Source organism: Nocardia suismassiliense, from assembly GCF_900269665.1.
Taxonomy (GTDB): Bacteria; Actinomycetota; Actinomycetes; order Mycobacteriales; family Mycobacteriaceae; genus Nocardia; species Nocardia suismassiliense.
In genome coordinates, this window is record NZ_LT985361.1 from 2,352,832 (window position 1) to 2,408,318 (window position 55,487).

General features: G+C 66.8%; 54 protein-coding genes (1 of these 54 running past the window's edge). 30 read left to right on the forward strand and 24 right to left on the reverse strand.

What is annotated here, in order from left to right:
* The 3 genes from DBO33_RS10460 to holA all read left to right on the forward strand — a co-directional run.
* Positions 1-1,099 carry the final stretch of a ComEC/Rec2 family competence protein gene (locus DBO33_RS10460; RefSeq protein WP_199856577.1) on the forward strand. The gene continues 1,427 nt to the left of window position 1, outside the view, so 1,099 of the gene's 2,526 nt are visible here — the last part of the coding sequence; its start codon lies beyond the left edge, outside the window; its stop codon occupies positions 1,097-1,099.
* Between the two features lie 62 nt (positions 1,100-1,161).
* The gene (locus DBO33_RS10465) at positions 1,162-1,425 is read left to right on the forward strand and encodes a hypothetical protein (RefSeq protein WP_159080196.1); all 264 of its coding nucleotides are present in this window, start codon (positions 1,162-1,164) and stop codon (positions 1,423-1,425) included.
* A 148-nt stretch (positions 1,426-1,573) separates the two neighbouring features.
* On the forward strand, positions 1,574-2,542 hold the full coding sequence (gene holA, locus DBO33_RS10470; protein WP_107654847.1) for a DNA polymerase III subunit delta: 969 nt from the start codon (positions 1,574-1,576) through the stop codon (positions 2,540-2,542).
* Here holA and DBO33_RS42670 read toward each other — a convergent pair.
* Positions 2,508-2,819 (reverse strand): hypothetical protein, encoded by a 312-nt coding sequence (locus DBO33_RS42670; RefSeq protein WP_159080197.1) that lies wholly within the window; start codon positions 2,817-2,819, stop codon positions 2,508-2,510. The genes holA and DBO33_RS42670 overlap by 35 nt on opposite strands.
* A gap of 166 nt (positions 2,820-2,985) precedes the next feature.
* Here DBO33_RS42670 and DBO33_RS10480 point away from each other — a divergent pair, with 166 nt between their 5' ends.
* On the forward strand, positions 2,986-4,275 hold the full coding sequence (locus tag DBO33_RS10480) for an LCP family protein (RefSeq protein ID WP_107654849.1): 1,290 nt from the start codon (positions 2,986-2,988) through the stop codon (positions 4,273-4,275).
* Between the two features lie 103 nt (positions 4,276-4,378).
* On the opposite strand, the gene DBO33_RS10485 is transcribed toward DBO33_RS10480, so the two are convergent.
* The 3 genes from DBO33_RS10485 to DBO33_RS10495 form a co-directional block, all read right to left on the reverse strand.
* Entirely contained in the window at positions 4,379-5,038 is a 660-nt protein-coding gene (locus DBO33_RS10485; RefSeq protein ID WP_234390771.1) for a maleylpyruvate isomerase family mycothiol-dependent enzyme, read from the reverse strand.
* 53 nt (positions 5,039-5,091) lie between these two features.
* Positions 5,092-5,343, reverse strand: a complete 252-nt coding sequence (locus DBO33_RS10490) for a DUF2798 domain-containing protein (RefSeq protein WP_107654851.1) — start codon at positions 5,341-5,343, stop codon at positions 5,092-5,094.
* A gap of 164 nt (positions 5,344-5,507) precedes the next feature.
* Positions 5,508-6,578, reverse strand: coding sequence for an aldo/keto reductase (locus tag DBO33_RS10495; protein ID WP_107654852.1), 1,071 nt, complete (start codon positions 6,576-6,578; stop codon positions 5,508-5,510).
* Positions 6,579-6,702: 124 nt separating this feature from the next.
* On the opposite strand from DBO33_RS10495, the gene DBO33_RS10500 reads away from it, so the two are divergent.
* Positions 6,703-7,644, forward strand: coding sequence for a helix-turn-helix domain-containing protein (locus tag DBO33_RS10500; protein WP_234390772.1), 942 nt, complete (start codon positions 6,703-6,705; stop codon positions 7,642-7,644).
* Here the strand turns inward: DBO33_RS10500 and DBO33_RS10505 are convergent.
* The gene (locus DBO33_RS10505; protein WP_107654853.1) at positions 7,628-7,879 is read right to left on the reverse strand and encodes a hypothetical protein; all 252 of its coding nucleotides are present in this window, start codon (positions 7,877-7,879) and stop codon (positions 7,628-7,630) included. The two genes, DBO33_RS10500 and DBO33_RS10505, sit on opposite strands and share 17 nt — an antisense overlap.
* 163 nt (positions 7,880-8,042) lie before the next feature.
* The gene (rpsT, locus tag DBO33_RS10510) at positions 8,043-8,303 is read right to left on the reverse strand and encodes a 30S ribosomal protein S20 (RefSeq protein ID WP_107660148.1); all 261 of its coding nucleotides are present in this window, start codon (positions 8,301-8,303) and stop codon (positions 8,043-8,045) included.
* A 335-nt stretch (positions 8,304-8,638) separates the two neighbouring features.
* Here rpsT and DBO33_RS10515 point away from each other — a divergent pair, with 335 nt between their 5' ends.
* Entirely contained in the window at positions 8,639-9,427 is a 789-nt protein-coding gene (locus tag DBO33_RS10515; protein ID WP_107654854.1) for an aquaporin, read from the forward strand.
* 96 nt (positions 9,428-9,523) lie between these two features.
* Here DBO33_RS10515 and DBO33_RS10520 read toward each other — a convergent pair whose 3' ends face one another.
* The 3 genes from DBO33_RS10520 to DBO33_RS10530 all read right to left on the reverse strand — a co-directional run bounded on the left by DBO33_RS10520 (position 9,524) and on the right by DBO33_RS10530 (position 12,066).
* Entirely contained in the window at positions 9,524-10,075 is a 552-nt protein-coding gene (locus DBO33_RS10520; protein WP_107654855.1) for a type II toxin-antitoxin system PemK/MazF family toxin, read from the reverse strand.
* A 201-nt stretch (positions 10,076-10,276) separates the two neighbouring features.
* A complete protein-coding gene (locus DBO33_RS10525; protein ID WP_107654856.1) occupies positions 10,277-10,948 on the reverse strand; it encodes a DUF4276 family protein in 672 nt (223 codons plus the stop codon).
* Positions 10,945-12,066, reverse strand: coding sequence for an AAA family ATPase (locus DBO33_RS10530; RefSeq protein ID WP_107654857.1), 1,122 nt, complete (start codon positions 12,064-12,066; stop codon positions 10,945-10,947). The genes DBO33_RS10525 and DBO33_RS10530 overlap by 4 nt, the downstream gene beginning before the upstream one ends.
* Positions 12,067-12,233: 167 nt before the next feature.
* Here DBO33_RS10530 and lepA point away from each other — a divergent pair, with 167 nt between their 5' ends.
* A complete protein-coding gene (lepA, locus tag DBO33_RS10535; protein WP_107654858.1) occupies positions 12,234-14,093 on the forward strand; it encodes a translation elongation factor 4 in 1,860 nt (619 codons plus the stop codon).
* A 34-nt stretch (positions 14,094-14,127) separates the two neighbouring features.
* On the opposite strand, the gene DBO33_RS10540 is transcribed toward lepA, so the two are convergent.
* The 3 genes from DBO33_RS10540 to DBO33_RS10550 are packed head-to-tail and all read right to left on the reverse strand — an operon-like array spanning position 14,128 to position 16,623.
* Positions 14,128-15,519 carry a sensor histidine kinase gene (locus DBO33_RS10540; protein ID WP_107654859.1) on the reverse strand — a complete coding sequence of 464 codons (1,392 nt, stop codon included), beginning with the start codon at positions 15,517-15,519 and terminating at the stop codon, positions 14,128-14,130.
* The gene (locus DBO33_RS10545; protein WP_107654860.1) at positions 15,516-16,208 is read right to left on the reverse strand and encodes a response regulator transcription factor; all 693 of its coding nucleotides are present in this window, start codon (positions 16,206-16,208) and stop codon (positions 15,516-15,518) included. The genes DBO33_RS10540 and DBO33_RS10545 overlap by 4 nt, the downstream gene beginning before the upstream one ends.
* A 19-nt stretch (positions 16,209-16,227) precedes the next feature.
* Positions 16,228-16,623, reverse strand: coding sequence for a hypothetical protein (locus tag DBO33_RS10550; RefSeq protein WP_107654861.1), 396 nt, complete (start codon positions 16,621-16,623; stop codon positions 16,228-16,230).
* Positions 16,624-17,005: 382 nt separating this feature from the next.
* Between DBO33_RS10550 and DBO33_RS10555 the strand changes: the two genes are divergently transcribed.
* Positions 17,006-19,129: a hypothetical protein gene (locus tag DBO33_RS10555; protein ID WP_107654862.1), complete on the forward strand. Its 2,124-nt coding sequence runs from the start codon at positions 17,006-17,008 to the stop codon at positions 19,127-19,129.
* A 74-nt stretch (positions 19,130-19,203) separates the two neighbouring features.
* Positions 19,204-21,003, forward strand: coding sequence for a dynamin family protein (locus DBO33_RS10560; protein ID WP_107654863.1), 1,800 nt, complete (start codon positions 19,204-19,206; stop codon positions 21,001-21,003).
* Between the two features lie 12 nt (positions 21,004-21,015).
* Here DBO33_RS10560 and DBO33_RS10565 read toward each other — a convergent pair whose 3' ends face one another.
* A complete protein-coding gene (locus DBO33_RS10565; RefSeq protein ID WP_107654864.1) occupies positions 21,016-23,004 on the reverse strand; it encodes a glycoside hydrolase family 15 protein in 1,989 nt (662 codons plus the stop codon).
* Between the two features lie 124 nt (positions 23,005-23,128).
* Between DBO33_RS10565 and DBO33_RS10570 the strand changes: the two genes are divergently transcribed.
* Complete coding sequence (locus DBO33_RS10570; protein ID WP_186818725.1) at positions 23,129-23,392, forward strand: hypothetical protein; 264 nt, start codon at positions 23,129-23,131, stop codon at positions 23,390-23,392.
* A gap of 87 nt (positions 23,393-23,479) precedes the next feature.
* Here DBO33_RS10570 and DBO33_RS10575 read toward each other — a convergent pair whose 3' ends face one another.
* Positions 23,480-24,541, reverse strand: coding sequence for a M48 family metallopeptidase (locus tag DBO33_RS10575; RefSeq protein WP_107654865.1), 1,062 nt, complete (start codon positions 24,539-24,541; stop codon positions 23,480-23,482).
* A 71-nt stretch (positions 24,542-24,612) separates the two neighbouring features.
* Here DBO33_RS10575 and DBO33_RS44565 point away from each other — a divergent pair, with 71 nt between their 5' ends.
* From DBO33_RS44565 to DBO33_RS10615, 9 genes are all read left to right on the forward strand, one after another.
* Positions 24,613-24,702, forward strand: a complete 90-nt coding sequence (locus tag DBO33_RS44565) for an Ms4533A family Cys-rich leader peptide (protein ID WP_324188356.1) — start codon at positions 24,613-24,615, stop codon at positions 24,700-24,702.
* 203 nt (positions 24,703-24,905) lie between these two features.
* Complete coding sequence (locus DBO33_RS10580; RefSeq protein ID WP_107654866.1) at positions 24,906-25,952, forward strand: sulfate ABC transporter substrate-binding protein; 1,047 nt, start codon at positions 24,906-24,908, stop codon at positions 25,950-25,952.
* 55 nt (positions 25,953-26,007) lie between these two features.
* Positions 26,008-26,868, forward strand: coding sequence for a sulfate ABC transporter permease subunit CysT (gene cysT / locus DBO33_RS10585; protein ID WP_371865778.1), 861 nt, complete (start codon positions 26,008-26,010; stop codon positions 26,866-26,868).
* The gene (gene cysW / locus DBO33_RS10590; protein WP_107654867.1) at positions 26,865-27,671 is read left to right on the forward strand and encodes a sulfate ABC transporter permease subunit CysW; all 807 of its coding nucleotides are present in this window, start codon (positions 26,865-26,867) and stop codon (positions 27,669-27,671) included. The genes cysT and cysW overlap by 4 nt, the downstream gene beginning before the upstream one ends.
* Positions 27,668-28,663, forward strand: coding sequence for a sulfate/molybdate ABC transporter ATP-binding protein (locus DBO33_RS10595; RefSeq protein ID WP_107654868.1), 996 nt, complete (start codon positions 27,668-27,670; stop codon positions 28,661-28,663). The genes cysW and DBO33_RS10595 overlap by 4 nt, the downstream gene beginning before the upstream one ends.
* 568 nt (positions 28,664-29,231) lie before the next feature.
* On the forward strand, positions 29,232-30,401 hold the full coding sequence (locus tag DBO33_RS10600; protein ID WP_107654869.1) for an Hsp70 family protein: 1,170 nt from the start codon (positions 29,232-29,234) through the stop codon (positions 30,399-30,401).
* Positions 30,402-30,554: 153 nt separating this feature from the next.
* Entirely contained in the window at positions 30,555-31,559 is a 1,005-nt protein-coding gene (locus DBO33_RS10605; protein WP_107654870.1) for an AurF N-oxygenase family protein, read from the forward strand.
* A gap of 1 nt (position 31,560) precedes the next feature.
* Entirely contained in the window at positions 31,561-33,144 is a 1,584-nt protein-coding gene (locus DBO33_RS10610) for an FAD-dependent oxidoreductase (RefSeq protein ID WP_107654871.1), read from the forward strand.
* 550 nt (positions 33,145-33,694) lie between these two features.
* Entirely contained in the window at positions 33,695-34,072 is a 378-nt protein-coding gene (locus DBO33_RS10615) for a hypothetical protein (protein WP_107654872.1), read from the forward strand.
* A 78-nt stretch (positions 34,073-34,150) separates the two neighbouring features.
* On the opposite strand, the gene DBO33_RS10620 is transcribed toward DBO33_RS10615, so the two are convergent.
* Positions 34,151-34,912, reverse strand: a complete 762-nt coding sequence (locus DBO33_RS10620) for an SDR family NAD(P)-dependent oxidoreductase (RefSeq protein ID WP_107660151.1) — start codon at positions 34,910-34,912, stop codon at positions 34,151-34,153.
* A 561-nt stretch (positions 34,913-35,473) separates the two neighbouring features.
* Between DBO33_RS10620 and DBO33_RS10625 the strand changes: the two genes are divergently transcribed.
* The 3 genes from DBO33_RS10625 (at position 35,474) to DBO33_RS10635 (ending at position 38,953) form a co-directional block, all read left to right on the forward strand.
* Positions 35,474-37,393: an Hsp70 family protein gene (locus DBO33_RS10625; RefSeq protein WP_159080198.1), complete on the forward strand. Its 1,920-nt coding sequence runs from the start codon at positions 35,474-35,476 to the stop codon at positions 37,391-37,393.
* Between the two features lie 38 nt (positions 37,394-37,431).
* On the forward strand, positions 37,432-38,043 hold the full coding sequence (locus tag DBO33_RS10630; protein ID WP_107654874.1) for a chloramphenicol phosphotransferase CPT family protein: 612 nt from the start codon (positions 37,432-37,434) through the stop codon (positions 38,041-38,043).
* A 115-nt stretch (positions 38,044-38,158) separates the two neighbouring features.
* Positions 38,159-38,953, forward strand: a complete 795-nt coding sequence (locus DBO33_RS10635; protein WP_234390773.1) for an HAD family hydrolase — start codon at positions 38,159-38,161, stop codon at positions 38,951-38,953.
* A gap of 609 nt (positions 38,954-39,562) precedes the next feature.
* Here DBO33_RS10635 and DBO33_RS10640 read toward each other — a convergent pair.
* Positions 39,563-39,970, reverse strand: a complete 408-nt coding sequence (locus DBO33_RS10640; protein ID WP_107654875.1) for a VOC family protein — start codon at positions 39,968-39,970, stop codon at positions 39,563-39,565.
* Between the two features lie 97 nt (positions 39,971-40,067).
* Between DBO33_RS10640 and DBO33_RS10645 the strand changes: the two genes are divergently transcribed.
* Together DBO33_RS10645 and DBO33_RS10650 are read left to right on the forward strand one after the other, a co-directional pair.
* Positions 40,068-41,012, forward strand: a complete 945-nt coding sequence (locus DBO33_RS10645; protein ID WP_107654876.1) for a helix-turn-helix transcriptional regulator — start codon at positions 40,068-40,070, stop codon at positions 41,010-41,012.
* A 107-nt stretch (positions 41,013-41,119) separates the two neighbouring features.
* Positions 41,120-41,743 (forward strand): TetR/AcrR family transcriptional regulator, encoded by a 624-nt coding sequence (locus DBO33_RS10650; RefSeq protein WP_107654877.1) that lies wholly within the window; start codon positions 41,120-41,122, stop codon positions 41,741-41,743.
* Between the two features lie 22 nt (positions 41,744-41,765).
* Here the strand turns inward: DBO33_RS10650 and DBO33_RS10655 are convergent, their stop codons facing one another.
* The 6 genes from DBO33_RS10655 to DBO33_RS44675 form a co-directional block, all read right to left on the reverse strand.
* On the reverse strand, positions 41,766-42,653 hold the full coding sequence (locus tag DBO33_RS10655) for a sirohydrochlorin chelatase (RefSeq protein ID WP_107660153.1): 888 nt from the start codon (positions 42,651-42,653) through the stop codon (positions 41,766-41,768).
* Between the two features lie 43 nt (positions 42,654-42,696).
* Positions 42,697-43,992 carry a sulfate adenylyltransferase subunit 1 gene (locus tag DBO33_RS10660; protein ID WP_107654878.1) on the reverse strand — a complete coding sequence of 432 codons (1,296 nt, stop codon included), beginning with the start codon at positions 43,990-43,992 and terminating at the stop codon, positions 42,697-42,699.
* 78 nt (positions 43,993-44,070) lie between these two features.
* Positions 44,071-45,030 carry a sulfate adenylyltransferase subunit CysD gene (gene cysD / locus DBO33_RS10665; RefSeq protein WP_228542176.1) on the reverse strand — a complete coding sequence of 320 codons (960 nt, stop codon included), beginning with the start codon at positions 45,028-45,030 and terminating at the stop codon, positions 44,071-44,073.
* Complete coding sequence (locus tag DBO33_RS10670; RefSeq protein ID WP_107654879.1) at positions 45,027-45,773, reverse strand: phosphoadenylyl-sulfate reductase; 747 nt, start codon at positions 45,771-45,773, stop codon at positions 45,027-45,029. Before DBO33_RS10670 ends, cysD begins: the two co-directional genes overlap by 4 nt.
* A 46-nt stretch (positions 45,774-45,819) precedes the next feature.
* Positions 45,820-47,631, reverse strand: coding sequence for a nitrite/sulfite reductase (locus DBO33_RS10675; protein WP_234390775.1), 1,812 nt, complete (start codon positions 47,629-47,631; stop codon positions 45,820-45,822).
* 135 nt (positions 47,632-47,766) lie between these two features.
* Positions 47,767-47,859 carry an Ms4527A family Cys-rich leader peptide gene (locus DBO33_RS44675; RefSeq protein ID WP_370465231.1) on the reverse strand — a complete coding sequence of 31 codons (93 nt, stop codon included), beginning with the start codon at positions 47,857-47,859 and terminating at the stop codon, positions 47,767-47,769.
* 219 nt (positions 47,860-48,078) lie between these two features.
* Between DBO33_RS44675 and DBO33_RS10680 the strand changes: the two genes are divergently transcribed.
* The 4 genes from DBO33_RS10680 (at position 48,079) to DBO33_RS10695 (ending at position 51,687) form a co-directional block, all read left to right on the forward strand.
* The gene (locus DBO33_RS10680) at positions 48,079-48,480 is read left to right on the forward strand and encodes an SgcJ/EcaC family oxidoreductase (RefSeq protein WP_107654881.1); all 402 of its coding nucleotides are present in this window, start codon (positions 48,079-48,081) and stop codon (positions 48,478-48,480) included.
* A gap of 151 nt (positions 48,481-48,631) precedes the next feature.
* Positions 48,632-49,825 carry a radical SAM family heme chaperone HemW gene (gene hemW / locus DBO33_RS10685; protein WP_234391347.1) on the forward strand — a complete coding sequence of 398 codons (1,194 nt, stop codon included), beginning with the start codon at positions 48,632-48,634 and terminating at the stop codon, positions 49,823-49,825.
* Between the two features lie 408 nt (positions 49,826-50,233).
* Complete coding sequence (locus DBO33_RS10690) at positions 50,234-50,443, forward strand: hypothetical protein (RefSeq protein ID WP_107654883.1); 210 nt, start codon at positions 50,234-50,236, stop codon at positions 50,441-50,443.
* A gap of 497 nt (positions 50,444-50,940) precedes the next feature.
* The gene (locus DBO33_RS10695; RefSeq protein ID WP_159080199.1) at positions 50,941-51,687 is read left to right on the forward strand and encodes a histidine phosphatase family protein; all 747 of its coding nucleotides are present in this window, start codon (positions 50,941-50,943) and stop codon (positions 51,685-51,687) included.
* A gap of 37 nt (positions 51,688-51,724) precedes the next feature.
* Here the strand turns inward: DBO33_RS10695 and DBO33_RS10700 are convergent, their stop codons facing one another.
* Entirely contained in the window at positions 51,725-53,002 is a 1,278-nt protein-coding gene (locus DBO33_RS10700) for a helix-turn-helix domain-containing protein (RefSeq protein ID WP_107654885.1), read from the reverse strand.
* A 182-nt stretch (positions 53,003-53,184) separates the two neighbouring features.
* On the opposite strand from DBO33_RS10700, the gene DBO33_RS10705 reads away from it, so the two are divergent.
* Both DBO33_RS10705 and DBO33_RS10715 read left to right on the forward strand, forming a co-directional pair.
* The gene (locus DBO33_RS10705; RefSeq protein WP_107654886.1) at positions 53,185-53,478 is read left to right on the forward strand and encodes a hypothetical protein; all 294 of its coding nucleotides are present in this window, start codon (positions 53,185-53,187) and stop codon (positions 53,476-53,478) included.
* A 140-nt stretch (positions 53,479-53,618) separates the two neighbouring features.
* Positions 53,619-54,770, forward strand: coding sequence for a DMT family transporter (locus DBO33_RS10715; RefSeq protein ID WP_159080201.1), 1,152 nt, complete (start codon positions 53,619-53,621; stop codon positions 54,768-54,770).
* A gap of 291 nt (positions 54,771-55,061) precedes the next feature.
* On the opposite strand, the gene DBO33_RS43530 is transcribed toward DBO33_RS10715, so the two are convergent.
* Positions 55,062-55,217, reverse strand: coding sequence for a hypothetical protein (locus tag DBO33_RS43530; RefSeq protein ID WP_199856579.1), 156 nt, complete (start codon positions 55,215-55,217; stop codon positions 55,062-55,064).
* Positions 55,218-55,487 lie beyond the last annotated feature (270 nt).

Consider the following 55,487-nt stretch of genomic DNA (forward strand, 5'->3'; position numbering starts at 1 on the left):
GTGGTGGCTGCTGTTCGTCGCCGAACGCGCGGCCGACGTGCCCGGCGCCTCCATCGGGGTGCCAGGTGGAGTGTTCGGCGGAATCGCCGCCCTCATAGCTGTCGCCGCGGTCGTCATCGCGTTGCGATTCGCCGCCATCCGCAGGGTGCTCCTGACCGTGGCGTTCGGCGTGGCAGTGGTGCTGATCCCGGTGCGGATCTGGCATCCCGGCTGGCCACCGTCGGGCTGGGTGCTGGCTGCCTGCGATGTCGGTCAAGGTGATGGGCTCGCACTGTCGCTCGGTGACGGCATCGCGGTGGTCATCGATGTCGGGCCGGAGCCACGGCCGATCCGAAACTGTTTGGACCGCTTACATATATCGCGAATCCCGCTACTCGTGCTGACGCATCCCCACGCCGACCACATCGGCGGCATCAACGGCGCGCTGGACGGACGTACCGTGGCCGCCGTGGCGGTGGGGGCGCATGAGCTCGATGCGGTGCAACCGGGTACCCGCGGTGCGTCGACCACCGGAGATGCTCGGCCGGCGTCAGCTGATCGCCAGTCACCGCCGAGCAAAGCGGCGCAGCGGAGAGGACACGGCGAAGGGCTTGCACACGTAGTAGGTGTTGCCGAGGACGCGGAGATCCCGATCATGGAGTTGTCGGCCGGACAGCTATTTCGTTTCGGCACAGTCGAATTAGAGGTCCTCGCCCCCGCGGTGGATGGACTACGACCAACCCCCGGCGCCGAAGCCGAAGAAGCCAACGACCGCTCGATCGTCCTAGCGGCAACCACCCCAGCGGGACGAATCCTGCTCACCGGAGACATCGAAGCGCCCGCGCAACGTGCACTACTGCAAACCGGTATCTCACTACAGGCAGACATCTTGAAGCTCCCACACCACGGATCCCGAACCACCACAAAGGAATTCCTCGCCGCAGTACGACCGCGGCTGACCGTGATCAGCGTCGGCACCGAGAACACCTTCGGACATCCGAACCCCGGAATCCTCACGGAGCTATCCGCACTAGGCACAAATGTGGTGCGTACAGACCAGCGAGGAGACGTGCTGATCCTGGGTGGACGGCGGGAGCTGCGGATGGTGACCTCGCGATGAGTTTCCTGTGCCGCAAGGCAAATTGGCACACGCCAGGTGTGGGCATCAATAGATTAGGAAGCGTGACAAAACCCGTGAACATGCGGCTACCTGCCGATCTGCTCGCGGCGGCGGAGCTGGCCGCCGAGGACGACGGCGTCACCTTGGCGGTGTTCGTCACCCGGGCGATCGAGGAGAAACTGCTGCGTAGCGAGTTCGATCGGCACGCTCGAATGGTGGACGCAGCCGCCGCGGCGGCTCCCAGTCGTCTTCTTCGAAGGTCCCGCGCGATCCGCGACGGCCTCGCCACCTGGAAAGCAGCGCAGCGCTTCGACGGGTCGCCGTGACGAGAACACGCGGAACCTGCGGGGTGGGGGTGTCGGTGGGGGACCGTAGGATCGCTGCCGTGACCGAGCGCAGCGAGCGTCAGCGAGAGGACCATCGAACCGGCGCGCGTATGCGTGTGGCGGAGGCGAGCGTCGGCGAGGTGATGTCATGACCGAGCGTCCTGCGCTGCACCTGATGTTGGGGGACGAGGAGTTGCTGGTCGAGCGGGCGGTGGCGGAGGTGACCGCGCAGGTGCGTGCGCTCGCGCCGGATGCCGATGCGGTGCCGGTCGATCGGATGCGGGCGGGTGACGCCAGCACGGCCGAACTGGCGGAGCTGTTGAGTCCGTCGCTGTTCGCCGAGGACCGAGTGATCATCCTGGAGTCGGCGGCCGAGGCGGGCAAAGACGCGGTCGCGGTGATCACCGCTGCGGCCGGTGATCCGCCCGAGGGCGTGGTGCTGGTGGTACTGCATTCGGGTGGTGGACGGGCCAAGGCCTTGGTGCCCGCGCTGCAGAAAGCCGGTGCGGTGGTGCACGACTGCGCCAAGGTGACCAAGGCGGCCGAACGCGTGGAGTTCGTGCGCGGCGAATTCCGCAACGCCGGAGTACGTGTCGCGGGCGACGTGGTGCAGGCGATGCTGGAGTCCGTCGGATCCGAACTGCGCGAGCTCGCCGCGGCCTGTTCGCAGCTGGTCTCCGATACCGGCGGCAAGATCGATGTCGCCGCCGTGCACCGTTATTACTCAGGCAGGGCGGAGGTGTCCGGTTTCGACGTGGCCGAGCTCGCCGTCGCCGGCGACCGCCCCGGCGCGATGGAGGCGCTGCGTTGGGCCAACGACCGCGGCGTCCCCCATGTCCTGCTCGCCGACGCCCTGGCCGACTCCGTACACACCATCGCCCGCGTCGGTTCCGCAGGGCGCGGCGACCCGTTCAAACTCGCCCAGCAACTGGGCATGCCACCCTGGAAAGTCAAGAAGGCCCAAGCACAGGCCCGAAACTGGAACCCCACCACCATCGGCTCCGCCCTCCAGGTGGTCGCGGCCCTGAACGCCGACGTCAAGGGCGGCGCTGCGGACGCCAACTACGCCCTCGAACACGCCCTCACCCAAATCCTGGATCTGCACGCCGCAGGCTGATCCACGAGCTGCCACCGTCGCTGGCCTCGGCCTCGCCGAACGCGCCGACGAGGACGTCTTCGACGACATGCTGCTGCACGTCGACGGCTGGCTGTGCGAGATCAAGGAAGTGCAGGTCCGCGACGCCGCACATCCTCGGTCCGCTGGCCGTCGAGTAGGGGAGTTCGCGAGCAGGTCGGCCGAGAAAATCGAGATGCTGGATGTGTGCTGTGGCACATGTGGCCGAGAACTCAATCAGTCGGATCGGGAGAGCTGCCGAGCGAAAGACGGCAGCCATCCGGGCCCGGCTGTAATCTCAGATCGCAACGTCAGATGAGGTTTGTCCGGTCCCGGATCGGCACCACCGAGGCGGCTTCGAGTCCACCTGCGACGTTCTGGCCAGCGGTTTCGCCAAGAATCGAGCCAATTGTCGGCTAATCGTTCGTGTCAAACTGGAATCGGTTATGGACGAACGAACAGCACCGGTCTTTCCGGTCGAGGATTCCCGGCGGGGCCGCCTACGGCGCGGTCGGCCGCAGGGTGGCGCGCATCGTCGTCCGGAGCGCCGAGTGGGGCGAACCGCGCTGAAGGTACTGGCCGGTGGTGTGTCGATGGCGGTGCTCGCGGGCACCGCGGTCGGATGGGCGACCGAGGGGCGGTTCGACCGAGGGTTCACCAGGTCGGCGGCATTGGGTGTGGATGCACCGAGGTCGCTGGCCGGTGATACCAACGTGCTGCTGATCGGCCTGGACACTCGCAAGGATCAGGCCGGGAACGACCTGCCGAAAGAGATCCTGGACCAGCTGCACGCAGGCGACGGCGAAGAGGGCGGGTACAACGCGAACACGCTGATCCTGGTGCACATCCCCGCCGACATGAAAAAGATTGTGGCCGTGTCGATTCCGCGTGACGACTACGTCAAGGTCGCCGGCATCCCCGGCTACACCAACGTGAAGATCAAGGAAGCCTACGGTCTGAAGAAGGCGGCTGTGCAGGATGAACTGATCAGTCAGGGCGTGACCGACAGCAAGGCACTCGAGCGTGCGGGGCGCGAGGCGGGGCGAGCCTCGATCGTGCAGGCAGTGCGCGACCTGACCGGCGTGCCGATCGATCGATTCGGCGAGGTCACCCTGGCAGGTTTCTACGACTTGGCCAAGGCGTTGGGCGGAGTCGATGTCTGCCTCAACAAACCGGTGAATGACAGCTACTACTCCGGCGCCGATTTCCCCGCCGGCAGGCAGCGACTAGATCCGGCGCAATCGCTGGCGTTCGTCCGGCAGCGGCACGGCCTGGAGAACGGCGACCTCGATCGAACCCACCGCCAGCAGGCCTTCCTCACCTCGGTGGCCCTCGATCTGCGCAAGGCCGGCACCTTCACCGATGTCGGCAAGCTGTCCGCACTGATGGACGTCGCCCACCGCAATATCGTGCTGTCCGACGGCTGGAACATCACCGACTTCCTGCGCACCCTCGGTTCATCCGAGAGCCCGGCCGTCGAATTCCGTACCCTGCCCGTGCTGCGCTACGACACCATCGACGGTCAGGACGTCAACATCATCGACCCGGCGGCCATCCGCCGCGAGGTCCGCGCCGCGTTCGGCGATTCGGACCCCAGCGTCGCGCTGTTCAAATCGACACGCCCGCCGACGCTGCCGACCACCGACCCGCTCGCCGGAACCGCAACGCCCACACCGGATGTCGGTGCACCGGTCGCTACCACCATCACCGGCGACACCATCCCCTGCGTCAACTGAGTGAGCTGCACCGGCTTGCCCGAAGCCATCCGCTACGGTCTATGTCGGCCGGTGTGCCGAAATAGCCTGTGCGGCAAGAGCAATGTAACAACGGTGCCGACCCTCACATAGCGGCAGTAACTCGCTCGACCCCCGGCCCGGTCAACGCCGCAAGCCCCGCCTTCCGCCCCGTGGCGACAAGCAGCAGGTCACTGATCGGCCCCCGGATCTCCTCGGGCCCATCGCCACCCGCCCATTCCACGTCGGTGGCAACCAGCCGAATCCCACGCAACCGCTTGCGCGAACCGTAGAAAATATTGTTCCGCACATGTTCGAGCGCCGCGCACGCCTGCTCGAGGGGCATCTCCCGCACCCGGCCGAGCGGCCGCGCGACGTCCTGCCCGTGAATCATCATGTCCACCAACGGATCTATCGGACTCGCCCCGGGCGCCCGGTGCGTCGATCCGGCCGACTCACGCACCTGTGCGATCAACTCGGCGGGCGTGAACCGAGCAGCGCGATCGCGAGCCAGCTTGTCGGTCATCCCATCCCAATCGCCACGGGCCTTGATGACCCCCACCAGCGTTTCCCGCAGACTGACCTTGCTGGACAGCGAGACGTGGGCCAGCACTTGATGCGCGTTCCAGCCGGCACACAGTGATTCCACTTGCCATTCGTGTTCGTCGAGGCCGTCGAAGAAGTCGGCCAGCGAGAGCCTTTCGGCCGTTACCCACGCCTGGATCTGATCTCGGTCCACTGTGTCCTCCGGGTTCGGTGTCGTCACCGTTACTGACGACCCGAACCGCGGAATTTCATCGCACTGCCGGAAAGTGCGCGTCAGGCCTGCTGCGGAGGTTGGACCAGGGCGGCCGTGACTTTGCGGACGAGCGGCAGCACGAGCAGCAACGTCGGAAAGGCGATGGGCCAGGACACCGCCCAGGACCGCAACCAGACGCCGACCGCCAGGCCGTCGCTCATCAGCGTGCTGATCAGGGACACGATGCAGGTCATGAGAATGGACAGCAGCATCGGCAGAATCACTGCGGAATACCGGGCGGGCAGCTTGCCGAAAGTGTTGCGAGAGTTCATCGTCGCTCCGTAAGTGTTCGTCAGGCAACGGCACCGCCGGATCGGCGGGGCCGGTGCGTTGGTTGACGTGAACGCTTACGGCGACAGGATGTCGCGGCGCCGAGCATAGGACAGCCGCACGCGGCGGCGCAAGCCGTGCCCGCACCGCCGCGTGCACCGATTGCTCAGGCGCGGGCTTCGATCTTCAGGTCGCCGGAGACGACGCCGCGGGTCATCGGCCGCGCCAGCATGTCGTGCGGGAAACCGAGTTCGATGGCGCTGGCCTGCTCGAGCCGGGCCAGTTGCGCGGAGTCGAATTCGACCTCGAGCGCGCCGAGGTTGTCCTCCAGTTGGGCGGCGGTGCGGGCACCGATGATGGGCGAGGTCACGCCGGGATTGCGCAGCGTCCAGGCCAGCGCGACCTGCGCGGGCGTCTTGCCCAGCTCGGTGGCGACATCCTTGACCACGTCGGCGATGGACAGCGAGCGCTCGGTGAGCGCGCCCTGCGCGGCCGCGACGTTCTTGCGAGTGCCCTCGACCGCACCCTCGCTTTGGTGATCCAGGTCGTCTCGGGTGTATTTGCCGGTGAGCACACCGCTGCCGAGCGGTGACCACGGGATCACGCCGAGGCCGAGCTCGCGAGCCATCGGGATGAGGTCGCGTTCGACGGTCCGCTCGATCAGGCTGTATTCGATCTGCAATGCGATCAGCGGTGACCAGCCACGTAGGTCGGCGATGGTCTGCATGCGGGCCACCTGCCAGGCCGGCGCATCGGAGATGCCGACGTAGAGCACCTTGCCCGAACGCACGAGATCGTCCATGCCACGCAGGATTTCGTCGACGGGAGTCATGAAGTCCCAGGCGTGCAAGTAGAGCAGATCGATGTAGTCGGTGTTCAGTTTGCGCAGGCTCGCCTCGACCGAGGCGAACATCGACTTGCGGTGGTTCCCACCGGAATTGGGGTCACCCGGGCGCCGCAGCATGGTGTATTTCGTTGCCAGCACCAGGCTTTCGCGATTGTCCGCGGTGAATTCGCCGAGAAGTTGCTCGGAGGTGCCGTTGGTGTACTGGCTCGCCGTGTCGATGAAGTTTCCGCCGCGGTCGAGATAGGTGTCGAAGATCTTGCGGGCCTCGTCCTTATCGGCGCCCCAACCCCAGTCGGCGCCGAAGGTGATCGTGCCGAGGGACAGCGGAGACACCCGAAGACCGGAGCGGCCGAGCAGCCGGTAGGTGTCGAGGGTACGGACTCCGGACATGTCCAGCTCCTTGTCGTTGGTGCTGCAGTGGTGAGGAAACCCAGTCTTCAGCGGTGCGACCGGAGGGGTAAGGGAAGGTTTTTCCTGGGAAAGCCAGTCCTAGGCAGCCGTAATATCGACGGTGATGACCGGAATGGTGAACGCGACAGACGGCGCGAACTCGGGCCCCGGCGGCGCCCGCAGGCCTGCGAGCGCCACGAATCCCACCCAGGAACTCGCGTCCTTCCTGCGCGACCGCCGAGAGCGACTGAGACCCGGTGACCTCGGGTTACCGCCGCGCAGACAGGCGCGGCGCACGCCGGGGCTGCGGCGCGAGGAGGTCGCGGAGCTGGCGGGGGTCAGTACCGACTACATCGTCCGGCTGGAGCAGGGACGCGGCCTGCGTCCGTCCGCCGACGTGCTGGAGGCGTTGTCACGGGCGCTGCGGCTGAACGCCGACGAACGCGCCTACCTGTTCGATCTGGCGCAGCAGCGGCAGCCGAATGCCGGCAAGCCGGCCACCGTACCCGCGCCCGCGCTGGCCATGCTGGTGCACGATCTGTCGCCGCTACCGGCGATGCTCATCAACCACCGCTACGACATCCTGGCCTGGAATCGGGAGATGTCGCGGCTGATCATCGACTTCGACACGGTGCCGCCGCGTCAGCGCAACTCCATGTGGCTGTGCCTGATGGAGCCGAGCATGCGCGACTTCTACGTGGAGCGGGAGCGCATCATCCGCGAGGGTGTCGCGGACCTGCGCGCGGCCTGGGCGGCCCATCCCGACGACCAGGTGCTCGGTGAGCTGATCGCGGAGTTCACCGCACGCAGCGCGGAGTTCGAGCAGGGTTGGGTCAGGCACGACGTGCGGGTGCAGGGCCGCGGCGCCAAACCGCTGCGGCACCCGGTCGTCGGGCGGCTGGTGGTCAATTACGAGGTGTTGATGCCGGTGCAGGATCCGGACCAGCGCATCATCATCTATCGGGCGGCCGATGCGGATTCGCAGACGGCGCTGGACCGGCTCATGGCCGATCCGGCGCCGTTGGTCGATCGCACGCCCTCGGCGGAACTCACTCCACCGAGCTGAGCACTAGCTCCTCGTCCTCTTCCTCCGACTCCTCGTATCGGCCCTCCCAGTCGTCGTACACGGGTACTTCGTCGTCACGCGTGACAACCCACTCCAACGAGTACGAGCCCTCCTCGTCGATGGGAACCATCACGTTCTCGATCTTCACCCCGATGCCCAGGACCTCGGCGGCCCGGATCACGTCGGGCAGATCCTCGCCACGGACCACAGTCTGATTGGCGTAAACGGTAACCATGCGCCGAATGGTAGCTGGAACCTCCGACAGGCTGTGGGCCGATCCAGAATCCTCGCCGCCGAACAGGGCGCTGACCGGGTATGGGTACGACAAAAGCCGCCGTGGTCGTCGAGGCCACGGCGGCTGCGTCAGAAGCATGCGGTACCGGATCGGTACCGGGGAATCAGATCTTGTTCAGAGCCAGCGCGAGGGCCGACTTCTTGTTGGCGGCCTGGTTGGCGTGGATGACGCCCTTCGAGGCAGCCTTGTCGAGCTTGCGGCTCGCGGTCTGGAGCTGCGCGGCGGCCTTCTCTTTGTCGCCGGCCGCGGCAGCTTCCCGGAAGCTGCGGATCGCGGTGCGCAGCGAGGACTTCACCGACTGGTTACGCTTGCGCGCTTCCTCGTTGGTACGGATCCGCTTCAACTGGGACTTGATGTTGGCCACGCCTGTTTCCTCGTGTTCCTGTCGCTGAGTGGTCTGTGCTGGAAAAGTTCCTGCGCGTGCGTCGCACCCTCGATAAACGGGTAACGCAACGCCGAAGGTCGAGAATACCAGCCGCCGCTCGGGGCACGAAATCAGCACCGTCGACCGGGACGCTGCGCCGACCTCGCCCCGCGTGCCGCGGCGGCCGTGCAGGCTCATCGGTGCCGAGGTCGTTGTAGAGACCACACGTCTGGCGTAGCGTCCCGAGTGCAACCCGTTGATCTTGAACGGCACTGTTTTCTGAGCGACACCACGGCTGGCAATAGCTATACGTCTGGAACGCGGAAGGTGGACAGATGTCTCCAACGGCTCAAGAAGTTGTGGAAGAAGTCGCCGAGTACGGGCCGATTCCCGACAGCAAGAAGTGGGGAGCGGAGGCGCTCGGCACGTTCGTCCTGGTCATGGGCGGTGTCGGGACGGCGGTACTCGCGGGGGATCGGGTCGGCGCGCTGGGCGTGGCGCTGGCCTTCGGACTTTCACTGTTGTTTCTTGTTTATGCGATCGGGCCGATCTCCGGCTGCCACGTGAATCCCGCCGTGACGGTCGGTCATCTGCTGCTCGGCAGAATCAGTGTGGTCACCGCGGTCGGTTACTGGATCGCGCAATTGATCGGTGGCTTCCTGGCCGGGCTCGTATTGTTCGCGCTGGCGAAGAATCTGCCGTCCTACGACCGTGAGGCCAGTGGACTCGGCGCGAACGGCTGGGGTCCGCACAGCCCTTCGGCGCAAAAGGGCCCGCTTGGTGAGGTCGTCCTGCAGAACGGATACGGGCTGGCCGCGATGATCATCATCGAGGTGATGCTGACTGCGCTGCTGGTGTTCGTGGTGCTCGCCTCGACCGACCAGCTCTCCGATGTGCCGTTGGCCGGCCTGTCGATCGGTGTCACGCTGGCGGTCATCCACCTGATCTCGATCCCGGTGGACAACACCTCCGTCAACCCCGCGCGCAGCCTCGCCGTCGCCCCCTATCAGGACGGCGCGATGGGGCAGGTCTGGGCTTTCGTGGTGTTCCCGCTGATCGGCGGTGCGCTCGGCGCGCTGGTGTACGGCCTGCTGTTCGGTCGCTCGCGCAACGTGCTGTCCTGAGTCGATCCGAGAGCCCATCGGCGCCGAGGGGTGCCGATGGGCTCTCCGCTATTCCGCGGAACAGTGTTGCAGGACGATGCGATCACCGTAATCGATTCAGTGCCAGGCGTATTCGGCGCACAACCGGTGGGCGACAAGGTCGAACGACTTGCGGGGCAAGATGGCTCCCTCGCGCCGGATGCCTGCCTCTGGCACGTCGAGCACCCGGTCCAGCCGAACCCAGCTCGGCCTGCCCTCGGGATCCCAACTGCCGCTGCCGATCCCGACCCAGTTCGGGTCGCGCGCCCGGTCCGCCTTCGACGACAGCATCAACCCGAGCAGGGTCCTGCGGTCGCGCCCGACCACCAGCACCGGCCGGTCCTTGCCGTTGCTCGGATCCTCCTCGAACGGCACCCAGGTCCATACGATCTCGCCCGGATCGGCCCGCCCGTCCAACTGCGGCGAGTACACGATCTGCCGGGCCCGCTCGGCCGTCGGCACCGGAGTCGACGCGGTCGGGCGCACCTTCACCGCAGGCGTGCGCCGCTGACTCAACGACCCGACCAGCCGCTCCACCAGCCGCGGCCCCTGCTGCCTGACGAGCTTGGGACCCTGCTCCTTAGCGATAAGTCCGAGCTGCTTGCCGAGGGAGTTCCAACTTCGGGCCATATTCGCAATATAACGGCGCACCGCCGTCTTCTCACGCGCGCCGCGACCCCCATCCCCGCCCCGATCCGGGCGCCCAATGCCGGACCGAACGACCAGTTCCAGCCAGGACCTTCGCGACCAGGGACGAACCGGCTAACGCGCGGATTCGCGTTCATAACAAACCGACACCAGGTGTGTGAGCGCCCACTTTGTGCGCACCCCTCACGGCAGCCGGTCGCGCAACCCTTCGAGCCAACTGTCGAAGTGAGGGCACTGGCTCCGTAGCTCCTCGATGCCGAGGTCCGCTATCGCCAGTGGGCCGTCGTTCGTTTTCGAGTACTGCGGGCAATAGTTGAGGATCCGCTTCGACGGTGCGGTGTCCGGACCGTCGTTGACGAATTCGGGACCGCCCGCCAGATGAACGTCCTCGAGCAATCGCTCGGTCAGTCCTGGGAGCAGGCAGCCGACCTGCTCTGCGGCGGCGAACACCCACGTCTCCAGTTCGTGCAGGATTAAATGAGGCACGAATCGGCGATCGGCGGCGGCTGCGGCGAGGGAGGTTTCGACGTGTGCCACCCGGTCATGGGGTGCGAGGCCGGGCGGAATGTCCGCCATACCGGGAGCGTCCGGTGGGAAGGCGTAGAAGTCGAACAGGGTCGTCAGGATCTCGATGCTCGAATCCCGCAGCAGCAGTTTGATCTCGCGGTCGACCTTGGACCAGCAGCTGACACCACCGCGGTGATTGGGGCCGCCCGCAGGGCGTTTCGTGGTGACGATCGACTTGGTCACCGTCCAGCCGCTGTCAGCGAGATAAGGCGCGAGCACATTGTTGACGACGATCTCCTCGCTCTGCCCTTCGACCAGGAAGTGCAGGCGGTGATAGCTGGTCGTCATGCCTGGTCGAAGTCCTCCCTGGCGGGCCGACCGCCGAGCAGGTTCTTCTCCCACAGCTCGCCCAAGGAATACTCCGCCAGCCACGCCTCCAGCTCAGCGGCGTCCGGACGCGAGAAGGTCGATCCGCCGGCTCTGCGCTCCACGACAATCAGGTCGTCGACCTCGAATTGGTTCATCAAGGTGACCGATTGGGTGGCGATCAGGACTTGGCTTCGAGACGCGGCCTGCCGCAGTAGGTTCGCGAGCTGCACGATGGCAAAGGGATGTAGTCCGAGTTCGGGCTCGTCCAAGACGACGAGCGCGGGTAACTCCGGCTGCAGCAGCAGCGTAGCCAGACAGACGAACCGAAGCGTGCCATCCGACATCTGGTTGGCAGAGAAGACGGCGTCCGAGCCCTGCTGCTGCCATCGGAGCCGGATGCGATCGTTGTTCTCGGGTTGCAGCACGAAATCCCGGAAGAACGGCGCCACCAACTGGATCGCCCCGACAATGCGGCGATAGGCCGCCTGGTCGGCGGCGGCATCGCTGGTCTGCAGGCGATACAGGTACGCGGCCAGGTTGCCTGCATCCGGACGCAGAGTCAGGTTGTCCGCAGTGGACACCGTCCGCTTGACCGGAGCATCAGCACTGGTGTCGTGGAAATGGAAGACCTTGCAGCCCTCGAGCAACGCGAACACATACTTGGCTATCCCACCCCGTGGGCCACCGGTTTCCGTGGCCAGTCGGGTCTCGCGATGACCATGACCCAGCGACTTGCTGTACGGGCGATCGTATTTCGGCTCGTGGTAGTAGACGACCTCGGTTTCGAAGATCAGTTCGTCGTTCGCTGCGGGGACGAGGACGGCCTCGTAGGAGTTGGGATCGGCGTCGAGCTCCAAACGAATCCGGGAGGTGCCGTCGCCGTCGGTGAGCAGCGCCGAAGCGCCGCCGTTGAGTCCAACGAACAGGCCGAGTTCACCGTCGACAATTCGTCCGAGCAGGGCGAGCGCTTGGACGAAGTTGCTCTTCCCCGCACCGTTCGCGCCGACCAGAATGTTCAGTTGCCGAAGCTCGACCGTCGCCGATCTGATCGAGGTGAATCCCTCGATCTGGATTGATTTCAGCGGTTGGCCTGGCATGGCCTAACTCTACGATGAGCCACCGACGTTCCCGGGATTGCTCACCCACCGGCTGCTCCCGACCGGGAAACAGCGGGCTCTTGCAGCCGGGATCTCGAGGTTCGCCACACCGATGGCGGGAGCTTCGTACTGCTCATGGGACGATAGAGGACAGTTTGCCGATACCCATGAGGAGTGGAGTGCCCGCCAGCTTCGCCGACACGACGTTCACCGATCCGTCTCGGATCCGGAACTTTTGCATCATCGCGCACATCGATCACGGGAAGTCGACGCTGGCCGATCGGATGCTGCAACTGACCGGTGTGGTCGAGGAGCGGCAGATGCGCGCCCAATATCTGGACCGGATGGATATCGAGCGTGAGCGCGGCATCACCATCAAGGCGCAGAACGTGCGGCTGCCGTGGCAGGTGGACGGCACGGATTACGTGCTGCACCTGATCGATACGCCGGGCCACGTCGACTTCACCTACGAGGTGTCGCGCGCACTGGAGGCCTGCGAGGGCGCGGTGCTGCTGGTCGACGCGGCGCAGGGGATCGAGGCGCAGACGCTGGCGAACCTGTACCTGGCGCTGGACAAGGATCTGACGATCATCCCGGTGCTCAACAAGATCGACCTGCCCGCCGCCGACCCCGACCGCTATGCGGCCGAGATCGCGCACATCATCGGTTGCGACCCCGATGACGTGCTGCGGGTCTCGGGCAAGACCGGTGTCGGCGTGACCGAACTGCTCGACGAGGTCATCAAAACGGTGCCCGCCCCGGTCGGCGACCCGGACGCGCCCGCCCGCGCGATGATCTTCGACTCGGTCTACGACACCTACCGCGGTGTCGTCACCTATGTGCGCGTGGTGGACGGCAAGCTCACCCCGCGCGAGAAGATCAAGATGATGTCCACCGGCGCCACGCACGAGATGCTGGAGATCGGCATCGTGTCGCCGGAGCCCAAGCCGACCCAGGGTCTCGGTGTCGGCGAGGTGGGTTACCTGATCACCGGCGTGAAGGATGTGCGCCAGTCGAAGGTCGGCGACACGGTGACCGCCATGCGCAACGGTGCGACCGAGCCGCTCACCGGTTACCGCGAGCCGCGCCCGATGGTGTACTCCGGTCTCTACCCGGTCGACGGCTCCGACTACCCGGACCTGCGCGACGCACTGGAGAAGCTCCAGCTCAACGACGCCGCTCTGACCTACGAGCCGGAAACCTCGGTGGCACTGGGCTTCGGCTTCCGCTGCGGGTTCCTCGGCCTGCTGCACATGGAGATCACCCGCGAGCGGCTGCAACGCGAGTTCGACCTCGACCTGATCTCCACCGCGCCCAACGTGGTCTACACCGTAGAGATGGAGGACGGCACCAAGCATGTCGTCACCAATCCGTCGTACTGGCCGGAGGGCAAGGTCCGCCACGTCTTCGAGCCGGTGGTGAAGTGCACCGTCATCTCGCCGAGTGAGTTCATCGGCTCGATCATGGAGCTGTGCCAGGCGCGCCGCGGCGAGCTCGGCGGCATGGACTACCTGTCCGAGACCCGCGTCGAGCTGCGCTACACCATGCCGATGGCGGAGATCATCTTCGACTTCTTCGACTCGTTGAAGTCGCGCACCCGCGGCTACGCCAGCCTCGACTACGAAGAGTCGGGCGTGCAGGACGCGGCGCTGGTGAAGGTCGACATCCTGCTGCAGGGTGAGGCGGTGGACGCGTTCAGCGCGATCGTGCACAAGGACGCCGCGCAGGCCTACGGCAACAAGATGACCAGCAAGCTGCGCGAACTCATCCCGCGCCAGCAGTTCGAGGTGCCCATCCAGGCCGCCATCGGCTCGCGCATCATCGCCCGCGAAAACATCCGCGCCATCCGCAAAGACGTGCTCGCCAAGTGCTACGGCGGCGACATCAGCCGTAAGCGCAAACTGCTGGAGAAGCAGAAGGAAGGCAAGAAGCGGATGAAGACGATCGGCCGCGTCGACGTCCCGCAGGAAGCCTTCGTGGCCGCGCTCTCTTCGGACGCCGCGTCGGATAAGCCGAAGGGGAAGTAGGGCCCGCCCCGCTCCGGGACCGGATCGACCGAACTCAGCCTGCGGGCTGCACGGCGATCCGGACCTGGAGGCGTACGCCACCTGCCGGGCTCTTGGCGAGTTTGGCTGTGCCGGAGTGCAATTCGGCTTGTTGCTGCACCAGCGCGAGACCCAGTCCCGAGCCCGGGGAGCCCGGTCCTTTGACGAACCGGTCGAAGGCCTTGGGGCACAAGGTGTCCGGGATGCCGGTTCCGTCGTCGTCGATGAGGATCTCCACCGTGTCGTCGGGGGCGGGGCGGACGGTGATGGTGACGGTGTCGGCGTGACCGTGCTGGACGGCGTTGGCTACGGCGTTGGTGACGATCAACATGAGGCCGCCGGGGAGGCCAGTCACCGTGACGGGCTCGCATTCGATTAGTTCGATGCGGACGCCGGGGTGTCGGCGTTGCGCGTCTTGTGCTGCGCGGTCCAGGGTTTCGCACAGGTCGAAGGGTTCGAAGATGTCGGGCTCGGTGAGTTCGCCGACGGCGAGCCGTTCCAGATCGGTGAGGGTGTTCTCGATCTGTTGTTCGGCGAAGAGCACCTCGTTGAGGATGGTGCCGCGCTGGTCGGCGGGAATCTCCTTGGTGGCCAGCACTTGTAGGTCGGTGCGCAGGGCGGTGAGTGGCGTGCGTAGTTCGTGGGCGCAGACGGCGGCGAAATCGCGGGCGCTGGTGAGGGCGTGGTTGGTGGCGCGGTGCGCGGCCTCCAGCCGGGCGAGCATGCGCGTGATGGCGTCGGAGAGCTCCTCGGTCTCCTTGGCGCCGCGGCCGGACAGCGGCGGGAGCTCCTCGAGGGTGTCGATGCCGTGCGTCGCGGTGGCCAGCGTGCGCAGCGGTCGCGCGGCGTAACCGGCCAGCAACCAGCCGAGCAGGGCGGCGACGACGGCACCGGCGACCCCGATGCCGAGGCCGATGAGCTGACTGCGGTGGATGGCCGAGGCGACCACGTCGCGGTTCGGATCGAGCGACACCAGGACCCCGGGCAGGCCGTCGACCCGGGTCACCGCCGCGTCGCTGGGCACGCCGGGCACCGAGTATTCGGGGACATCGGCAACCGAAGGCGAGCGGGCGTCCACTGAGGGCTGCGTTTCCGAGTACGGCGACGCGACAGATGGTGGGGGCGAAGGGGTTTCCGCATAGGGCGGTGGGCCCGGCGGCGCATCCACCTGCGGCGGTGCCCCAGGTGCCTGCACCCCCGGGTACGGCGGCGGAAGTGGCTCCGCCGGAGCACCTTTGAACGGCGGCGCAACCCTTACCGCCATCGACGAAACGGTCTCGTCCAACTGCCGCTCGCCGGTCGCGTTGAGCAACGCGGCGAACGTGATGGTCAGGGTGAGCGCGACGAGCGCGGCGACGACCCCGGATACCAGCGCCACCCGGGTACGCAGCGACGGTGAACGTTTCACGGCTGCTCCCGTAGGACGAAGCCGACTCCGCGCACGGTGTGCACCACCCGTGGCGCGCCCGGCGCCTCGAGCTTGCGCCGCAGATACGAGACGAAGACATCGACCACATTGGTGTCGGTGGCGAAGTCGTAACCCCATACGGCGGAAAGGATCTGCTCGCGACCGAGCACGATGCCCGGATGTTCGGCAAGCAAGGCGAGTACCTCGAACTCTCGTTTGGTCAGGTCGACCGGGGTGCCCGCGGCCAGCACCCGGTGCCCGGCCAGGTCGATCTGCACCTGACCGATCCGCACCTGGGTGCCGGGACGTTCGGCGGGGGTCACCCGGCGGCGCAGCAAAGCTCGCAGCCGGGCGACCAGCTCGCCGAGGTCGAAGGGTTTGGTGAGGTAGTCGTCGGCGCCGCGTTCGAGGCAGGCGATGCGGTCGGTCACCGCGCTGCGCGCGCTGAGCACGCAGATCGGAATGTCGTTGCCCATCGCGCGCAACGCGGTGACCACGCCTTCACCGTCCAGGGTCGGCATGTTCACGTCCAGCACCATGGCGTCGGGTGCCGCGGTACGCACCATCGACAGCGCCTCGGCGCCGTCGCTCGCGGTCACCACCTCGAAATCGGAGAGTTCCAACCCGCGTCGTAGCGAGGCGAGCACGCGAACCTCGTCGTCCACGACCAAGATCCGGTGTCCGGTCATGGATCAACATTAGTCCCGGTCAGCGCACGCTCGCGACGACGCACCCCGGCTCGCCCGGGGCGCCGGGCACGATCTCGGCCGGGGTGCCGGGCACGTCGTCGGCCGGGATCGCGGGCATGGGCGCGATCGGGACCGCGGGGACGGCGCCGGGCGGCAGTTCGCGTTCGATGGTGACCCACGGGCCGTCCGGTCCTTCGCCGCGGGTGATCACCACCGGCTCGCTCGGATCGATCGGGGTGCAGATGACGGGTTCGCCAGGTGCGACCGGATCGACCTGGACGAGGCCGGGAGCCGGGGGCGGGGGCGGCGGTCCCGGCTGCGCCGATGCGGCGCCCGCCATGCCCGCGACCACGGCGGCGGTGAGCGTGGTCCCGCTGAGCACTGCCGCGATGCGGCGTCCGGTGAATGCGGTCATGAGGGTGACTCCTTCGGATCGATGCTGCCGGCCCGGCTGGTCCGACGAAATCGACGGTAGGGAAAGGATCTTCACCACTTGTTGAGCATTCGTTAGAGAACTCTTAGGTTCCCGTCGTCGCGTGCGTGGCTCGGTACGGGTGCGGCAGAATTCGACCTGGTCAAAAGCCGAATCGGCGACCTCGAACGGTTTGTTAACCCACCAGAAATGGGGCTTCCGTTCTGGTTTTCGGGATGGCAGGGTTGTGTTGCTCGCCACCAGTGGAGTCTCTACAGTCCTGGAGAATGTGACAGTCGGGTTTTCCCGAAATAGTGTTAGGTGATCTTCACTCGGCCTGGCCGGCATGTGAGGATGGCTGCTGGAAACCCGAGATGGAGCTTCTATGACGCGTGACCTGCCCTTCGATGACGACGCCACCGAGGCAGCCGAGCGCGCGGGTGACACCGCATACCGAGTGGCCACGGGTGTCGCGCGGGTAGCACGGGCGGGCGCGTATGTCACCGGCGGCGCACTGGTGGCCGCGAACGGTGGCGGTGTCCCGGCGCACCCCAGTTCCTCGCACGCGGACAGCAGGAACGCGGGCTGGGCGCACAACAGCGACCCCGACGCCGACCTGCCTTCCCCGACGATCACCTTTCCGGACCCGGTCGTCGAACCGGCTCCGCTGAACTCGCCTTACGCGGCCAACTCGCCCGTCGCCCACGGCAATTCCGGCTTCGGCCTGCCCGGCACCCACCCCGGCGGCGCGAACCTGCCGACGTTCGGCGACGAGTACAACGGCACCGACGCGGGATTCCAGCTGCCCGGCACCGAGTCCACCCAGCAGGGCATGGGCCTGCCGAGCCTGCCCGGCGGCGCGTCGAACCAGCACGGCATGGAACTCCCGGGTACGCCCGGTGCCGCGGACCAGCACGGCGTCGGCCTGCCGGGAACGTCCGCCGGTAACGGCCTCGGCCTGCCCGGTACGCCCGGCGGCATCGGCCTGCCCGGTGCGGACGCGGGCCCGGCCCATCGCCCCGGCGCTGAAGTCGAGGCGCCCGGTGGCAATGGCTTCGGTCTGCCCGGCCACGGACTCGGTCAGGCCGGGCACGGTTTCGGCCTGCCGGGTGCGAACGGTTTCGTCGCGCCGGGTTCCGGCGTCTTCGACCTGCCCGGATCGCAGGCGACCCCGGCAGCGAACGGTCCCTTCGACGGCGTCGGCGACGCGGGCGGCGATCCCCTCGGGATCTTCGTCGGCACGCAGTGGTCGGTGGATTTCGCCATCGGCCCGCAGGGCGTCTATTTCAACTCCGAGATGAAGGTCGACCTGGGCGCCGGTCACGTGGGTGACCAGCTCGACCAGTTCACCGACTGGCTCGGCAGCGGCCTGCACGTACCCGACGGCAACGACCGCGCGGTCACCGACCCGACCGTGGTCGGACATGGCAACCCCGGTGTTGTCGGCGGTCTCACCACGCCGGGCTCGTCGTCGACCCAGTCCACACACTCCACGCATTCGGCGGCCCCCACCCCCGCGACGCAACCGGTAGTGCAGGCGCTTCCGGCGCCCGCACCGATGGCCACGGTCGCGCCGGTGGCCACCGCCGCCGCGGCGCCCGCCGTGGTCGCACCCGTGGTGAGTGCCGCGCCGCAGCCGGTGGCGGCCACTCCGTTGCAGACCACCATCCAGCCGGACGCCGCGACCACGCCGATCGCGAATGTGTTTGCGGCACCGGAGGGTCCGTCGGTGCTCACCGTGCCCGCCGCCGCCACGCCCGCACTGTTCGATCAGGCTCGGCCGACACCCGTGGTGAAGCCGAACCCGATCCCCGATACCAAGCCCTCGGACGTGTCGGTCACCACGCCGAACATGCCGACCACCATCACCAAGACCGTCCCGGTCCCGACGGTGCCGTCGGATATCACCACGCCGAGCATCCCGAAGACGCCGGACCTCACCACGAAGGTGCCCGGCGCAGGCCACCCGTCGACTGGGCACGGCGGCATCTCCACCGGGCCGGACGTGCCGACGACCAAGACGCCGCCGGCCACCGGCACGCAGCCGACGCAGTCGCCGACCACCCCGGACGACGACGTGACCACCCCCAGCACGGGCACGGGCCCTGGCGGCGCGACCGGCGGGGTCACCACCCAGCCGACCGTGCCCACCCGCGAGGTGCCGACGGTCACCCAGCCGGACCCGACCGTGCCGACCCGCGACGTACCGACGGCGGTCCCGACGCACAATGCACCCGTGCCGACCCACGACCTGCCGCCTACCTTCACCGCGCCGACCCAGGCGCCGGTACCGACCTACAAGCCGCCGATCGTCGATCCCAAGCCGCATGCCATCGCGGACAACACTCATATGGTCGGCGCGAACACGGCGCCGATCCAGGACTACCCCACCTACACCGACCACTCGATCCTCGCGAGCGGTGGCCTGTCCGGCGGTCTGCTGCCGGAATCTACGATGGCCGAGACCCACCACATGGGCCCGGGCGGCTTGGACTCAGCGTTGATCTAGCGCGGGACCTTGGTGAGCAAGGGGTGAAGGGGGCGTCCATGTCGATCGAGAGCACAACTATGTAAGGAGGCAGGTTGTCTGCCGCAGCCGGGCTGAAGGCCGCGACGGTGAAACATCCGGACGCGATGGCGCCGCTGATCCGGATTCTGGACGAACTGCGGGAGATGACCAGATTCGCGGGCCGCGACGACCTGGGCAGCCGGTTGAGCATGGTCCGGGCGCGAGTGAGCGACCCCCGGGTCCGCCTCGTCGTCGTCGGCGAGCCGAAGAACGGCATGAGCACGCTGGTCAACAGCCTGGTCGGCGCGTCGGTCAGCGCGACCAACAGCGACCTGAGCGTGCCCGTCATCGTCGAGTACGGGCCGGAACCGACTGCGACACTGGTGCGTTCGGTCGACGGCCGCACCGAACGGCAGTCGGTCGACCCGCTCGACCCCGGCCCCGCCATCTCCGGCTTCGGCGTGATCCGGGCCGAATTCACCCAGCCGAGTCCGCTGCTGGCCGACGGCGTTGTGGTGATGGACGCACCCGGCGCGCGCGGCGCCGACAACACCACCTGGTCGATGATCGCCGCCGCCGATGCCGTGCTCTACGTCGGCGACGCCGCCACCGAACTCACCGTGGACCAGATCGCCTACCTGCAACGCATCCAGCAGATCTGCCCGACCGTCATCTGCGTGCTCAACAAGATCGACCAGTTCTCCCACTGGTCGCACACCCAGCAGCGCAACCGGGAACTGCTCGACGCGGCCGGGCTCGGCTTCGCGGTGGCGCCCGTCTCCGCGGAACTGCACCGGCAGGCCGGGCTGTCCGGCAACTATCAGCGCGACATCGAATCCGGTGTGCCGCAACTGATCGACCATTTGCGCGACTATGTGGTCGCCCGCGCGGACAGTGTCGCGCTGGATGCCGCGGTGCAGGATATCCGGCTGGTCAGTGATCATCTCGCGTTGACGTTGCGCAATGAGGTCGAGTCGCTGCGGGATCCGCGCCGGCGGGATGAGATCACCGACCAGCTGGTGCGGGCCAGGGACAACGCGGAACAACTGCGCCAGCGCACGGCGAACTGGCAGGTCACCCTGGTCGACGGCAGCACCGAGCTGATGGCCGACATCGAGCACGACCTGCGCCACCGGCTGCGCAACCTCGTGCGCGACGCCGAGGCCGAGATCATCAAGACCGATCCGGCTCGCCGCTGGAAGGAATTCGGCACCGACCTCGACGCCAGGATCTGCGAGGCGGTCGAAGAGAATTTCGTGATGGCGCACTACCGCTCGGTCGAGCTCTCCGAGCAGGTCGCCTCGAAGTTCTTGGCGGACAACCGCGCCGCGCCGCTGCCGGATCTGCGCCTGGACAACCCCGGCGAGGTACTCGAACCCGTGCAGCCGCTGGAGCCGCTGGAGAGCGCGAAAGCCGGTGTGACGCAGCAGTTCCTGTCCGGCCTGCGGGGTTCCTACGGTGGTGTCCTCATGGTCGGCCTCGCCACCAGCTTGCTCGGCATGTCGCTGGTCAACTGGTACTCGGCCGGGGCGGGCGTGCTGCTCGGTATCAACGCGCTCTGGGACGATCGCAAGAATCGTAAGGCCCGCCGCCGGGCCGAGGCGAAGGTCGCGGTGGCTCGGCTGATGGACGACGTCATCTTCCAGGTCAGCAAGGAATCGCGAAATCGACTGCGCGCCATGCAACGTGTGCTGCGCGATCACTTCACCGATATCGCCACCGACGTCGCCAAGCAGGCGGACGAGGCGCTGCGGCTGGCCGAAGCTGCCCACCACAAGTACGGCGACCACAGCGGCGAGCGCATCGCCGAGATCGACGTTCGACTCGGCAAACTGCGCGGCCTGCGCGAACAGGCCGACAGTCTGACCGTCTGACGAAAATCCCTGTCACCCAGGGTTGTTCGCGGGGGAGTGGGCGGGTTGGAAACCGCCTGCCGTTCGGTTGTCCTCGGCTCTGATCACGTGGGTGACGGCGTTGATCAGGGCCAGGTGGGTGAAGGCCTGGGGGAAGTTGCCGAGGTGGCGGCCGGTGCGCGGGTCGATCTCCTCGGCGTAGAGGCGCAGCGGGCTGGCGAAGCCGAGGAGTCGTTCGCACAGATGCCTGGCGCGTTGCACCTCGCCAATCTCCACCAAGGCGGAGACCAGCCAGAACGAGCAGATGGTGAAAGCTCCTTCGGCGCCGGACAATCCGTCATCGGTGGTCTCGGTGCGGTAGCGCAGCACCAGGCCGTTCTCGGTGAGCCGGTCGGCGATGGACAGCACGGTGGCGCGGATGCGATGGTCCTCCGGCGGCAGGAAGCGGGTCAGTACCGCCAGCAGCAGGGAGGCGTCCAGGGTGTCGCCGCCGTAGGTCTGGGTGAAGACGCCGTTGGCGTTCACGCCGTGCTCGAGGATGTCGGCCTTGATCTCGTCGGCGATGGTGTACCACTCGGTGGCGTGTTCGTATTGGCCGTGCAGCTCAGCGAGTTTCGCGCCGCGGTCCAGCGCGACCCAGCACATCACCTTGGACGAGGTGAAATGCTGTGGCTCGCCACGCACCTCCCAGATGCCGCGGTCGGGTTCGCGCCAGTGTGCGATGGCGGCGCGGACCTGGCGTTCCAGCAACGGCCACAACGTTTCCGGCACCTGCTGGCGTGATTTCACGTGCAGGTACACGGCATCGAGCATGGTGCCCCAGATGTCGTGCTGGTCCTGGTTGTACGCCGCGTTGCCGATGCGCACCGGCCGCGAGCGGTCGTAGCCGCTGAGGTGGTCGAGGGTCTCCTCGGTGATCGGGCGTCCCCCGCCGATGCCGTAAAGCACTTGCAGCGGAACGGCATCCCCGTTGTCGCCGGTGGTGGCGTCGCGTAGGAAAGCGAAGAAGTCGTCGGCCTCACGGTCGAGCCCGAGGGTGTAGAGACCCCACAGCGCGAAGCTGGAATCACGCACCCAGGTGTAGCGGTAGTCCCAATTGCGTTCCCCGCCAGGGGTTTCCGGAAGGGAGGTGGTGGCGGCGGCCAGCAGCGCGCCGGTCGGTGCGTAGGTGAGCCCCTTGAGTGTCAGTGCACTGCGCTGTAAGTAGTTGCGCCACGGGTGATCCGGGAAGTTGCCGAGCGTGATCCACTGCCGCCAACTCTCGGTGGTCTGCCACATCTTCTGCGCCGCGTCTTCATAGGTCTTGGGCGCGGGCAGTTCCGACCAAGTCAACGCGACGAACTTCTCATCGCCCTCCGCCATTCTGGTCCGCGCGCGGGCCTCCCGGCCCTCGAGACCGAGCCGCAGATCGGTGGTCAGCACCAGGCTCGGCCCCGCACTCGGGTCGTCGGTGCGGATGGCGGTCGCCTCCTCGTACACCTTGCCGGTGTACTCCCAGCGACCCGCCGCACGGTGGTAGTCGAACGACGGTTCACAGCTCATTTCGAGCTCGACCGTGCCGTTGACGCACTTCACCGTGCGCAGCAGCATGTGCTCGGCATCCCAGTCCATCGGGGTGCGGCGGTGCGTCTTGGAGCGCTGGTCGTTGTTGTGCCACGGGCCGAGCACCAGCGCGTCACGCACGATCAACCAGCCGGTCTCGGTCTGCCAGGTGGTCTCCAGGATCATGCCGCCGGGCAGGTAGCGACGCGCGGCCGGCACGTTGACGCCGTACGGACCGATCCGGAAGTGGCCCGCGCTACGGTCCAGCATCGCGCCGAAGACGCTCGGGGAGTCCGGGCGCGGTACGCACATCCATTCGACCGCTCCGTTGCTGGCAATCAGACAGCTGGTCTCGCAGTCGGACAGGAACGCGTAGTCGTCGATCGGTGGGTAGGCGCCATGCCGCTTGGACGCGGACAGGTAGCTGAGCACCGGCAGGTCGTACGGTTCGTCGACGGTGAGATCATCGGAGGACGGCATACCTCATCTTCGGGCCGGCCGAGCCGCACGTCCACTGTCTTCGCCGCCGTGCCGTCTCAGCGGGCCTCCGTGACCGAATATTGACCTTGCCGAGCTCTCAGGTGGACCCACTAGGCTGGACGGCGTGCAACAGATCGCAGGATGGTGGGACAGCTTCGAGCTGTGGGTCGCGGGACTCCCGTTCATCCCGCAGTTCCTCGTCGTGCTCGTCGGCATGGTCCCGGTCAGCTTCGCCATCGCCTACCTGCTCGACCGCACGCTGCGCGCCCTGCTGCGCATCCTGGACCGTAAGCACGGCATCGAGCAGGCGTTGCCCGCCGTACCCGACACCGTGCCCGCCGACCTCGCCGTCGACGCCCGCCCGACCGTGCAGAGCGGTGCTCACTGATGCCACGTTCGCGCGTTCAGCTCGCTTTGATCGCTCTGCTCGTCCTCGTCGTGGTCGCCTGGCTCGTCACGCGCTGACGACCGACGGCTAGTTCTCCCGCTCGCCCGTCCGCCAGTCGTTGAACCGCTTGCCGATCTTGGACACCGTCTCGCCGACCTCTTGGCCGACCGTGCCGACCGCGGCGCCGACATCGCGGCCGAGGTTGCGCACGGTGCGGATCAGCGGGTCCTCGGACTGGTCGAAATTGGTGCGGTAGGTGCGCGCGGCGCCCTTGATCTCCTCGGTGAGACTGGTGTTCTTGTCCTGATCGCGCCGGGGATAGTCGCCGGCGAGCATGCGGTCGTATTCACCGCTCTGGATCCACCGGCGCAGCTCGGCGGCGCGCAGCACGGAGAACGGGTGGCTCTGCAACTCCAGGTTGAGCAGTTTCAGCACACCGTCGCGCAGATCGCCGGACCGCTCGTAATCGTCGGCCTGCGCGAGGAACGCGCCGTGGTTCATCTCCTTGATCCAGGTGCCGCCCGCCGTCTTCATGTGCACCCGCACCGAGGCGTCGACATCCTGTCCGCACAGCAGCCCGGCCCGGTCGCCGGACAGCTCGGACTTGCGGCTCCATTCCATCAGCGCGGCCACGATCGCGCGTAAAGCCCAGCCGCCCACCGGCATCCAGCCGATGCTCGCGGAGATGCGCAGCAAATGCATGAGCATGGTGCGGTACACCGCGTGCCCGGACAGGGCGTGACCGAGTTCGTGGCCGACGATGAAACGCAACTCCTCGGTATCCATCAGATCGATGAGACCGGTGGTCAGCACGATGAACGGCTGGTCCATGCCGATGGTGAAGGCATTCACCTGCGGGCTCTGCAGTACGAACATTTCCGGGGTGGTGCGGGCATCGAGCACGGCGACGCAGTCCTCGCGCAATTGATGCAGCGAACGGAACTGTCGCTCGTCCACCCGCACCGCCGTCGCCAGGTACAAAAGACGATGCTGGCGTTCTTGCAGCAAACCGGACAATGTACGCAGCACGGTGTCGAAACCGGACAGCGTGCGCAGCGCGACCAAGGCGGTCCGGTCGGCCGGGTGCTCCCACGCGCGAGTGCTGATGCCGGGAAACCTCGTGCGTATACGATCCGGGCTGGTAGTCATGGGATGAAACCCCCCTCTTCCTGGAGCTCTGTGATTCGAATCGAGGCCGCGGCCTCTGCTACAGTCTGCCCGTGTCTTCGAATGCCGTCCCGCAGGTCCGCCATGAACTGGCGTTGATCGCGGTCGGCAACCTCGCGGTCGCCGACATTCTCTGTCGCTGATCGGCGACCGGGCACGTCTGCGCGTCCCTCCCTCGTAGACTGGCGTGCAACTTTTTCGCAGACGTCCCCGAACCCCGGCGGCCCACCCGGCCGACAGTCGCGCCACAGCCGCATCGATGCGGCGGCAGGTCTACCGATCCATCGCAGTCTTTTCCGCCGCTCGGGATCCCCGAGCAGGCGGTCCGTAGGAAAGGTCCACCCCGATGTCTCGCAAATCTTGGCTCACCCCGCGCCGACGTACCGCTGTCGCCGCAGTAACCGCGTTCGCGGCGGTCGCCCTCACCGCGTGCGGCGGCGGAGCCAGTGACACGGTCGGCGGTGGCGGCGCGGACGGCAGCGGCGGCACGCTGAACCTCTACGCCCACGCGGTCCCCAAGCCCGGCTTCGACAAGGTCGCCGCCGAGTTCAACAAGACCGAAAAGGGCAAGAACGTCATCATCAACGGCTCCTACGGCGCGTCGGGCGACCAGTCCCGCAAGGTCAAGGACGGCGCCGAGGCCGACCTGGTGAACTTCTCGGTTGAGCCCGACATCACCCGCCTGGTCGACGCCGGCCTGGTCGATACGAACTGGAATGCCGACGCCACCAAGGGAATTCCGTTCGGCTCGGTCGTCGCGATCGTGGTCCGCAAGGGCAACCCGAAGGGCATCAAGGACTGGGACGACCTGCTGAAGCCGGGCATCGAGGTGGTCACCCCGAACCCGTTCAGCTCCGGCTCGGCCAAGTGGAACCTGCTCGCCCCGTACGCGGCCAAGTCCGAGGGCGGCAAGAACCCGCAGGCGGGTCTGGACTACCTGAGCCAGCTGGTGTCCAAGGACCATGTGAAGGTGCAGCCGAAGTCGGGCCGCGAGGCCACCGAGACCTTCCTGCAGGGCACCGGTGACGTGCTGCTCAGCTACGAGAACGAGGCGCTGTTCTCCGAGCGCAACGGCGACCAGATCGAGCACTTCGTGCCGCCGGTCACCTTCAAGATCGAGAACCCGGTCGCGGTGCTGAAGTCGAGCAAGAACCAGGAGAAGGCGCTCGCCTTCCGTGACTTCCTCTACACCCCCGAGGGCCAGAAGGCTTGGGCGCAAGCCGGTTTCCGCCCGGTCGACCCGAAGGTGGCGGCCGATTTCAGCAACGATTTCCCCACCCCGCAGAAGTTGTGGACCATCGCTGACCTGGGCGGCTGGAAGGCCGTGGACAAGGAGCTGTTCACGCCGAACACCGGCTCCGTCGCGGTGATCTACGACAAGGCCACCAAGTAACCGGCTCCGGCACACGGGATACTGGACGACTGTGACTGACACCAGCACCGCCGGGATCGGCACGAAGCCCGCTCCCGGCGGTACCCCGAACACCGGCCGGTGGAATTGGTCCTGGCTGCGCGTGACCGGCTCGGTGGGCCCGCTGGGCATCGCCACCGCGGTGCTCTGGCTCAGCATCATCGTGCTGCTGCCGCTGGCCGCGCTGACCGTCACCTCCTTCGAGGACGGCTGGTCCGGCTTCTGGGACGCGGTCACCGCGCCCGCCGCGCTGGACTCGCTGCGCATCACCGTGCTCGTCTCGGTGGTGGTCGCGGTGATCAACGTGGTGATGGGCACGCTGATCGCCTGGGTGCTCGTCCGCGACGACTTCCCGGGCAAGGGCATCGTCAACGGCTTGATTGACCTGCCGTTCGCGTTGCCGACGATCGTGGCCAGCATCGTGCTGCTGTCCCTGTACGGTCCGCAGAGCCCGATCGACATCCACCTCAACGCAACTCAGCCCGGGCTGGTCGTGGCGCTGGCGTTCGTCACGCTGCCGTTCGTGGTCCGCTCGGTGCAGCCGGTGCTCATCGAGGCCGACCGCGAGGTGGAGCAGGCCGCGCTCTCGCTCGGCGCGGACAACTGGACCACCTTCCGCCGCATCGTATTACCGACCTTGGCTCCCGCGGTGATCTCCGGCGGCGGGCTCGCCTTCGCCCGGGCCATCGGCGAGTACGGCTCGGTGGTGCTGATCGGCGGAGCGATCCCGCGCGAGACCGAGATGGCCTCGCAGTACATCCAGAAGCAGATCGAGATCGATCGTCCGATCAACGCGGCCGCGGTTTCGGTTGCGCTGCTGGCGATCTCGTTCGTGTCGCTGCTCGTGCTGCGTTTGCTCGCCGAGCGCAGCGTGCGGAAGGAGCAGGAGACCCGATGAATCTGTCTTGGCCCACCCGGATTTCGCTGCGCGTCGTCGCGCTGGGCTACCTGTTCGTGCTGCTGGTGCTGCCGCTGATCATCATTCTGCTGCGCACTTTCGAGAAGGGCATCGGCGCGTTCATCGACTCGATCACGACGCCCGCGGCCATCTCGGCGTTCCAGCTGTCGATGATCATCGTGGCGATCGTGGTCCCGTTGAACGTCATCTTCGGCATCTTCACCGCGCTCGCGCTGGTGCGCGGAAAGTTCCCGGGGCGCACCCTGGTTCAGGGCATCGTCGACCTGCCGTTCGCGGTCTCGCCGGTGGTCGTCGGTGTCGCGTTGATCCTGCTGTGGGGTGCCAACGGCTGGTTCGGCGGGCTGGAGAGCGCCGGCTTCAAGGTGATCTTCGGCCTGCCCGGCATGGTGATCGCCACCATCTTCGTCACGTTGCCGTTCGTGGTGCGTGAGGTCGAGCCGGTGCTGCACGAGATCGGCGACGAGCAGGAACAAGCCGCCAGCACCCTCGGCGCCACCCGGTGGCAGACGTTCTGGCGAATCACGTTGCCCGCCATCCGCTGGGGCCTCACCTACGGCGTGGTGCTCACCGTGGCCCGCGCCCTCGGTGAATTCGGCGCGGTGATCATGGTGTCGTCCGCGCAACCCGGCAAGTCACAGACGCTGACGCTGCTGGTGCACGGCCGATACATCAACGACCACAACACCTTCGGCGCCTACTCCGCCGCGACCCTGCTGATGGGCCTCGCCCTCGTGACACTCCTGTTGATGACCCTCCTCGAACGCAAGCGGGGCACTAAATGATCACCGTGACCAATGCGAAGAAGAACTACGGTTCGTTCGCCGCGCTCGACGACGTCACCATCGATATCCCCTCCGGGGAGCTGACCGCGCTGCTCGGGCCCTCCGGTTCCGGCAAATCGACGCTGCTGCGCTCGATCGCCGGCCTCGAATCGCTCGACTCCGGCATCGTGCTGATCGCGGGCAACAACGTGACCAGGGTGCCGCCGCAGAAACGCGGCATCGGTTTCGTATTCCAGCATTACGCCGCGTTCAAGCACATGACCGTGCGCGACAACGTGGCCTTCGGACTGAAGATCCGCAAGCGGCCCAAGGCCGAAATCGCCAAGCGGGTAGACGAATTGCTCGGCATCGTCGGCCTCGACGGCTTCCAGCACCGCTACCCGGCGCAGCTGTCCGGCGGTCAGCGTCAGCGCATGGCGCTGGCTCGCGCGCTCGCGGTGGACCCGCAGGTGTTGCTGCTCGACGAGCCGTTCGGCGCGCTGGACGCCAAAGTTCGTGCGGATCTGCGTACTTGGCTGCGCCGGCTGCACGAAGAAGTCCACGTGACCACCGTGCTGGTCACGCACGATCAGGAGGAAGCCCTGGACGTGGCCGATCGCATCGCGGTGATGAACAAGGGGCGCATCGAGCAGATCGGCACGCCGGAGGACGTATACGACCGGCCGGCCAATGAATTCGTGATGTCCTTCCTCGGTGCCGTCGCGCGGCTCAACGGACATCTGGTGCGGCCGCACGACATTCGGGTCGGGCGGGAGCCGAGTATGTCGCTGGCCGAGCACGAGGGGACTGCCGAATCCGCAGGCGTTACCCGGGCGACCGTTGAACGGGTCGTGCATCTGGGCTTCGAGGTCCGGGTCGAACTGCGTAACGCGGCGACCGGTGATCTGTTCGCGGCGCAGGTGACTCGTGGTGACGCGGAGGCGTTGCGGTTGGCCGATGGTGAGACGGTTTACGCGCGGGCGACGCGGATTCCGGAGTTGCCCGCGCACTGAGCGGTGGGGCAGTGCGATTCAGGCTGTGCCGGCGCGGTAGATCATCCGGCTGCTGAAGCGTTGCTGATCTTGTGCTGGCGCAAGGAAATCCCGTCGTTCATGCCGTCGGAAGTGGATGGCGTCAAGCCCTGCAAACGGGCTGAGCGCCATTTCTGGACGGGTGCCTGAGAGGGTCGAGGTGAGAGTCTCGTGTTTCTCGCACCGGCGGGTCGGGACAGTATCCACCTCCGGCGGTCTCCTGTCCGGACTTCGGGCGATTGTTAGGGGCTATCACAGCATGTGAGAACGTGTATTCGCGCCAGGTGCCCGACGTTCACACGGATGTTGTGGGTCTCCGCAAACACGGATGGGACACCCGCGAATATCGGCGTGTCGCAGGGAGATCCGGCCGCCGTCGCATTCGCCGCCGTCCAGGGCAGGTGACCAGGATGGATGCTTGTGCTATGCAACCTGTTCCAAAACAGGCGGGCTGCGGACAACAGGGTGTCCGGTGGTTGGCAGGCGGGTCGCGGAGTGGTTGCGTGGACGGAGTTCGAAGCAAATCGGATCGGCGATCAGGTGGATTGCGATGGCGGTTGGTCTGGGTTTGAGCATCGGCACGGTGAACACGGTTTCCGCTCTCGCGGAGGAAGGTTCAGCGAAGGCGCCGCCGGGCCGCCGATGGGCCCAGCGCTCCCAATCCATCACCCGCCGAACAACTCTCACGTTCGACAGCACGGGCCTGGCCCGGGTCGGCATGATTCCGCGGCACGGGCGCGCGATCATCGAATTCGCCGATCTCACCCAGCGTTCGATCATGTCGGCGCGGGTGGGTCACCGGGCGTTGTCGCCTGCGGACTTGGTGGCGGTGGTGGCCGAGAGTCTCATCTCCGAAACCCTGCTGGACCATCCGCATTGCGACGGGCACGGTTCCGACGTCGGCATCGCGTTGACCTACCCGGCGCGCTACGCCGAGTCGCACGTCGAAGATCTGCGGGCCTCACTCGACGCCATCGGTCTCCATCACGTCGCGCTGGTCGCCGAACCCATTGCGGCGGCGACCTGGCTGGAAGCCGATCGCGGCCCGCTCATGCCGGGGCTTGCCCTGATCTATGACCTAGGCGGCGCGAGTCTCGACGTCACGCTGGTCCGGGTCGGCGCGGGCTGTCCGATCAATCCCATCGTCGGCGAGCCGATGCGTTCCGCCGAATTCGGTGGCCGGGCCTTCGGTGCGCTGGTCGCCTCGCGGGCCGGGCACGGATTGCCGTCGGCCTCGATCTCCGGTTCGGTCACCGGCACGACCGCGGACGAGTTACGCACCAAGCATGTGCGCTCGTCGTTGGAACTGGTCTACCGATGTCTGCGCGTCGCGGACGTCACCATGGCCGACGTCGACTGCGTCCTTGTAGTCGGCGGCGCGGCGCGGCCGGTCGAGGTGGCCCAGGTGCTGGCGGGCGAGCTGGCCCGGCCGGTGATCACCGCACCCGATCCGGAGCGCACCATCGCCGACGGTGCGGCGATCATCGGCCGTCGGGCCGCCGTCGCCGCCGAGGAGGCCGCGGGCAAACACCACGGCAAGCGGCGCGGTGGCGGCGCGCATCGGGCGGCCACCCGGGCATTGGTGCTGTCACAGCGGACCAAGCAGCGGCTGACCAAGGTCGCGACGGCCGCGGGGTTGTCCGTCGCCGGTGTCGGTATGGCGCTTGCGTTGCCCGCCGACGGGGTGATCGTGGGGTTGGCGCAGCTCGGGCTGCGGTAAACGGGGCGATCCGGTGGCGGCGGTGACGAGGGCGGCCGCCACCGGATCCCCATGATCGTTCGTCCAGATGTGTCTTCGTGGGTTGACGTGACCTCCTGTAGGTGTAACTATGGGAAACAGGTAAACGTTCTACTAGGAGAGGCAGCGACGACGATGTCTACAGCCGTGACGCCCCCGGTCGATTCCGATCTGGAGAAGGCGCAGGAGTACGCCTCGAAGCTTCTGTTGCTCTCCGAAGGTTCGGTCAACAAGCATTTCGACCCCTTCGAGGACATCGACTGGGACAACCCCGACTTCGCCCCCGACGCGGGACCGGAGCGGTGGATCCTGCCGACCTCTGCGGACCCGCTGGGTCGCCACCCGTGGTACCTCGCGCAGTCCGACGAGCGCAAGATCGCGATCGGCAAGTACCGCCAGGCCAACGTGGCCAAGGTCGGTCTGCAATTCGAGACGATCCTGATCAGCGGCATGGTGACGCACAACTTCGGCCTGCCCAACGGTTCCCCCGAGTTCCGTTACTGCTCCCACGAGATGATCGAGGAGCACAACCACACCCTGATGTTCCAGGAGATGGTGAACCGGATCGGTGAGGACGTACCGGGTATGGGCCCGCTCGTCCGCAAGTTCAAGTACCTCGGCGCGCCCGTGGCCGCGCTGTTCCCGAACCTGTTCTTCATGGCGGTGCTGGCCGGCGAGGAGCCGATCGACCACATCCAGAAGGCGATCCTGCGCTCCGGCGAGGACGTGCACCCGATCATGCGCGGTGTGATGGCCATTCACGTCGCCGAGGAGGCGCGGCACATCTCCTTCGCCCACGAGTTCCTGAAAATCCATGTGCCGGAGGCGAAGCCGGGCAGCAAGTTCGTGCTGTCGATCGCGATGCCGATCGTCATGTACATCCTCGGCCGCTCGATCTTCACCCCGCCGCGGTCGTTCTGGCGCGAGTTCGACATCCCGGACTATGTGCGCAAGGAACTGTTCTACGGGTCGAAGGAGTCCAAGCAGGAGTTCAGCGACTTCTTCGGTGACGTGCGCACGCTGGCCAAGGACATCGGCCTGATGAACCCGATCTCCAAGGCGGTCTGGAAGCTGCTCAAGATCGACGGCCACACCACTCGCTACCGTTCGGAGCCGTTGCGCGCGGTCAAGGTCGGCTGACGTGCCCTACATCGTCACCCAATCCTGTTGCAGCGACGCGTCTTGCGTGTACGCCTGCCCGGTGAACTGCATCCATCCCACACCGGATGAGCCGGACTTCCTGACCGCGGACATGCTGTACGTGGACCCGCAGGCCTGCGTCGACTGCGGCGCCTGCGCCACCGCGTGCCCGGTCGACGCGATCGTTTCATCGAAGAAGCTGACCGATGAGCAGAAGCCGTTCATCGAGATCAACGCGAACTTCTACCGGCAGAGCCGGCCGCGGCCGCTGCTGGCGAAGCCGGTGCCCGCAGCCGCGATCCACACCGAGCGCCAGCCCCTGCGGGTGGCGATCGTCGGGTCGGGTCCGTCGGCGATGTACGCGGCCGACGAGCTGCTGACCCAGCCCGACGTATCGGTGACCGTGTTCGACCGGTTGCCGGTGCCGTACGGGCTGGCCCGGCACGGTGTCGCACCGGACCACGACAAGACCCGCAAGGTCAGCCACCTCTTCGACATCATCTCGGCCCAGCCGGGCTTCGGTTCGTACCTGAATGTCGAAGTGGGCGCGCATGTTTCGCACGAGGAGCTGCTCGATCACTTCCACGCGGTGATCTACGCCGTCGGTGCTTCGGCCGACCGCAAACTCGACATCCCGGGTGAAGGGCTGGCGGGCAATATCTCCGCCACCGACTTCGTCGCCTGGTACAACGGGCACCCCGATCACGTCGACCGCATCTTCGACCTGACGCAGCAGCGCGCCGTGATCGTCGGCAACGGCAACGTCGCCCTCGATGTCGCGCGCATCCTCACCAGCGATCCGGAGTCGTTGGCGGGCACCGACATCGCGCCGTACGCGCTGCGGGCGTTGCGGGAGAGCAAGTTCGAAGAGGTGGTCATCCTCGGCCGCCGCGGTCCGCTCGAATCCGCCTTCACCGTGCCGGAATTCGTCGGTCTGCTCGGCGCCGACGTGGACATCGCGATCGAGGGCGACCTGCCCGAGCTGACCGATGGTCTGCCGTACCAGGTCGAGCAGAAGCTGCGGTTGCTGCACAGCGTGCGTAACCGGCCGTTCGGCGAGCGCAAGCGCATCGTCTTCCGCTACCTCGCCTCGCCCACCGAGATCCTCGGTACCGATCGGGTCGCGGGCATCGAGGTGAGCCGCAACGAGCTCGTCACCGACGCGGACGGCCGCACCCGTGCGGTCGCGACCGGCGCCACCGAACGCCTCGACGCGGGTCTGGTGCTCACCTCGGTCGGCTACCGCGGCGTGCCACTGCCCGGCCTGCCGTTCGACGCCGCGTCGAGCGTGATCCCGAACCTGGACGGCCGCGTGCTCGAAAGCCTCGGCGGCGCAGTGCTTCCCGGCACCTATGTCACCGGCTGGATCAAGCGCGGCCCGACCGGCTTCATCGGCACCAACAAGTCCTGCGCTCAGCAGACGGTGCAGCAACTCGCCGACGATTTCAACGCCGGGCGCCTGGCCGAACCCGCAGGCACCGCAACGGAATTCGACCGTTTGGTCCGGCAGCGTCAACCCGCGGTCCGCGCCGCTGGTGCCACCAAGCGCCGCACCCCGGTCCGCCGTCTCCTGACCCGCTCCTGACAGTCTCTCGTGGGGCCGAGTGGTCCCACGAGCCTCACCATCGACGCCAACGCCGCCGTCGATGGTGCCCTGCCGTACCGGTCGCGCGATGAGGGCGTGACCGTGCTCGGTGGGCTTGTGCGCCACACTTGTAATGCCGGTCGACTCGGCCACGCGGCGTGAATTAGTTTGCGGCCCATGGGTGCTAGCTCTTCCTGGGCCGGTGCCGCCGTCCATCACTTGGCCGTGTGTGCGCCCAGTGATCTGTGCGCCTCGGCTACTCCGAGCAAACATGCTGACTGATCAGCGAGTAGTGCACCTGATTCTGCTGGCCGTTCGCTCTTTGCTGCGCTGACGCGCCCGCCCGATGCCTCCTGCGCCGTGCGATGTGGTTCCGGCGCGCGCTTTTGTTCGCGGCGTATGCAATTGGGGGTGTTGTGCGCGGCGACCCCAGTTTCGGGGCCTTGTGGTGGTGCGGGTGGGGCCGAACGATAGAGGGGTATGTAGGTGGCCGGGGGTCTGTGCCGGCGGCGGAAAAGTCACTGGGTGCAACCTGAGGAGTCGGTACTTGATGGGAAGTCTGCGGAACTCTGTCCCGATCGCTGTCGCGGTCGCCGCCGGATTGGCGCTGAGCGCGCCGCAGGCGTCGGCCGAGATCGGGACTCGCGTGGTGATCGCGGGCGGCGGTCTCACGAACGGGTTCGGCACCGGCTGTGCCTATCAGGTGGTCGCTACCGGTAATTCGAGTGCGGGCATGAATTTCTATGACAACGGTGTCTGGTTCGCCGCCACGGAGGGGAGTCCGAACCCGAAAACGCATGTGGCCAACTGGACTCCGCAGACTACGGGTGCGCACACCATCCTGGTCACCCAGCACGGCGACTCCAAGACCATCCCCCTGCATGTCGGCACCGGGATCAACGGTGGGAGTTCTTGCCTGGTGATCTAGCGGGACCACGTCGGGTCGGTCCCGCTTCCGCTCGGACGGGTCGCGCGCGGCGACCCGTCCGAGCCCCCTTTTCGCACGCTACTGAGCGGTGAATCCGCCATCGATCGCGAGCGCGGCGCCGGTGATGAAGCTGGCTTCGTCACTGAGCAGGTACGCACAGAACGCCGCGATCTCCTCGGGCTGGCTGATCCGCCCCAGCGGGTGCAGTCCGGCGATCATCGCCTCGCCCTCGGGTGTCGCACCCATCGAATTGCGGAATGCCGGGGTGTCGATCGCGCCGGAGGCGATCGCGTTCACCCGGACACCTTGCGCGGCGGCTTCCAGTGCGACGGCTTTGGTCAGTCCGACGACGCCGTGCTTGGCCGCCACGTACGGCGCCACCGACCCCATGCCGACCACGCCGAGGTTCGACGCGTTGTTCAGAATCGCGCCGCCGCCGGAGGCGACCAGCGCGGGCACCTGGTGGCGGAGTCCGTAGAACACACTCGTCAGGTTGAGTTCCAGGTCGGCCCGCCAGCCCGCCTCATCGATCTCGCCGATGGGTCCGAAGGCGTTGACCGCTCCCGCGTTGTTGAACGCGGCGTCGAGTCGCCCGTACTCGGTGATGGCCGCCTGGGTGAGCCGCGCTACGTCGTCCTCCACCGTGACGTCGGTCGGCACGAACACTGCCCGGCCGCCGGCCGCGCGGATCTCGGCGGCCAGCTGCTCGCCCGCATCCTTACCGCGTGCACCGAGCACCACGGCGGCGCCTTCGCTCGCCACCCGCAGGGCCACCGCCTTGCCGACGCCCGAGCTGGCGCCGGTGATCAGCACGACCTTCTCCGCGAACCGTGTTGCCATGGCCTCCATTTCCCTTCTCCTTCTTGCGATCTCACCTCGGTGGTGGGCCGTGGAAGTAAGTCAAGTCGCAGCGGAGTGGCTGCGCTGGCGGGAAACAGTCGTTGAGTTGACGCGTCATTATTCAGCGAGGCAGTCTGCCGACGCGGGAAATGCGTTAACCGGCAATGCTTTAGTTACCGACCGGTCAGTGTCATAATGTGACTTGTCATTCTTTGGCTGAGGTCGCCGAAAGATCGGATATCGGCACATTGTCTGAATCGCTGTGAGGTAACGGGATTACACCGCCCGGTATCTAATCCACCCTTGTCGAGAGGGCTGGACGGTCTGATGTGTGAACATACGCGCAGGTGACGCGGATCATTGTCGTCGGGAGCTAAACGTTTCACGCCATTCTCGGCCCGTTCATGTCAATTCCACATCCTTCCAGCGAACCCAACAGCTAATCTGTGCTGGCTGTTTGGAAGACGACCGCGGCCACATGGTTCTCTGTGTGATGGACGTGGTCTCGGTACGTTGACGGGATAGCATATGACCACAGGTCTGGGTTTCAGCATCGGCGCAGTGAACTCTGTGACGGCTTCGGTGACCGGTGCACGAACCCGGCCCGTCGTGCGCAGTCGACGCACCGCGGTGACGTTCGACAGCGCGGGCGGACTGCGCATCGGCGGCATCCCGCAATTCAGCATGGCCGTAACGGATTTCGCCGACCTGAGCCGCGATCCGGAGCCGATGATCGTCGGCGGGCGCATCTGGTCGCCTGCCAACCTCGTCGCGGCGGTGGTGAACGGCTTGCGCGCGGCCGAACCCAGCGCGGCCGAGGCGGGTGCCGTAGCCACCTATCCGGCAATGTATTCCGACAAGCAGGTGTCCTTGCTGCGGCAGGCGCTCGACCTGTCCGGTGCGAGTGATGTTGCGCTGGTGCCGGAACCGGTCGCCGCCGCCGAATGGCTGGAGCGCGAGCACGGTCCGCTCGAGCCCGGCTTCGTGCTCGTCTACGACCTCGGCGGGACGAGTCTCGACGTCACCGTCGTGCGGGTCGGCCCCGACTGGGACAACCATCCGATGGTTGGAAAGCCGGTGCGCTGCTACGACTTCGGCGGCAGGCCGCTCGGCGCGATGATCGCGCGATATGCCCATGACACCGGTCCCGGTGCGACCACGCCCATGTCGCTGCTGTCGATGGTCGACATCGACGGCCTGCGTACCGCGCACGTGCACGACACCCTCGAGGTGGTGCGGGCCGCCGTCCGATCCGCCGACCTCACCCTGTCCGACATCAGCCGCATCCTGGTGATCGGCGGGGCGTCGCGGCCGGCCGAGGTCGCCCGCACGCTTGCCGAACTCGGCCGCCCCCTGGTCGTTTCGGCCGACCCGGGTCACACCGTCGCCGCGGGCGCCGCTCTGATGGCCGCGCGCACCATGGCGCTTGCCGCGTCCGGTGGTAAGGAGCATGCGCCGCGTGTCGCCGTATTCTCCAGTGCCGCTGTCGTTTCCGCTGTTGCCATGTCGGCGGTGACCGTCTTCGGTAGTCCCGCAGGTCCCGCCGCGTCACCGGTGCTCGAGCACTATCCCGGCCTCGACACGCCGTCGAACGACACCTTGCTCTACGACGCCAGCGCGGACAAATCTGCCGGTCAGCACGAGTCCTGGGTGGCCACACCGGCGGGATGGAAGACCTCGCGAGCCATCGCGGCCGGCCTCGGTGCGCCGAGCCCCTCCGCTTACGGGCTGTTCATCACCCCGGTGGCGCGCAGCAGCACGCTCGGTCCGAGCATCGCGGAATCCCGGAGCGACTCGCACGACGAACTCGCAAGCCACAGCGGCGCAACGCGACCCGGCGGCACCTACGCCGACCCGGCCCACTTCATCAATCCGCTGCCATTCGGTAAGCCTGTGCTGTTGCCGGGTCAGCCCTCGATTCCGGGCGTCCCCGCCCATCCGGTGTCGCCCATCGCGGGTGCACCCGTAGCACCGCCTGCGTCGGGCTCGATACCCGCTGCGCCGCAAACCAATCCCGCACCCTCGGTACCGGAACCGGCCGCCACACCGGCCACCGGCGGCGCGGTGAACAGTCCGACAGCCGGCACTGGTACCGCCACCGGCACAACACCTTCCGAAACCACGAGCGGCACGACCTCGGGAACTACCTCGTCCGGCGGAACCACCTCTGGCGGCACTTCCGGCGAGTCCAGCACCGGCGGTACGACTTCCGGAGAAACCTCGGGTGGCACCACCTCCGGTACCGGCGGTTCCTCCGACACCTCGTCCGGCGGAACCACGTCCGGCGGTACTTCGACGGGTGGCAGCACTTCCGGCGAAACCTCCTCGGGCGGCAGCACATCCAGCGGCACCACATCGGGTGGAACCTCCAGCGGCACATCGACCAGCGGCAGCACCTCCGATACTTCTTCGGGCAGCACTTCCGGCGGATCGACCTCCGGCGGTTCTACTTCCGGCGGCGACTCCGCGAGCAGCCACTAACTGCCAGCGGTCCGCAGCCGACTCGATAGTCTGGTCGGATGCGGAGCGCTGACCTCCCCAGCCGAGTCATCTTCCTCAACGGGACGTCGAGTGCAGGCAAGACCACCCTGGCTCGCAGCATCCAGGACGAGAGCGACGTTCCGTTCGTCTATTGGGGAATCGACACGCTTTTCGCCCTGGTGCCGCCGAACTGGGGCGGCGGACGCGACGGTCCGCTGAGCCGGGCCGGCTTCTGGTACGACCGGACCGGCTGCGACGCGGACGGTCATCCGCAGGTTGTCATCCGCTACGGACCGGTGGGGCAGCGAATGCTGCGGTCCGCCTGCGTGGCTGCCGCGGCGTTCGCGCACGGCGGCGACCACCTGATCATCGACGAGATGCTGCTGACCCCCGACCTACTGCCGATGTGGCTGACCGCACTGGCCGGGCTGGAGGTTCAGCTGGTGGCCGTCACCTGTCCGCTAGCAGTAGTGGAGCAGCGAGAACGGTTGCGCAGCAACGAAAACGGGCTGGCGCGGGGGCATTTCCACGCCGTGCACGACCATGGCGGCCGCTACGACATGGTCGTCGACACCACTGCGGGATCGCCCGCCGAACTGGCGCGAGCCGTGCTGCGACGTGAGCAAGTCGGCGGAGCATGGATGCCCTGACGTTCGAGCGGCGACTACGTGATCCGTCAGCCGGTCCTGAAGCATCGGGACGAGTGGCGGTCTCGGTGCGGTTGATCGGGGGACGAGCGCAGCTACTGCGGGGCACAATGGGCTGGTGGCAACCGGGGGACCCCAGCTGATCGCGCTGGATGTGGACGGCACGCTGCTCGACACCGGCAGCCCGGTGAGCGAGCGGGTAGCCGCCGCTGTGCGCGCGGCCGTCGCGGCGGGCGCGCACGTCGTCGTGACCACCGGGCGAACCGTCCTGGCAACCCGTTCTGTGTTGGCCGAGCTCGGCCTCGTCGAAGGGCATGCGCTGTGTTCCAACGGCGCGGTGCACGTCGACGTCGCCAAAGGCGAGCCGCTCACCGTGCAGGATTTCGACCCGGCGCCTGCGGTCGTCGCGCTGCGCGCCCTGATCCCGGAGATGATCTTCGCCGTGGAGAAGGTTGGTGTCGGCTACTGGGCGACCGGCGTCAGCCCGGGACAGTTCTCGCTCGGCGAATACCTGCTCGTCGACCACTCCGCACTGAGTAGCGAGCGCACGCCGCGACTCAACGGTTGGTGGCCGCAGGGTTCATTGGCGGAGATGCTGCGCCTACTCGCCGAACTTCAGGTCCCCGGCGCGAGCTGGGTACACGGCGAATTCGGCCCCTGGCTCACTGTCTCGCGCCAAGGCGTCTCGAAAGGTTGGGCCCTCGAACGTCTCCGCCTGGCTTTGCAGGTGCCCCGCACCGCCACCCTGGCGATCGGCGATGGCTACAACGATCGCGAAATGTTCCGCTGGGCAGCGCATTCCGTGGCTATGGCGAATGCCCCCGCGGAGGTCCGCGGGTTGGCGGACGAGGTCACCGGGGACGTGCTGGAAGACGGCGTCGCCACGGTACTCGAGCGGTGGTTCCGCCCCTGAGCGGATCGGCCGTGCGCCGAGAGTGGCCCGCGGCATTCTGTACGCGATGTTGCTGCCGTACTCGGAGGGCGGCTGTGGCGCTGGTTCGGGCAGACCTACAGCGCGCGGCGAAACTATCGGTCGGCGCCGACCCGGCTACGGTCGCAACCGCCGCCACAAACCGGCGACCCGGGTGGTCCATCCTGTTTGGCTGCTAGGCGCAGGAGAGTCGTTGTCCGACAACCCTTCCAGTGGCGGCATGATTGCGGTCTGCTCCAGTTTGCTGACGGCCGGGATCATTTGGGTTCGGCCGAGCGTGTCCGCCGACGGTCGGTCGGCCTCGTTCCAAGTTCGATCTCGCAACGAAGATGCCTCCGCAGCACCGTTCGTATCGTCTGCCGCTCCAGCGGGGATGACCATACGTGTCCTTCCAAGCCTGAAGCCGTTCGCATTGGCACGGCTTGATGTGGCCCAGATCATATGTCGGCCCATGCCGGATCGCCCGGCCCGCCCCGCCCGCGGTCGATATTCAGTGCCCTGCGGCAGGCTGCGACGACCGAGTGCCCCGCAGCGGACTGCGGGGCACTCGGTCGGATTGTTCAGCCGCGACAACGAGGCTGCGGTGGGTGACTACGCCGGTCCGGTCTTGTCCAGGACCTCGAGGTAGTGCGGGTTCGACATCAGGCCGAGGACGTTGCCGAAGGGGTCGACGACCGAGGCGGTCACGAAGCCGGTGTTGCCGCGCGGGGTGATCGGGTCGTATTCCTTGGCGCCGAGTTCGAGCAGCCGGTCGAAGGTGGCCTGGAGGTCGTCGACGTGCCAGTTGACGATCGCGCCGCCGGGGGCGTTGTGGGCGCCCGCCGGTCCGTAGGCGCGATTGACGATGCCGAATTCGTGCAGGTAGTCGCCGATGCGGAACTCGTAGTAGCCGCCGGGGACGTGGAAGTACGGCTCGACGCCGAGGAACTCGCTGTACCAGTCCTTCGCGGCCTCCAGATCGTCGGCGTAGAACGTGCTCGTCGCCATTCCTCGCAGCATGTCAATCTCCTTCTTCGCTTTGTTCTTTGCTGTTGAAAACCATCATCCGCCCTAAAGTGCTCACTGAATGAGCACTTTTTCCGGCAGAATTGTGCGCATGCGAGCGGACAGATTGGTGGCGATCCTGCTGATGATGCAGACGCGCGGACGGGTGACCGCGGCCGAGGTCGCCGAGGAACTGGAGATCTCGGTCGCCACCGCGCGCCGCGACCTGGAGGCGTTGTCGATGGCGGGCGTCCCGGTCTACCCGCAGCCCGGTCGCGGCGGCGGCTGGTCACTGGTGGGCGGCGCGCGCACCGACCTCACCGGCTTGACGGCGGGGGAGGCGCGAGCGTTGTTTCTGCTGGCGGGTCCGTCGGCGAACGCGGTGCCGGAGGTGAAATCGGCGCTGCGCAAACTGGTTCGCGCTTTGCCGCAGCCGTTCCGCACCGAAGCCGCCGCAGCCGCCGACGCCGTGGTGATCGACCCGGCCCGCTGGGGTCAGACCGACCGCGAACTGCCGCCGGTGGTCGCGCTGCTCCAGCGAGCGGTGGTGCAGCGCAACAAGGTTCGTCTGCGCTACGCCAGTAAGAAGGGCGAGCACACCGAGCGACTCGTCGACCCGTGGGGCCTCATCGACAAGGACGCCATCTGGTACCTCATCGCGGGCACCGACAACGGCCAGCGCACCTTCCGCATCGACCGCATCACCGAGGTCGTCGTCACCGACGAAACCGCCTACCGTCCAGCCGATTTCGACCTCTCCGCGACCTGGAACGAGGTGGTGGACGAGCTCGAGCAGCGCCGCGCCGCCACCGCCGCCACCGTCCTCATCTCCGAGCGCCTACTGCCGATCCTGCGCAATCAGCAAGGCAGGCACTGCGTGGTCGACGGCCCGATCGATGACGGCCGCATCCGCGTCCAGGTCACCGCCCCCACCGCTTGGATGCTCGCCCAGCAACTGGCCGGTTGGGGAGCCTCCATCGAAGTCCTCGATCCGCCGGAAGTTCGCACCGAACTCGCCCGAATCGGCACCGAACTCCTCGAGCGCTATCAGTCCTGATCTCGGAAATCTTCCGCCTGTTCCCGTTCCGGAATCGCGGCGGTCGTCTTGTGGATAAAGTACGACCGTACGTTCTTGTATGCAACCTTTCGTGGAAGAATGGAGCCATGCCCGAGCCCACTACCCCGGCCGACCAGCAGCAAGGCACTGATCAGCGCTTGGCGAAAGGCGCGCGGTCCCGGGCTTCGATCGCCAGGCACGCCGCCGACGTGGCGTCCGTCGAGGGCTTGACCGGCGTGAGTATCGGCAAGCTCGCCGCCGACCTTGGCCTCAGTAAAAGCGGCATCGCCACCTTGTTCGGCAGCAAGGAGAGCCTGCAACTGGCTGCGGTGAAAACGGCTCGCGAGGTCTTCATCGACCAGGTGATCACACCGAGCCTGGCCGAGCCCAGCGGCATGCCACGCCTGCGCGCCCTCGTTAACCACTGGTTCGGCCAGGTCGCCGAACCCGCTTTCCCCGGCGGCTGCTTCCGCGTGGCCACGCTCGCCGAGTTCGACAGTCGTCCCGGCCCTGTTCGGGACGCCATCGCCGCGGACCACCGCGACTTCCTCGCATTCCTGTCCAAAGAGATCCGCCTCGCACAAGAGCAGGGCCACCTCGGCGAGCGCAACGCCGACATCATCGCTTTCGAACTGGATGCAGTCATCTCGGCCGCCCACACCGCTCGTCAGATGGACAACGAGTGGGGAGTCGCGACGGCCAGGGCCATCGTCGACAATCTGCTGGGCTGAGCTCTATCTCGGCGGGGCGCCGTCAGGCCGACATTGTGAGAGTCGTGGCGATCGCCGCGTCGTAGCGGTCCCAGACGATGTCGGTCAGAGCTGCGTGCGGGCCGATGACGTTGGCGTGCAGCACATTCGGTGCGGCAGCGACGAGGCGATCGGTGAGCAAGCCGGGGGCCAGGAACCATGGGGCGACGAGAATATCCTCGGCGCCACGTGTGCGCAGGCGGGAAATCGCCTGCGGCAGTGTTGGTTCAGTGGTCGCAAAGCAGATCTCGGTGAGGTGCCCGGTGAGTGCGGCAAGGCGGCGGGCCACCTCGGCTGTGCGGGCGTTGGCGGCGGGGGACGAGGAACCCACGGCGGCAACGGCGATCCCCAAGCGGTGATTCGGCCGAGCGCCCAGGGGATCTCGCGGGGCCGAGAGGATAGACGCGAGCGCCCCGCCGTCTCGCTGGGACGCGGTCGCTTCCAGCATGCGATCTCGGCCGGCCGAATAGGTCGCCGCCTCCGCCACGCGATCCCGCAGGGCCGCGATCAGCCGGACATCAGGCCCGAGAACCCCGGCCTGGGTCAGTTGCAGCTGCGGATGCCGAGTGTGAGCGGCAGCGAGTAGCCCCGGCAAATCCACCCGCGCATGAAAGGCGCTACCCAGCAACAGCGGCGTGACCACCGCATGGGTATGCCCCTCGGCCGCAACAGCATCCACGACCTGCTCCACCGACGGCGCACTGAGATCGAGAAACGCCAGCCGCACATCGAAACCCGGCCGCGCGGCCGCCAGCTCGGCAACAACCGCCGACATCGTCGCAGCCGACCGCGGATCCCGGCTCCCATGCGCCACCGCGATCAGTGCCGGGCGGCCGCGCGTCGACGCCGGCTCACACTCGAGTGCGCAAGCTGCCAGCGCCCCGCCCACCATAGGAGCGGCGGTCGGCCATGCGATGCCGGACGGATCCGTCATCTCAGACTCCGGTACCGACCTCGACCGCCGACAGCACGTCGCCGACGAGGCCGGCGGCGAGGGTGTTGCCGCCGGACGGGTCGATCAGCAGGAAGCTACCGGTGTGCCGGTTCACTCGGTAGTCGTCGACGGCGAGTGGTTCGGCGACGCGCAGGGAGACGCGGCCGATGTCGTTGAGGGCCAACGATTCCGGGTTCGGGTCGGCGATCATGCGCTGCTCGTCGAAGCGCTCCAGCAGGCCGCCGACGATGGCCTGGGTGGTGCGGGTGCCGTGCTTGAGCAGCAGGCGGGCGCCGGGGCGCAGCGGCTTGTCGCCGAGCCAGCAGACGGTGGCGTCGAAGGTGTCGATCGGTTCGGGGGCGTCGGCGACCGAGGCGATGGTGTCGCCGCGGGAGATGTCGACGTCGTCGGCCAGGATCAGGGTGACGCTGCGGCCGGTCTGCGCGACCGCGAGTTCACCGTCCGGGGTGTCGATCCGTTCGACGGTGGTGCGAATCCCGGACGGCAGCACGACCACCTCGTCGCCCGGCGCGACCGCACCGGCCGCGATCTGACCCGCGTAACCGCGGTAGTCGGGGTACTCGGCGGTGCGCGGCCGGATCACGTACTGCACCGGAAAACGAAGTCCCAGTGTGTGATTGCCGGTACTGTCGGCATCGACCGGCACCGATTCGAGGTGCTCGATCAGCGAGGGCCCGGTGTAGTACGGGGTGCTGTCCGAGCGCGTGGCGATATTGTCGCCGTGCAGCGCGGAGACCGGAATCTCCACCACGTCGTCGTCGGACCAGCCGAGGGTGCGGGTGAGCTGATTGAACTCGGCCGAGATCTCGGCGAACACGGTCGCTGCGTCATCGACCAGGTCGATCTTGTTCACCGCGAGCACCAGCTTCGGCACGCCGAGCAACGCGAGAACCGCAGCGTGCCTGCGGGTCTGCTCGATAACGCCCTTGCGCGCGTCGACGAGCAGGATCACCAGCTGCGCCGTCGACGCACCCGACACGGTATTCCTTGTGTACTGCACGTGCCCCGGAGTGTCCGCGAGCACGAAAGAGCGCTGCGGCGTAGCGAAGTAGCGGTAGGCGACATCGATGGTGATGCCCTGCTCCCGCTCCGCGCGCAGCCCGTCCACGAGCAACGAAAGGTCCGGTGTGGCAAGACCTTTGTCGACCGAGGCGCGGGTCACGGCGTCGATCTGATCGGCGAGCACGGATTTCGTGTCGTACAGCAGACGTCCGACCAGAGTGGACTTACCGTCGTCGACAGAACCGGCGGTAGCCAGCCTCAATAGGTCGGACATGTCAGAAACTACCCTCTCGCTTACGTTCTTTCCGCGCGGCAGGCCCCACACCGCGCACCAACTTCAATGGCGTCGGCATCAGAAATAGCCTTCGCGCTTACGATCTTCCATCGCGGCTTCCGACACCCGGTCGTCGCCGCGGGTAGCACCGCGTTCGGTCAACCGAGAAGCGGCCACCTCGGCGAGGATCGCCGCGTTGTCGGCCGCATCGGAAAGCACTGCGCCGGTGGACGATCCGTCGCCAACGGTGCGGTATCGCACCGAAAGTGTTTCCAGCACTTCGTCTTCGCGCGGTCCGCCCCACACACCGGGCGTCATCCACATACCGTCGCGCTGATACACCGGACGCTGATGCGCGTAGTAGATGCTCGCCAGATCGATGTCCTCGCGAGCGATGTAGCGCCAGATATCCAGCTCGGTCCAGTTGCTCAACGGGAACACCCGCACATGCTCGCCCGGCGCGTGCCGCCCGTTGTAGAGATTCCACAGCTCGGGCCGCTGCCGCTTCGGATCCCACTGCCCGAAGGCGTTGCGCAGCGAGAAGATTCGCTCCTTGGCCCGGGACCGCTCCTCGTCGCGGCGGCCGCCGCCGAAGACCGCGTCGAAGCGGTGCTCGGTGATAGCGTCCAGCAGCGGCACGGTCTGCAACGGATTACGGATGCCGTCCGGGCGTTCGGTGAGCCTGCCGTCGGCGAGATAGTCCTCGACCTTGGCGACGTGCAACCGCAGCCCGTACCGCTCGACGATCTTGTCCCGGAACTCCAGCACCTCGGGCAGATTGTGCCCGGTGTCGACGTGCAGCAGCGCGAACGGCAGCGGCGCGGGCCAGAACGCCTTGAGCGCCAGGTGCAGCAGCACGGTGGAGTCCTTGCCGCCGGAGAACAGGATCACCGGCCGCTCGAATTCACCTGCCACCTCACGGAAGATGTGGATCGACTCCGACTCCAGCGCGGCGAGGGTATCGAAATCGCTGATGCCGAAGGCCCGCTCGGTGGATTGGTCGCTCACGCGTTCACTCACGTTAATGGTCTCCGTCATGACTGGTGCAACCCGCATTCGGTCTTGGCGAGGCCGGCCCAACGCCCGCTTCGTGGATCGGATCCCGGCTCCGGCTTCCGTGTGCACGGAGCGCAGCCGATGGACGGATACCCCTCCTCCACAAGGGGATTGACGAGGATGCCGTGCTGTTCGATGTAGTCCTGCATCTCGTCGTCGGACCAGGCGGCGATCGGATTGATCTTCACCAGCCCGAACGCCTCGTCGAACGAGATGAGCGGCGCGTTGGCGCGGGTGGGCGACTCGACCCGGCGGATACCGGTGACCCACGCGTTGTAACCGCTCAACGACTTCTTCAGCGGAACGACCTTGCGCAGCCTGCAGCACTCGCCGGGATCACGCCCGAACAGATCCTTGCCGAGCAGCTGATCCTGTTCGGCGACAGTCTGTTCCGGCCGCACATTGACCACGTTCACCCCGTACACCGCTTCCACGGCGTCCCGGGTGCCGATGGTCTCGGCGAAGTGGTAGCCGGTGTCCAGGAACAAGACATCGACTCCGGGGCGGACCTGCGCGGCCAGATGCACCAGCACGCCGTCCTGCATGTTCGAGGCGACGATGTAGCCGCCGGGCGCTTGCGGGTCCGCAGCGGCAGTACCGAAGTTGTCCTCGGTCCACCGCAGCAGGTCGAGCGCCGAAGCGTCCGGGCCGAGATCGGCCGCACCCTTATCGGCGATGGCTCGGAGCTCTTCCTCGGTCAGCTTTGCCACCAGTTCGGTTGTCACAGTTGGTCTCCCGTCACCTGAGCACGTGCTCTTGCGCAAGCGAGGCTCATTTCAGATCCGCCTCGTCGGCACGAACGACCCACTGCGCGAATCGTTCGCCATCCTCGCGGTGCTTGATGAAGTTGCGCACCACCCGCTCGATGTAGTCACCGAGCTCGTCGCTGGTCACCTTGTGCTGACGCAGCTTGCGCCCGAAGGCGCTGTCGAAGCCGAGGCTGCCACCCAGGTGAACCTGGAAGCCCTCCACCTGATTCCCGGTGCCGTCGTCGACCAGCTGACCCTTGAACCCGATGTCGGCGATCTGCGACCGCGCGCACGAGTTCGGGCAGCCGTTGATGTTGATGGTGACCGGAACGTCCAGCTGCGCATTGAGATCCGCGAGCCGCTCCTCGAGTTCGGGCACCAGCGCCTGGGACCGCTTGCGGGTCTCGGCGAACGACAGCTTGCAGAACTCGATTCCCGAGCAGGCCATCAGGTTTCGCCGCCACAACGACGGACGCGCCTGCAGCCCAAGGGGTGCCAGCTCGTCGATCAGCGCGTCGACCTTGTCGTCGGCGACGTCGAGCACGATCAGCTTCTGGTACGGGGTGAACCGGATCCGGTCCGAGCCGATCCGCTCGACCGCGTCGGCGACCTTGGTCAGGATGGTGCCCGAGACGCGGCCCGCGATGGGGGAGAACCCGACCGCGTTGAGCCCGTTCTTCAACTTCTGCACGCCGACGTGGTCGATCGGCTTGGTCGGCTGCTCCGGCGCCGGGCCGTCGATCAGCTTGCGCTTCAGGTACTTCTCCTCGAGCACCTCGCGGAACTTCTCGATGCCCCAGTCCTTGACCAGGAACTTCAGCCGCGCCTTGGTGCGCAGGCGGCGGTAGCCGTAGTCGCGGTAGAGCGAGACCACGGCCTCCCACACATCGGGCACCTCGTCGAGCGGCACCCACGCGCCGACCCGTTGCGCGAGCATCGGATTCGTGGACAGGCCGCCGCCGACCCACAGGTCCAGACCGGGCCCGTGTTCGGGATGATTCACCCCGACGAACGCGACGTCGTTGATCTCGTGCACCACGTCCTGCTGGCCCGAGATCGCGGTCTTGAACTTGCGCGGCAGGTTGGAGTACTCCTTCTTGCCGATGTAGCGGCGCACGATCTCGTCGATGGCCGGAGTCGGGTCGATGATCTCGGTGAGCGACTCGCCGGCCAGCGGCGAGCCGAGCACCACGCGCGGGCAGTCGCCGCACGCCTCGGTGGTCTTGAGCCCGACCGCCTCGATCCGCTGCCAGATCTCGGGGACGTTCTCCACCTCGATCCAGTGGTACTGCACGTTCTCGCGGTCGGACAGGTCGGCGGTGTCGCGGCCGAACTCGGTGGAGATCTGGCCGAGCGTGCGCAGCTGCTCGACGTTCAACGCGCCCGCGTCGCAGCGGATGCGCATCATGAAGTACTTGGCCTCGAGCAGGTCGATGTTCTCGTCGCCGGTCCAGCTGCCGTCGTAGCCCTGCTCGCGCTGGGTGTAGAGACCCCACCCGCGGAAGCGGCCGCGCAGGTCGCCCTTGTCGATGCTGTCGAAGCCCTGCTTCGAGTAGATGTTCTCGATCCGGGCGCGGACGTTGAGCGGGTTGTCGTCCTTCTTGGACTGCTCGTTCGGGTTCAGCGGTTCGCGGTAGCCGAGCGCCCACTGGCCCTCCGCCTTGCGGCGCACCGGCTTACCCGTGCGGGCGCGCGGGCCTGCCGAAGCCTCCGGACGCGGGCGGTCGGGGCGGACGCGGCGCTCAGTGGCGGGGCGTTCGGGGCGTGGGTGGTGACCTGGCCGGGATTCAGGGCCGGACTGATCGATCGGACCGGCGTCGGTGCTCGACGTCATGAGGGTCGCTCCTGCGGGGTGGGTGATACATCCGTGCTGGAGGCGCGAGGGGCTGACTCGCACCTGCGGTGTCAGCGGACCGATGAAGTCGAAGATCGGGATCGCCGGGAGGACCCGGGGATGGGCGTCGCTGAGCTACCGAGGGGAATCGGGCAGACAGCTGGCGCTACAAACGCGCTTGTAGTCGACGTGGCGACGTGCCACAAGTCGTACTCCCGATGCGCGCATGCAGCCTATTGTGCCACCTCAACGGGCGACTTCCGACCGTAGATCCCTATTTTCCGCAAAACTCCGGGAAATCCCCTGCACGGTTCGGGCGATATGTGACGGCGGTCATAGATCATCCGGCGATGGCGGCCGGTGATGCGTCGGGCTCACCAAAAGTGAACTACGCCACTCGTACTGAATTTTGACCTGAAGCGCACTTCAGGGATCAGACTCTGCGGCATGAGTACCGCACCTGTCGACACCGAGCTCGACGCGATTCGCACGGTTGTCGAGACCATCCAGCACTCCCAGCAGAACGAACTGGTCGACGAGTTCGTCGCACTGTTCCGCGAAGACGCCATCTGGACCACCGGCGGCGGCAAGCGACTGTTCGGCCGCGCCGCGATCGCCGAGTTCACCGCCAAGGTCCTGCCCGGCGCCATGCGCGACGGCACCGCCACCTACGAGATCGAACACGTCCTGTTCATCCGGCCCGACGTCGCCGCCGTCAAGGTCCGCCAGCGCTACCTGACCAACGACGGCCAGGTCACCGGCGAAGGTTCCCCGATGTACGTCATGTCCAAAGAGAACGGCCACTGGCTGCTCACCGCCAACCAGAACACCGTCATCGCCGAATCCTGAGGTGCGGGGAACTGATGCCGGCATCGCCCGAGTAGCGAACGGCATCAGTTCCCCACGATCACTCGTCCAGGTCCCCTCGGGTAGCGGGGGAGGCGTCGAGTGTCGGTTGCGAGGCGACCTGCACACTGGAGGGGTGAGTTCACCTGCGGCTATCCCTGTCGGCACCGAGACGTCCGGACCGGTGCTCAGCGACTTCGGGGGCGGTCCGTTCGGGATATACGTGCATGTGCCGTTCTGTGCCACACGCTGCGGATACTGCGATTTCAACACGTACACCGCGGGCGAACTCGGGACCTCAGCATCGCCGCAGTCCTGGCTGGCAGCGCTGCGCGGTGAGTTGGCCACGGCGGCAGCGCAGTTCGCGGCACTGCCGACGGCGACGCCCGAGGTGGCGACGATCTTCGTCGGCGGTGGCACCCCGTCCCTGCTCGGCGGCGACGGACTGGCGGCGGTCCTCGATGCCGTGCGCGACAATTTCACCCTCGCCGCGTCCGCCGAGGTGACCACCGAGTCCAACCCCGAGTCCACCTCGCCGGAGTTCTTCGACAGGATCCGCGCCGCAGGCTTCACCCGGATCTCGCTCGGCATGCAGTCCGCCGCCGCGCACGTGCTGAAAGTCCTGGATCGCACCCACACGCCGGGCCGGGCCGTCGCCGCCGCGCGAGAGGCCCGCGCCGCCGGTTTCGACCACGTCAACCTCGACCTGATCTACGGCACCCCCGGCGAACGCGACAGCGACCTCGACGAAAGCCTCGACGCGGTTCTCGACGCGGGCGTCGACCACGTCTCCGCCTACTCGCTGATCGTCGAAGACGGCACCGCGCTGGCCCGCCGCGTGCGCCGCGGCGAACTGCCCGCGCCCGACGACGACGTACTCGCCGCCCGCTACGAACGCATCGACGCTCGCCTCACCGCCGCGGGATTGAGCTGGTACGAGGTGTCGAATTGGGCCGCCAGCGAAGCGGCGGCCTGTCGGCACAATCTCGGCTACTGGGACGGCGGCGACTGGCTCGGTGCGGGTCCCGGCGCGCACAGTCATGTCGGCGGCGTGCGCTGGTGGAACATCAAACACCCCGCCCGATACGCCGACCGCGTCGCCGACGGCGGCCTGCCCGCTGCGGGGTGGGAAACCCTCACTCCCGACGAGCGCTACACCGAACGCGTCATGCTCGCCGTTCGTCTCCGCACCGGGTTACCCCTCGCCGAACTGGACCCGGCCGGTACCGCGGCCGCCGACCGCGTCATCGCGGACGGTCTCGCCACGCGCGCGGGAGACCATCTCGTCCTCACCGATCGAGGCAGGTTGCTGGCCGACGGAGTGGTCCGTCAGCTACTCGTCCCGTAATCACGGTCCAGCGGTGTCGAGAGGGGTCGACAGCAAGATTTCGTACCTCGGCCAGCTGGTTCGGTGCGGCCGGCTGGAAGTGCCAGGGGCGCGCGCTAGCCATTATGTGACGTAACACTCACCATGCTTCGATCTCGATCGGCTGTGCGGCCGCGGGCCCATCCGCGCCGACAAAACCACCTTCGGCGGCGTTCAGTAGCGGCGGCGGCCCTTCCCGCTCCGGGGCGTTCGCAAGCGTCCGACCACCCCGGAAGGCGGCAGAAGTTGTTCCCCTTCGGCGCGCCCCGCTACCTGTCGAATTGTCCGGATAGCGCCGCCCGACAGACCCCGGTCAGCGAACTGCCGGGTCGGTTCGGCTGTCGCGGAGCGAGCGCGCCTTGTAGGCTTCGATCAACCCCAAGGAGATTCATGTCCCCGGCACGACACATCACTCTCATCCACGAACCGGGCGAATTCGCCGAGGCGCGGGCAAATGAAAAGGCCGAAACTGCGCGACAGAGCGCGGTGGCCGCACGCACCGTTGCCAGCTATTCACAGAACGCCGACGATTGCCAATCCCTATTGGCGATGCTCGGCCTGGACGCACTCGCCGGCAAACAAGCCAGGGTCTGCGACTAACCAAACCTCTCCGCAGGCGAAAGCCATTCGCGGGGTGTCACCCGTACGCGGCGCGGAAGCGCTGGACGACACGTAACGGGTCATGAAAACCACAGCGCCGCGCGATCATTGCGATCGTGCGGTGTCTGGCGTCTGTGTGCGCGGTAGGTAGGCTCCGCCTGGTTTGCGGCGGGCCTGATACGCCATGCCGCCCTGAAGGCGGAGTTGGATGCTCAGACGGCTCAGACCGGCCCACTACGTCGGCCGGCGGTTCTGGCCACCCCGCTCCGGACCGGTCCTGGGCTCAGGTCGGCTGTGGACCGGCGGCTCGGCGCGGGCTTCTCTCCTGCCTCCTGCTCTGGCCTCAGGCCCGGCTTCGGCCTCTCGGCCCCGACACTCGGGGGCAAGTCTCCCGTCGCCCTCGCAGTGCGAAACCCCGACTCAGCGGGCGTGCGGAGCGGCACCGCCGAGTAGGCGGCGGAAGGGGCGCATAATTGGGTGATCACGAAGGGGATGGCGTGGGAACTGAGGATGTAAGTGGTTGGGGGCGGCGTCAATTCGAGATGACCTGCTCGCATATGGACAATTCGGGCTCTGTCGACCTGCTGTACGCGGTCCGGCACGGGCAGAGCACTGCGAATGTCGCTTTTGCCGCCGACGAACTCATCGAATCCGACGATATGACTATCGAACTGACCGAGTTGGGGGAGCGGCAAGCCGTGGCGGTCGGCCAATGGTTGGTTTCCCTGGAGCCTGATCAGCTGCCTGACCTGGTGCTTTGCTCACCGTACCTGCGGGCCGTGCAAACCTGGCAACTCGCCGAACAGGAATTGCGCGCGGCGAACCGCACACTCCCGTGCTATCGCATCGATCAGCGGTTATACGACCGATCCCGCGGCCAGTTGAAACACCTACCGCCGGCCGCAGTGCGCGACCGCTTCCCCGACGAACCCGCGAGAGAAGCTCGCGACCCACTCGGCTACCGCCCACCCGGTGGCGAGTCGTTCAAGGATGTCGCCGAGCGCCTCCGCGGGGTCGTGTCCGATCTCCGAGCCGAGCATCGACACCGCCGCGTGCTGATCGTGGCGCACGACGCCATCGTGCTGTTCCTCCGTCAAATCCTGGAGAACCTCACCGACACAGCAGTTTTGGCGCTCGCCGAAGAAGGTCTCGCGGGCAACGGCTCGATCACCAGCTGGCAGCGCACCATCGAGGGCTATCGACTCCTGACCTACGACCAGCGCACTCATCTACCGAAAACCTGACCCCACCAATTGCCTACGCGCACAACAGAACCCACCATCACCGCTCGATGATGTTGTCCCGCAACGCCGGTGGCAGCCCGACCACGAGCTGCGAGACATTCCTGCGCACCTGCCCCACCCGCAGTTCCGGCGGCAACGACTGCCACACCTGACGGATCTGCTCGCGCGCATGGTCCAGTTCTCCTTGGCGAGTCCATAAAGCGGCCATGTCGAGGTCGAGCAACGCGCGACCGACCTGGTCCTTCTCCGCCATCGGTAACTGGAGCATGCGGTCGCGGATCGCCTCGGCCGCCCGCCAATCGCCGATCGAACTCAGCGCGTGCGATTGATGCCACCGCAGAATGTATTCGGAGGTGCCGAGGTTGTCGTCGGTCGTCGCGGTCTCGGGCAGCGCGTCGAACATGCGCTCCGCCGCGTTCACCGCCTCCAGCGCGTCCCGGCGCCGCCCGATTCTGGCCTGAATCCCCGCCTCCGCCAGCAACCCGAACACACCCGCCGCCGTCGGTGTCCGCCCGCTGGCCGCCTGCGCCGAACGCGCTGCAGCCAATCCTTGATCGAGGGCGTGCCGATAACACTCGTGGGTGTGCGCCATGTGCCCGGCCAGCCAGGCCTCGAGCGCGGGATCGCCGGCATGCCGGGCGGCCCGGCGCGCTTTGGCGAACCACATGAACGTGTCGTGCAGATCGGCGACGTCGTTCAGTCGAAAAGCGATGAGGCCCGCCAGAATTGCCTCGATGCGGTGCAGCCGCCGGTGCAGATCGGCGGAGTGATCGGTCAGCTTCACCTGCTGGACCTGAGCCAGGTCACGCATCCGCGCGGGAATGTATTCCGAAGGGGGAAGGACATATACGAGATAGCCGCTGAGTTCGAGGCTTTCCTCCAGTGCACGAACGGTATCCCGCGCGGTGGAGCCGACCTGTGAAGCCGGAGCGACGACCAAGCGGCCGGGTAAAGCGGGAGAAGGGTTTTCGTCGTCGGTGTAGTCGTGTCCGAACCCGAGCCGGTCCGGTCGCGTGCGATACAACCGGCACAGGGCATCGAGGAATTGATAGGTCGGCATGTCCAGGCCGGTCTCCCAGCGGGACACGCTCTGATGGGACAGCCCCCTGCACGACGACCCATCGGCGCTGACAATCCGCTGTAGTCGCTGCGCGACATCGACGAGTGTGAACCCATGCGCGATGCGATGAGCGCGCAACAAGGAAACCCCGCAATGCGATCGCACGGCGTGTACCTGTTCCCACGTCGACCCACCCGCGGCCTCGTATTCGCGTACGACTCGTCTTCCGCACGCAATGCTGTGCTGCCCACCCACAACATCTCCAGATCATTGGTGTTTCTGATAGTCGGGACACGCGTAGGTATCTGCGACGTCCGCGCTTTCGACGGTATCCCTGCCCTACGACTTCGTCCATAAAAGTCGTGGTTCTGCGCGTAAGGCGTGCAAGAGCGGGGCAATCCCTGGCCGCAGGCCCCGGTCAGCGGCACGCTGGGGGTATGAAAAAAATCGTCATCGTCGGCAGGGTCCTGGCAAACCCGGAGTGTGCCGCCGACGAGGATGACCACGTGTCATTCGCCCACAAAATGGTGCACGTAATGACGCCTATCGCGACTGTGGTGACCGCTCTGGCCACCTTCGTGACCGCGGCCTCGGAAATGAACACCCTGGCCGTGACGGCCCTGGCGGGAGCCTGGGTGGTGGCGGGCTGGCTGGCTCGCGGCCGCCGCTGTCACTGTCGTGAAGATCGAAAGCACGCCCGGCTGCATAGTGCGGCAGGGGGTACCGCCTAGTCGAATGTCGCCCTGACCGAGGCACACACCGGATACGTGACGCCGTAGCGGGAGTCGTTCAGCCCGTACCGTTGTAGCTGCGGCAAGTCGCGAAAAAATACCCGGGAGTACGGAACCTGGGTGTCGCTCAAATCGGTAATGTGAGCGATATCAACGGGTCCGAGATCGTACAAAGCAGACATTTCACTGACCTGCGCGGTATCGGAGCGCTGGTTCTGCTAACCGCGTCATTTGCCATGCTCACCGTGGTGTCGCGCTATCTCGGTGGCGGCTTCACCGCGCCCCAACAGGTCTATCTGCGTACGGGTCTGGCGTTCTTCATCGCGATAATCGCATTCAGCCGATGTATCCGCTGGCGCACCGTGCTGCGGATCAGCGGGCGGGAATGGTGCGTGGTGATCGGACGCACCGTGCTGCTGTACGTAGTAGGCACCACGCTGTTCGCGAAGGCCGCCGGGATGACGGCGGTGAGCGACATTTCGTTCATCGCCGCCTTGCCGCTGGTCGCGGCCCTCGGGATGCTGCTGCGCAGCGTGCGCGTGTCCGCCGTGCGGATCGTATTCGTCGGCGGGTCCGCCGTGGGTGTCGCGATCCTGTCGGGATTCGGCGGCAACGCGTCGAGCTCGCTGAACTATGGCAACCTGCTCGCGCTGGTCGCCATGGTGGCGATTTCGCTGAGTTACCTCGGCCGCGATCTGCACGACGGCACGCTGAACAATCATGAACTCACCGCGCTGACCCTCGGTGTCGGCGCGGTGGGGGTCGCGCTGACCTCGGTGCTGCAAAGAGATGGGCTGCCGCATGTCCAGTCGGACGCGTCAGCGGTAATGCTCTGGGCCGCAATCGGTATCGGCGGATTGCTGAGCGTGCTGAACGTCTTTCTCATCAACTATTCGTTCGAACGAGTGGACCCCGTGCTCAGTGGCAACATGCTGACCGTCGAGTGCGTGTGGGGGCTGCTGTTCGGGCTGATCTTCTTCGGCCAGGTGCCCACGTGGAGTGGGATCATCGGCGGGGCGCTCATCGTATTGTGTGCGCTGGCGTTGAACATGCTCGATGGGCGCGCCACCGAGACCGTCACCGAACCCGACGGCGACGATCCGGTGACCGCGCAGCAACCGGAGCTTGCGCTGGCCGCGGCCGAGCAGTCGCCGCCGGTGCTTCGCATGTACCTGCCCGACGGCCGCGATGAGCCGCGCACGCAGCGTGCGGAAGAACTGGCGGCGAGCCACTCGTGGATCGGGGCGTGGGACCCGGCGAGCGGTCAAGGGCAGCGGTCTGCGGCCAGTTGAGGAGGATCTGTGCACGGGGTCGCCCTGGGACTGCCGCGGCACGGTTATGGGGGGTGTGGCACCGCAGGTCGCGGGCTTTGTCGAGGGCATTAACCAAAATCTGCTTTCATCGGCGACGGAGTTATTTAGCGTCAGCAATATTTCTCTGCAGAAATAGGTTAATGCTCGACTGTTAATTGTGCGCCCACCATTTGCGGCGACTGGGAACGCAATATTCCGAACGCTTCAATGCGATTTGAAGCATCAGGCATCAATGTGCAGGCGCTTGCAATTGTTACGTCAAGTGGCTGGTTACCAGTTGGTTTCTTCGAGGCGATTCACAGCCTGAGTTATCCAGGTGGTGAAGTGACTGGTCAGGTCGGTGGGGGTGGTGGGGCGGATGGTGATGTGCGGGCCGCGGATCTCGGTGTAGCGGCCGTCGTCGGTGATGTCGTGCCACTGCAGCACGTTCCAGGGTTGCGCGAGGGTGTGCAGCGGGGCGGCGATGAGGACGGCGGTGCCGCCACCGTCGGCGGGGCGGCCGACGAGGCGCTGGTATTGCTCTCGAGGGGTTTGGCGGGCGACGTCTTCGAAGTAGCCGTCGCGGCGCGGTGCGATGTCGTCGGGGTGGAAGGTGGCGGGGGCGGCGGGTGGTCCTTTTTATCCTCCTGCGGGGGCGGCCGGGGCGTTGGTGGGGCGTCCGTGGGCGCCCGGTCCTGCTCAGAAGAATGGCGTGGG

What these genes read in the sequence shown, in the direction of transcription:
- DBO33_RS10530 (WP_107654857.1), bottom strand. Translation starts at nt 12,066, where the DNA reads ATGCCAGGCCAACCGCTGAAATCAATCCAGATCGAGGGATTCACCTCG.
- DBO33_RS10675 (WP_234390775.1), bottom strand. Translation starts at nt 47,631, where the DNA reads ATGACGTCGAGCACCGACGCCGGTCCGATCGATCAGTCCGGCCCTGAA.
- cysD (WP_228542176.1), bottom strand. Translation starts at nt 45,030, where the DNA reads ATGACGGAGACCATTAACGTGAGTGAACGCGTGAGCGACCAATCCACC.
- DBO33_RS42670 (WP_159080197.1), bottom strand. Translation starts at nt 2,819, where the DNA reads ATGGCTGCCGTCTTTCGCTCGGCAGCTCTCCCGATCCGACTGATTGAG.
- lepA (WP_107654858.1), top strand. Translation starts at nt 12,234, where the DNA reads ATGAGGAGTGGAGTGCCCGCCAGCTTCGCCGACACGACGTTCACCGAT.
- DBO33_RS10500 (WP_234390772.1), top strand. Translation starts at nt 6,703, where the DNA reads ATGACCGGAATGGTGAACGCGACAGACGGCGCGAACTCGGGCCCCGGC.
- DBO33_RS10655 (WP_107660153.1), bottom strand. Translation starts at nt 42,653, where the DNA reads ATGGTGGGCGGGGCGCTGGCAGCTTGCGCACTCGAGTGTGAGCCGGCG.
- DBO33_RS10525 (WP_107654856.1), bottom strand. Translation starts at nt 10,948, where the DNA reads ATGACGACCAGCTATCACCGCCTGCACTTCCTGGTCGAAGGGCAGAGC.
- DBO33_RS10630 (WP_107654874.1), top strand. Translation starts at nt 37,432, where the DNA reads ATGCGGAGCGCTGACCTCCCCAGCCGAGTCATCTTCCTCAACGGGACG.
- DBO33_RS10550 (WP_107654861.1), bottom strand. Translation starts at nt 16,623, where the DNA reads ATGACCGCATTCACCGGACGCCGCATCGCGGCAGTGCTCAGCGGGACC.
- DBO33_RS10690 (WP_107654883.1), top strand. Translation starts at nt 50,234, where the DNA reads ATGTCCCCGGCACGACACATCACTCTCATCCACGAACCGGGCGAATTC.
- DBO33_RS10620 (WP_107660151.1), bottom strand. Translation starts at nt 34,912, where the DNA reads ATGGCAACACGGTTCGCGGAGAAGGTCGTGCTGATCACCGGCGCCAGC.
- DBO33_RS10650 (WP_107654877.1), top strand. Translation starts at nt 41,120, where the DNA reads ATGCCCGAGCCCACTACCCCGGCCGACCAGCAGCAAGGCACTGATCAG.
- DBO33_RS10615 (WP_107654872.1), top strand. Translation starts at nt 33,695, where the DNA reads ATGGGAAGTCTGCGGAACTCTGTCCCGATCGCTGTCGCGGTCGCCGCC.
- holA (WP_107654847.1), top strand. Translation starts at nt 1,574, where the DNA reads ATGACCGAGCGTCCTGCGCTGCACCTGATGTTGGGGGACGAGGAGTTG.
- DBO33_RS10605 (WP_107654870.1), top strand. Translation starts at nt 30,555, where the DNA reads ATGTCTACAGCCGTGACGCCCCCGGTCGATTCCGATCTGGAGAAGGCG.
- DBO33_RS10565 (WP_107654864.1), bottom strand. Translation starts at nt 23,004, where the DNA reads ATGCCGTCCTCCGATGATCTCACCGTCGACGAACCGTACGACCTGCCG.
- DBO33_RS10480 (WP_107654849.1), top strand. Translation starts at nt 2,986, where the DNA reads ATGGACGAACGAACAGCACCGGTCTTTCCGGTCGAGGATTCCCGGCGG.
- DBO33_RS10515 (WP_107654854.1), top strand. Translation starts at nt 8,639, where the DNA reads ATGTCTCCAACGGCTCAAGAAGTTGTGGAAGAAGTCGCCGAGTACGGG.
- DBO33_RS10575 (WP_107654865.1), bottom strand. Translation starts at nt 24,541, where the DNA reads ATGACTACCAGCCCGGATCGTATACGCACGAGGTTTCCCGGCATCAGC.
- DBO33_RS10595 (WP_107654868.1), top strand. Translation starts at nt 27,668, where the DNA reads ATGATCACCGTGACCAATGCGAAGAAGAACTACGGTTCGTTCGCCGCG.
- DBO33_RS10495 (WP_107654852.1), bottom strand. Translation starts at nt 6,578, where the DNA reads ATGTCCGGAGTCCGTACCCTCGACACCTACCGGCTGCTCGGCCGCTCC.
- DBO33_RS10600 (WP_107654869.1), top strand. Translation starts at nt 29,232, where the DNA reads ATGGCGGTTGGTCTGGGTTTGAGCATCGGCACGGTGAACACGGTTTCC.
- DBO33_RS10705 (WP_107654886.1), top strand. Translation starts at nt 53,185, where the DNA reads ATGAAAAAAATCGTCATCGTCGGCAGGGTCCTGGCAAACCCGGAGTGT.
- DBO33_RS10490 (WP_107654851.1), bottom strand. Translation starts at nt 5,343, where the DNA reads ATGAACTCTCGCAACACTTTCGGCAAGCTGCCCGCCCGGTATTCCGCA.
- DBO33_RS44675 (WP_370465231.1), bottom strand. Translation starts at nt 47,859, where the DNA reads ATGCGCGCATCGGGAGTACGACTTGTGGCACGTCGCCACGTCGACTAC.
- DBO33_RS10520 (WP_107654855.1), bottom strand. Translation starts at nt 10,075, where the DNA reads ATGGCCCGAAGTTGGAACTCCCTCGGCAAGCAGCTCGGACTTATCGCT.
- DBO33_RS10680 (WP_107654881.1), top strand. Translation starts at nt 48,079, where the DNA reads ATGAGTACCGCACCTGTCGACACCGAGCTCGACGCGATTCGCACGGTT.
- DBO33_RS10580 (WP_107654866.1), top strand. Translation starts at nt 24,906, where the DNA reads ATGTCTCGCAAATCTTGGCTCACCCCGCGCCGACGTACCGCTGTCGCC.
- DBO33_RS10640 (WP_107654875.1), bottom strand. Translation starts at nt 39,970, where the DNA reads ATGCTGCGAGGAATGGCGACGAGCACGTTCTACGCCGACGATCTGGAG.
- DBO33_RS10545 (WP_107654860.1), bottom strand. Translation starts at nt 16,208, where the DNA reads ATGACCGGACACCGGATCTTGGTCGTGGACGACGAGGTTCGCGTGCTC.
- DBO33_RS10555 (WP_107654862.1), top strand. Translation starts at nt 17,006, where the DNA reads ATGACGCGTGACCTGCCCTTCGATGACGACGCCACCGAGGCAGCCGAG.
- cysW (WP_107654867.1), top strand. Translation starts at nt 26,865, where the DNA reads ATGAATCTGTCTTGGCCCACCCGGATTTCGCTGCGCGTCGTCGCGCTG.
- DBO33_RS10645 (WP_107654876.1), top strand. Translation starts at nt 40,068, where the DNA reads ATGCGAGCGGACAGATTGGTGGCGATCCTGCTGATGATGCAGACGCGC.
- DBO33_RS10660 (WP_107654878.1), bottom strand. Translation starts at nt 43,992, where the DNA reads ATGTCCGACCTATTGAGGCTGGCTACCGCCGGTTCTGTCGACGACGGT.
- DBO33_RS10505 (WP_107654853.1), bottom strand. Translation starts at nt 7,879, where the DNA reads ATGGTTACCGTTTACGCCAATCAGACTGTGGTCCGTGGCGAGGATCTG.